This is a genomic window from Actinomadura nitritigenes, from assembly GCF_017573545.1.
GTDB lineage: Bacteria > Actinomycetota > Actinomycetes > Streptosporangiales > Streptosporangiaceae > Spirillospora > Spirillospora nitritigenes.
Genome location: NZ_JAGEOK010000001.1, coordinates 173,015 through 230,325, shown reverse-complemented (window position 1 = coordinate 230,325; position 57,311 = coordinate 173,015). Strand labels below are relative to the sequence as shown.

Genomic DNA, 57,311 nt, shown 5'->3' with positions numbered 1-57,311 from the left:
AGGACATCCTCCCGCTGTCCCCGTTGCAGCAGGGCCTGTTCTTCCACGCCCTGTACGACTCGGGGCACGACGTCTACACCGCGCAGATCGTGTTCGACCTGCGCGGCCCCCTCGACGTGGACGCCCTGCGGGCCGCCGCCGCGACGCTGCTGCGCCGGCACGCGAACCTGCGCGCCGGGTTCCGGCAGCGCAAGGAGGGCTCGCCCGTCCAGGTCGTGCACCGCGCCGTCCGGCTGCCGTGGGAGGACGCCGACCTGACCGGCCTGCCCGAGGCCGAGCGGGACGCGCGGGCGCGGGAGCTGGCCGAGGTCGAGCGGGCCCGCCCGTTCGACATGACCCGGCCGCCGCTGCTGCGCTTCCTGCTGATCAGGCTGGCGGACGGCCTGCACCGGATGGTGTTCACCAACCACCACATCCTGCTGGACGGCTGGTCCACGCCCGTCCTGCAGACCGAGCTGTTCGCGCTGTACCTCGCCGAGGGCGACGACACCGGCATGCCGCGCGTCGCCCCGTACAAGAACTACCTCGCGTGGATCGCCGGGCAGGACCGCGCCGCCGCGGAGGCCGCCTGGCGCCGCGCCCTCGACGGCGTCGACGGGCCGACCCTCGTCGCGCCCGGCGCCGGCGAGCCCGGCACCGCCGAGCCCGGCCGCGTCCGGATCCGGCTCACCGAGGACCTCACCGCCGCGCTGTCCGCGCGCGCCCGCGCCCAGGGCGTCACCCTCAACACGGTGCTCCAGCTCGGCTGGGGCGTCCTGCTCGGCCGCCTCACCGGCGCGACGGACGTGGTGTTCGGCGCCGCCGTGTCGGGGCGCCCGCCCGAGCTGCCCGGCGTCGAGCAGATGATCGGCCTGTTCATCAACACGCTGCCGATCCGCGTGCGGGTCCGCCCCGGCGACACCGTCGCCGCCGCCCTCGCCCGCCTGCAGGACGAGCAGGCCGCGCTGATGCAGCACCACCACCTCGGGCTGTCGGACGTCCAGCGGCTCGCCGGCGCCGGGCCGCTGTTCGACACGATGACCGTCCTGGAGAACTACCCGTTCGACCCCGACGCCGCCGGCACCGACCTCGGCGGCCTCACCCTCCACAACGTCGACGGCCACGACGCCACCCACTACCCGCTGACCCTCGCCGCGGTCCCCGGCCCGGGGCTGTCGCTGCGGCTGGACTTCCGCACGGACCTGTACGGCGAGGACGAGGCGCAGCGGACGATGCGGCGGTTCGTCCGCATCCTGGAGTCCGTCGCGCACCGCCCCGACCTGCCCCTCGGCCGCATCGACGTGCTGGAGGACGACGAGCGCGACCTCGTCCTGCGCGCCTGGCAGGGGTCCGGTACGCGGCGCCGCCCCGGCACGCTGACCGGCCGCTTCGCCGAGCAGCTCGCGAGGACCCCGGACGCGGAGGCCGTCGTCGCGGGCGGGGAGGCGATCACCTACGCGGAGCTGGACGAGCGCGCGAACCGGCTGGCGCACCGCCTCGCCGGGCTCGGCGTCCGCCGCGAGACGCCCGTCGCCGTCCTCGTGGAGCGGTCGGCGGCCGCCGTCGTGGCGTCCCTGGCCGTGCTCAAGGCGGGCGGCGCCTACGCGCCGATCCACCACGCCTACCCGCCGGAGCGGACGGCGTGGGCCATCGCCGAGGTGGACGCGCCCGTCCTGCTCGTCGACACCGCCATGCGCGGCCGCGTCGACCGCCTCGACACCTCCGCGCACGTCGTCGTCGTGGACGACGACCCGGAGACCGGCGCGCAGCCCGCGACCGCCCCGGACGTCCCGTGCCACCCCGAGCAGCTCGCGTGCGTGCTGTTCACCTCCGGCTCGACCGGCGTGCCGAAGGGCGTCATGCTCCGGCACCGCGACGCGGTCGGCCTGGCCACCGACGGTGAGCTGCGCGGCGGCGCCCACGACCGCGTGCTCTTCCACTCCCCGCACGCCTTCGACGCGCACATCTACGAGATCTGGACGCCGCTGCTGCACGGCGGCGCCACGGTCGTCGCGCCGCCCGGCCACCTCACCGGCGAGTCCGTCGAGGAGCTGGTCCGCGCGCACGGCCTCACCGGCCTCTTCCTCACCACGACGCTGTTCAACCTGATCGCCGACGAGCGGCCGCGGGCGTTCGCCGGGCTCCGCGAGGTGCTCACCGGCGGCGAGTCCGGCTCCACCGCCGCGATCCGCCGGGTCCTCGCCGCCTGCCCGGACACCGAGGTCGGCAACGTCTACGGCCCCACCGAGGCGACCACCTACACGACCATCGACCGGCAGCGGGCCCGGCTGGCCGCCGACCCCGGCGAGACGTGCGCGCTGCTCGGCCGCCCGATGGACGACCGGCGGATGTACGTGCTCGACCCGGCGCTGCGGCCCGTGCCGCCCGGCACGGTCGGCGAGGGCTACATCGCCGGCCCGGGGGTCGGCCGCGGCTACCTGCGGCGCGCCTCCCTGACGGGGGAGCGGTTCGTGCCCGACCCGTTCGGCCCGCCCGGGTCCCGCATGTACCGGACGGGCGACCTCGTCCGGCACCGCCCCGACGGCGCGCTGGAGTACGTCGACCGCGCCGACCAGCAGGTGAAGGTCCGCGGGTTCCGGATCGAGCTGGGCGAGATCGAGGCCGCGCTCACCGCGCACCCGGCCGTCGCGAACGCCGCCGTCGTCGCCCGCCAGGACGCCCCGGGCGTCAAGACGATCGTCGCGTACGTCATCGCGCCGGGGACCGACGGGCTCAAGGAGTTCCTCGCGGCGCGGCTGCCGGAGTACATGGTGCCCGCCGCGTTCGTCCGGCTCGACACCTTCCCCGTCGGCCCGAACGGCAAGCTCGACCGGCGCGCCCTGCCCGCGCCCGACTACGCCGGGGCCGCCGCCGGCCGCGACCCGGCCACCCCCGAGGAGGAGGCGCTCTGCGGGATCGTCGCGGACGTCCTCGGCCTCGACCGGGTCGCCGCCGACGCCAGCTTCTTCGACCTCGGCGGGGACAGCATCGCCGCGCTGAAGCTCGTCACCCGCGCCCGCCAGGCCGGGATCGAGCTGACGCCCCGCGACGTGTTCACCCACCAGACCGTCGAGGCGCTCCTGCGCGCCGGGGAGCCCGAGGACCGGCTCGGCTTCGAGACGCTGCTGCCGATCCGCACCGCCGGGGCGCGGCCGCCGGTCTTCTTCGTCCACCCCGCCGGCGGGCTCGCCTGGAGCTACCTGCAGTTCCAGCGCCACCTCGGCCCCGACCAGCCGATCTACGGGCTGCAGGGCAGCGCGTTCACCCGCGAGGACCTGCCCGGCTCGGTCGAGGAGATGGCGCGGGACTACATCGAGCAGATCCGCACCGTCCGGCCGTCCGGCCCCTACCACCTCGTGGGCTGGTCGCTCGGCGGCCTCATCGCCTACGAGATGGCGGTCCGGCTCCAGGAGGCCGGGGAGCGCGTCGGGCTGCTCGGGCTCATCGACGCCTACCACGGCCAGGACCTGGAGGCGGAGAAGCGCGAGATCCTGCCCGAGCTGCTGGAGTCCATCGGGATCGACGCGCGGATGGTCGCCGACGACGGCAACCCCGACATGGCCCAGATCATGGCGGTCCTCGCCGAACGCGACGACGCCCTCGCCACCCTCCGCGAGGACGACCTCGTCAACGTCTACCGCAACTACGAGAACGGCCTGCGCCAGGCCGAGCGGTACCGGCCCGGCCGGTACCGCGGCGACGTCGTCTTCTTCACCGCCCTGCGGGGCCGCACCGCGGACTCGCCGACCGGGCCGTCCAACTGGGGGCCGCTCGTCGAGGGGCAGATCGAGGACTACCCCCTGGACGTCGAGCACCACTTCCTGCTGGAGCCGGCCCCGGCCGCCGAGATGGGCGCCGTGCTCGCCGTGAAACTCGACAAACTGCACGTCAACGACCAGACACCTGGGAACACTGGAAAGGGACTCCGATGACGAACCCCTTCGAGGACGCCGACGGAACCTACGTCGTCCTCGTCAACGACGAGGGCCAGCACTCGCTGTGGCCGTCGTTCGCCGAGGTCCCCGCCGGGTGGACGGTCGCCAAGGCCGAGGACTCCAGGCAGGCCTGCCTGGAGTACATCGAGGAGAACTGGACCGACATGCGGCCGAAGAGCCTCGTCGAGGCCATGGGTGAGTGACCCGGCGGCGGGGCGCGCCCTGGAGATCCCCGCGGTCACCGAGTGGGCGATGGAGATGCTCGACGCCGCCGACCTGCGGCCCGCGCCGCTGCCCGGCGTCGAGATGACCTTCACCCTGGCCGGGGTGCCGTCCGCGGACGTCAACCGGGCCCTGTACGCGATGGTCGGCGCCCGCGTCTGCTGGACGGACCGCTTCTCCTGGACGCACGCCGACTGGCGGGCCTGGGTGGAGCGCCCCGAGCTGTCCACCTGGCTCGCGATGGCCGAGGGGACGATCGCCGGGTTCTTCGAGCTGGAGGCCCAGCCGGGCGGCGACACCGAGATCCACCTCGTCGGGCTGACCCCGGCGTTCGTCGGCCGCGGCTACGGCGGCTACCTCGTCGAGCAGTGCACCCGGCGGGCGTGGCAGCGCGGCGAGCTGTGGGCCCGCGGCAGCGGCCCCGCGTCGCGGGTGTGGCTGCGCACCAGTACGCTCGACCACCCGAACGCGATGGCCAACTACCGGCGCCGCGGCTTCAAGGTGGCGGCGGAGACGACCGCGGCCAAGCTGGTCCCGGACCCGCGGGTCGCGCCGTGGCCGCTGCCGCACGACCCGCGCGCCGCGTCCCGCCGGTACCAGGAGGAGGAGCTGATCACGTGAGCTGGTTCCGCTGCCCCGAGACCCGGCCGTGGGCGTCGATGCGGCTGTTCTGCCTGCCGCACGCGGGCGGGTCCGCGGTGTTCTACCGGCCCTGGGCGAAGGCGGTCAGCCCGGCCGTCGAGGTGCAGGCCGTCCAGTACCCGGGCCGCGCCGACCGGATGGCGGACGCGTTCGTCACCGACGCGCACCAGCTCGCCCGGCTCGTCGCCGGGGCGATGGCGCCGCTGATGGACCGCCCGGCGGCGCTGTTCGGGCACAGCATGGGCGCCGTGCTGGCCTACGAGGTGGCGCGGCTGCTCCAGGAGCGGGGGACCCCGCCGGTGCACGTCTTCGCCTCCGGCGCCCGGCCCCCGCACGACCGGGGCGGCGAGCGCGTGGCGGACCGGGACGACGACGGCGTGGTCGAGGCGATGGTGGAGCTCGGCGGCACCGACGCCGAGGCGCTCCAGGACCCGGAGCTGCGCGAGCTGGTCCTGCCGTACGTGCGCAACGACTTCGCGCTGATCGAGTCCTACGAGCACCGGGACGGGGCGCGGCTGACCGTCCCGATCACCGCGATCGTCGGGGACGCCGACCCGCACGTCACCGAGGCGCAGGCCAAGGGGTGGGGGACGGTCACCGACGGCCGCTTCACGCTGACGGCGCTGCGGGGCGGCCACTTCTACCTGACCGACCAGCAGCCGGCCGTCATCAAGGAGATCCACCGCACGCTGGAGGTCCCCGCCTGACGCGGCCTGACGCCGAGGTGCGGCGCGCCGCCCTCATGAGGCGCCTCATGAGGGCGGCACACCGGACGGGGGTCAGTAGATCGAGACGCCGAAGGCGCTCAGCGCGGCCGTGACGGGCTGGAAGAACGTCGTCCCGCCGGACGTGCAGTTGCCGCTGCCGCCGGAGGTGAGCCCGAGCGCGCTCGACCCGGCGAACAGCGAGCCGCCGCTGTCGCCCGGCTCGGCGCACACCGTGGTGCGGATCAGGCCGCTTACGCTGCCCTCCTGGTAGTTCACCGTCTGGTTGAGCGCGGTGACGCTGCCGCTGTGCAGGCCGGTGGTGCTGCCGCTGCGGTACACGGTCTGGCCGACCGTGGCGTTCGCGGCGCCGGTGATGTCGCGGGTGCCGCTGCTGTAGAGGCTGACGGAGCCCTGGGTGTCGGCGGGGGTGGAGGTGTACTGGACGAGCCCGTAGTCGTGTCCGGGGAACACGCTGCGGACGGTGCGGCCGAGCGTGCGGCCGGACGAGTCGGTCCAGGTCGTGCCGATGTTGGTGCAGTGCCCGGCCGTGAGGAAGTAGTAGGTGCTTCCGCTGCGGACGTTGAAGCCCAGCGAGCAGCGCGCGCCGCTGGTGTAGATGGCCTCGCCGCCGCGGGTGAACGTGCGGAACGCCCCGGCGACGCGCTCGGTGCGGACGGCCGCGCCCTGCTTGGCGGCGGCGGCCTTCACCTTCTTCAGCGCGGCGCCCTTGACGGTGCCGTCCATGGTGAGGACGACCTGGTCGGTGGCCGGGTCCGCGGCCCAGGCGGTGCCGGGGACGGTCGCGTCGCGCTTGAGCGCGGCCATGACCTTCTTCAGGTCGGCGCCGCTGCGCGCGACGGTCTTCGGCACTGCGCCGGCGGCGCGGACGGCCCGCGCGGACGCGGCGTCGGTCACCGTGACGACCAGCCGGCCTCCGTTCAGGTAGGAGCCGGCGGTGTGCGAGCCGAGCCGCTGCGCGAGCGCCGCGGCCACCGCGCCCTGCCCGGCCGCGGTGCTCGCGGCCGACGCGCGGCCGGTGGCGGACGCGGTGGACGCTGCGGACGCGGCGGACGGGGACGCCGCGTGCGCGGTGGGGACGCCGGCCAGGGCGGTCGCCAGCAGCCCGGTCGCCGTCAGCGTGACGGCGCCGCCGATGCGTGCGTGACGGATCTTCACTGTGCCTCCAGGGGGGAGCGGGCGCACCCGTGTGGTGCACCGGAGGTTCCGCACATCGTGGAAGAAGCGTCATTGGGGACGAAAGGGAAGAAAGTGCCTAAGTGCCGGTGATCGTCTTGTCACCATGGGTGCGCGCCCCCGGTCGCGGGCGCGAGAGCGGCGCGCCCGCCGGGCGCGCGGGACCGGCGGCCGGGCGGCGGCCCCGGCCGCGGCTGGACGCGGCGTCCAATGGGCCTCCCCGTGCGGCGCTCCGCGTCGTACAGTCGAGGCGGCGGGGGACCGGACATATGACGCGGATCCCCCGCCCCCCGGTTCCCCGGCACGGGAGTGCCCATGGGAGTCGAGATCCGGGTGGAAGGGCTGAAGAAGTCGTTCGGGCGGCAGGTCATCTGGGAGGACGTGTCGCTCACCGTCCCGGCGGGCGAGATCTCCGCGCTGCTCGGGCCGTCCGGCACCGGCAAGTCGGTGTTCCTGAAGAACCTCGTCGGGCTGCTGCGCCCGGACCGCGGCCATGTCTACGTCGGCGGCGGCGACGTCCCCCGGCTCGCCGAGGGACGGCTGTACGAGATGCGCCGCCATTTCGGCGTGCTGTTCCAGGACGGCGCCCTGTTCGGCTCCATGAACATCTTCGACAACATCGCGTTCCCGCTGCGCGAGCACACGAAGAAGGGCGAGTCGGAGATCCGCCGCATCGTGCTGGAGAAGATGGAGATGGTGGGGCTCACCGGCTCCGAGCACAAGCTGCCCGGCGAGATCTCCGGCGGCATGAAGAAGCGCGCCGGGCTGGCCCGCGCGCTGGTCCTCGACCCGGACATCATCCTCGCCGACGAGCCGGACTCCGGCCTGGACCCGGTCCGCACCGCCTACCTGAACCAGCTGTTCGTCGACCTCAACGCCGAGATGGGCGCGACGTTCCTGATCGTCACGCACGACATCGGCACCGCCCGCGTGCTGCCCGACAACCTCGGCCTGCTGTTCCGCCGCGGGCTGGTGATGTTCGGCCCGCGCGAGATGGTGCTGTCCAGCACGCATCCGGCGGTCAACCAGTTCTTCAACGCCCGCCGGGAGGGCCCGATCGGGATGGCCGAGGAGAAGGACGTCGCCGACGTCGAGAGCGAGGCGCACGTCCCGCAGGCGATGCCGGGGCCGATCCCGCCGCAGCTGATGCCGAGCGACGGCCGCGTCCGGCCCGGGATGCGCCGGCCGGGCGACTGGCTGCGCCGGCACGGTGTCGCCCCGCCGCCCGGTTCGTTCATCGACGGCCAGGGCAATGACTGGCTGAACGGATGGGACGAGCTCACCGCGGCCCACCGCCGTCCGGAGTGACGTGCGGGGCGGGCGCGACCCGGGCGGCCCGGGTGACACGGTCGGGGCGAGGGCGGGAGAATGATCCGGTGACACTGCTTCTGTCCCGTTCCGAACTGGAATCGCTGCTCGACCCGGCCGAGTGCCTCGACGCGCTGCGCCGCGGCTTCACCTCCGCCGAGGACGGGACCGCGCCGCGGCGCGTCGTGACGAAGGTTCCGGGGCAGGGCACCGCCACGGCGCTGCTGCCCGGCGTGGTGGAGGAGATCCCCGCCTACACGGTGAAGGTGAACGCCAAGTTCCCGGGATCGCGGCCCGCGCTGCGCGGCGTGGTGTGCCTGTTCGACCTCGGCACCGGCGAGCTGCTCGCGCTGCTGGACTCCGCCACCGTCACGGCGTGGCGCACCGGCCTCGCCGCCGCGCTCGGCACGCACGCGCTGGCCCGTCCCGCCGCCGACACCGTCGCGGTCATCGGCGCGGGCGCGCAGGCCGAGCTGGTGATGCGGGGGCTGGCCGAGCTGCGGCCGCTGCGCGGGCTGGCCGTCTGCGACCTGGACGCCGAGCGCGCCGCCGCGTTCGCCGGGCGGCACGGCGAGCGGCTCGGCGCCGAGCCGTCCGTCGCCGCCGACCCCCGCGACGCGGTCCGGGGCGCGGGGATCGTCGTCGTCGCGACGTGGGCGCGCCGCCCGCTGCTGCACGCCGCCGACGTCGCGCCGGGCACCCACGTCACCTCGCTCGGCGCGGACGAGCCCGGGAAGGCCGAGCTGGGCGCCGACCTGCTGGAGGGCGCCCGCGTGGTGGTCGACGACGTGCCGCTCGCGGTCGAGATGGGCGTGCTCGCGGGCGCCGGCCTGGACGTCAAGCACGCCGCCGGGACGCTGCGCGACCTGCTGCTCGGCGAGGTGCCGGGGCGGGTGAAGGACGGCGAGGTGACCGTGTACGCGCCGGTCGGCCTGCCGTGGCAGGACCTCGCGCTGAGCTGGACGGCCTACCGGGCCGCCCGCGCGGCGGGGGCGGGCCGGGAGATCGACCTCCTGGCGTGACCGGACCGCCGCGGGCAGCGTATTGAAACAGGTTCTAGTTTCTGTCTAGGCTGGGCGGGCACGGGCGAGCGACCGGGAGGTGACGCCGGTGATCCAGGACCGGTTCCGAATCGATGGCAGGGTCGCGGTGGTGACCGGGGCGGGGCGCGGGATCGGCGCGGCGGCCGCGGTGGCGCTCGCCCAGGCGGGCGCCGACGTCGTGGTCTCCTCCCGCACCGAGGAACAGCTGCGCAAGGTGGCCGCGGAGATCGAGGCGGCCGGCCGCCGCGCCCTGGTCGTCCCCGCCGACCTCAGCGCGCCGGACGCGGCGGCCGATCTCGCCGTCCGCGCCGTCGAGGGCCTCGGCCGCCTCGACATCGTGGTCAACAACATGGGCGGCACCATCCCGAACGCCTTCCTGGACACCACGCCGAAATACCTCGAGAACGCGTTCCAGTTCAATGTCAGCACCGCGCACGCGCTGACCCGCGCCGCCGTGCCGCACATCCTGGAGTCGGCCACCGCGTCCGCGCCGGGCGCCGTCGTCAACATCTCCTCGGTCATGGGACGGGTCGCCGGGCGCGGCTACCTCGCCTACGGCACCGCCAAGGCCGCGCTCGCCCACTACACCCGGCTCGCCGCCACCGACCTCGCGCCGCGGATCCGCGTCAACGCGGTCGCCGTCGGGTCCGTCGCCACGTCCGCGCTCGACATCGTCATGACCAACGACGCGCTGCGCACGCAGATGGAGGAGAGCACCCCGCTCGGCCGCATCGGCGACCCCGAGGACGTCGCCGCGGCCGCCCTGTACCTCGCCTCGCCCGCGTCCGCCTACGTCACCGGCAGCCTGCTGCGCGTCGACGGCGGCATCGACGTCCCGAACCTCGACCTCGGCCTGGAGGACCTGTGACGTACCGCGTCGTCCAGTGGAGCACCGGCAACGTCGGCCGGCACGCGATCGCGGGCATCGACGCCCGCCCCGACCTGGAGCTCGCCGGGGTGTGGGTGTCCAACCCCGCCAAGTACGGGAAGGACGCCGGGGAGCTGGCCGGGCTCGGCCGCTCCCTCGGCGTCGCCGCGACCGGGTCGGAGGAGGAACTGCTCGCGCTACGGCCCGACTGCGTCGTCTACACCTCGATGGCCGACGTCCGGCTGATGGAGGCGATCGACGACCTGTGCCGCATCCTGCGCGCCGGGGTCAACGTCGTGTCCAGCAGCCCGGTGTTCCTGCAGTTCCCCGACGGCGTCGTCCCGCCGGAGATGTCCGATCCGGTGCGGGAGGCGGCGGAGGCGGGCGGCGCGTCGCTGTTCGTCAACGGCATCGACCCCGGCTTCGCCAACGACGCGCTGCCGCTCGCCGTCACCGGCATCAGCGAGCGGATCGACCAGGTCCGCTGCATGGAGATCCTCAACTACGCCACCTACGACCAGGGCACCATCCTGTTCGACGTCATGGGGTTCGGCCGGTCCCTGGACGAGACGCCGATGCTGCTCCAGCCCGGCGTGCTGACGATGGCGTGGGGCAGCGTCGTCCGGCAGCTCGCCGCCGGGCTCGGCGTGGAGCTGGACGAGGTCACCGAGCACCACACCCGGCTGCCCGCCCCGGAGACGTTCGACGTCTCCGCCGGGACGGTCGAGAAGGGCACCGCCGCCGCGCTGCGCTTCGAGGTGCGCGGGATGCGCGGCGGCGAGCCCGTGCTCGTCCTGGAGCACGTCACGCGGCTGCGCGACGACCTCGCCCCGGACTGGCCGCAGCCCGCCGGGGCCGGCTGCTACCGGGTCGAGGTGCGCGGCGAACCGGACTACACCGTCGACCTCCAGCTGCTCGGCGGCGACGGCGACCACAACACCGCGGGGCTGAAGGCGACCGCGATGCGGCTGGTCAACGCGGTGCCCGCGGTCGTGGCGGCGCCGCCCGGCCTGCTCACCGCGCTCGACCTGCCGCCGATCAGCGGCCGCGGCCTGCTCTGATCCGCCGGACGGCGGGCGCGGGGCGCGGTGCCGCTCCGGCCTACCGCGCGGCGGCGTTCAGGACCGGGACGAGCACGTCCTCCTCCCGGTCCAGGTGCGCCTCCAGGTCGGCGGTGAGCCGGTCGACGTCGGCGGCGAGCGCCGCCCGGTCGGGCGCTGCGGCGGCGAGAAGGGCGCGCAGGCGGTCCACGATCGCCTTGATCCCCTCGTGCTCCTCGCGCATCCGCGCCAGCGCCGGCGCCAGTTCGGGACGGTCCCGCTCGACGCCGGGGAACAGCATCAGGTCCTCGCCCGCGTGGTGGTTGCCGAGTCCCTGGCAGAGCACCAGGCAGTTCACGCGGAGCTGCGCACCGAGCCCCGGCCCGGACGCGGCGACCTCCGCGCGGATCCGGCGCAGCTCGTCGCGGAACGCGTCGTGCACCGCGACGAGCATGTCGCCGGGGCGCTCCGGGCCCGGCGGCGGCCCCTCCGTGGTCTGCACCAGCGCGACGACCGGCAGCGTCCGGCCCGACCTCGCCTCGTACTCCGCCCAGCCGGGGTCGCTCTCCGCGGCCCGCGCGAACGCCCGGTCGCGCTCGTCGCCCTCCAGGACGACCGCGTCCGCCTCGTACGCGAACGCTCCGCTCTCGACCGTCACGCGCGGGTTCGCGACGAGGTTGCGGAACCACGCGGGGTGCTTCGGCGAGCCGCCCGCGGACGCGATGACGAGGACGCGCCCGACACCGTCCGGCAGGTAGCCGAGCGGCGTGGTGTGCGGGGCGCCCGACCGCGCCCCGGTGGTGGTCAGCAGGAGCAGCCGGCCGCCCTCGAACGGGCCGCCGACGCGGCCGCCGTTCGCGCGGAACTCCTCGATGACCTGCTTGTTGAAATCCATTCTGCGGTGGTCGTCCTCTCTGTTTTCGGGCATGGCGAATCGACTGTGGAAGGGGAATGGGCGCAGGCCGGGGAACGGCATGCGAAACGGCGCACGCGGCGGCACGCGAGAAAGGCGTGCGTGAAACGGCGTGCGGAAACGGCACGCTGAACGGCGTGCTCGGCAAGAGGGGGTCCGCGTCCGGCGGCGCCCGCGCGGGCAGGCCGCTGACGTGCCGCTATGCGGAAGGAAAGGAAGAAAGGGGAAGGGCAGGGCGGGCCGCGCACCCGCCTCCGGCTCACTCGGAGGCCGGGTGCCTCACTCGCTCGTGGCCCATGGCCGACCCGGCAGTCACGGAAGTGAATCTACTCAAGCCGCGCGCATTTCTCAAGTGCGGTTTCCGGGCCCCTTTTTCACAATCCCTCGCGGAGGGCGAGCGCGGCGGCCTGGGTGCGCCCGCTGACGTTCAGCTTGGCGAGGATGTTGGAGACGTGCACGCTCGCCGTCTTCGGGGAGATGAACAGCGCCGCCGCGATCTCCCGGTTGTTGCGTCCCTCGGCGACCAGCTTCAGCACCTCCCGCTCCCGCGCGGTGAGCGCGGCGAACGGCCCGGCCGGGCCGGGGGAGGCGGGGGAGGCGGCCCGTCCGGTGTCGAGCCGGGCGCGGGCGCCGAGGTCGCGGAGCGCCCCCAGCAGCGGCGCCGCGCCGAGCCGCTCGGCCGCCGCGACCGCCCGCCGCCACTCCTCGGCGGCCGCGTCCCGGTCGCCGTTCTCGGCGAGGGCCTCCGCGAGACGCCACCGGGACCGCGCCACCTCGTACACGAACCCGCCGTCCGGATCGCCGTAGGTGAACAGGTCCGCGGCCCTGCGCCACAGGTCCACGTCGTGCACGCCGTCGAGGCGCCGCCGCTCCGCCTCGACGCGGGCCAGCCAGGCGTGCCCCTCGACGCCGAGCCACGCGCGGGGCCATCCGTCGGAGGTGGTCGTCGCGGCGCGGCGGGCCCGTTCGAGCAGGTCGTCGCCCGCCTCCGTCGCGGCGCGGACCGTCTCCCCGTCCCCGGCGGCGCGGGCGCGGGCCGCCCGCTCGGCGTGCGCCCACAGGCCGATCGCCGCGATGCGGACGACGGGGACCTCCAGGTTGTAGATGCTCTCCCGCAGGGTCCGCTCGATGTGCCCGGCGGCGGCGTCGGGGTCGCCGTTCCAGAGCGCGTGCTCGGCGGCCAGGCCGCGGGCGACGTAGTTGAGGAACGCGTCCCGCTCCCACAGCGGCTCGATCCAGCGCAGCCGCTCCGCCACCGCCGGGCTGCCCTGCGCGACCTCGGTGAACAGCGCGTACGCCGACACCTGCGCCTCCGGTGCCCGCGCCACCCGGACGCCGAACTCGGCGGCGAGCCGGTCCGCCTCCGCCCAGTCCCCGGTGGTGTAGTGGATCAGGTACCGCAGGCAGCGCAGCACCGTCCCGTAGGTGCTCCAGCCGAGCCCGGCGTCCATCGTCCACTTCACGGCCTCGTCGGCCGCGGCGGTGGCGCCGGCGAGGTCGCCGCGGTCGAACTTCGTCCGCGCGTGGTGGAACGCGGCGCGCAGGGCGACGACCTCGCGGCCGCCCTCCAGCGCCAGGTCGCGGGCCCGCGCGAACACCTCGACCACGTCCGGGTCGGCCTCCCGCGACTCCCGGAACACCCCGAGCGTCACCAGCAGGCTCGCCTCGGCGCCGGTGGCGCCGGTGGCGCGCGCCAGCTCGATCGCCTCCTCCGCGACCGCGGGCATCTCGCCGTGCTCGTCCCGGTACAGCAGCGTGCGGGCGTAGGTGGACAGGGCGGCGGCGCGCTGGGGCCGCGGCGGGTCCGGCGGCAGCATCGCCACCGCGGCGCGGGCCATCTCCAGCGACTCGTCGTCCTCGTCGACGTCGGAGAGGTACTCGGCGAGCCGGTCCCGGATCCGGGCGCCGAGCACCACGTCCGCGGGGTCGGCGAGCTCCAGCAGGCGCCGCAGCCGGGAGATCGCGCGGCGCTGCTCGCCCGCCCGCCCCGACGTGCGGACCGTGTCGAGCGCCAGGCCCATCCGGTCGGTGCCGGACGCGCCCTCCGGGTCCGGCACCGCCTCCCACAGCTCCAGGGCCCGGTCGTAGTGCTCGAACGCCTCGTCGGGCGCGCCGAGCCGCTCGGCCTCCCGGCCCGCCCGCACCGACGCGGCGAACGCGGTCGGCAGGTCGTGCGCGGCGAGGCTGTGGTGCGCCAGCTCCGCGGCCGACCCGCGCCGCCCGTCCGGCGGGGCGCCGGGGCCCGCGCCGAGCAGCCGGGCGAAGTCGGCGTGCAGCCGGGTCCGCTCGCCGGGCAGCAGGTCGGCGTAGACGGCCTCGCGCAGCAGCGCGTGCCGGAAGGTGTACCCGGTGCCGGCCGGGACGAGCAGCTGGTGCGAGACGACCTCGCGCAGCGCCTCCCCGACCGCGGCCTCGTCCAGGCCCGCCGCCCGCCGGACCAGCTCGTCGTCGATGCGGCGGCCGGCCACCGCGGCGACCCGCACGACCCGCTGCGCGCCCTCCGACAGCCGCTCGACCCGCGACAGCAGCAGGTCCGCGAGCCCGGCGGGCAGGTCCTCGCCGGTGCTCTCCGCCGAGTACAGCTCGGCGGCGTAGAACGCGTTGCCCTCCGAGCGGCGGTGCACCCGGTCGACGGTGTCGGCGGTGACCGCCGAACCGCCGCCCGCGAGCCCGGCCAGGTACTCGGCGGTCTCGGCCGGCCCGAACGGGCGGACCTCGACCGCGGTCACCGTCGGCAGCCGCAGCAGCTCGGCCACCACCGGCCGCAGCGGGTGCCGGCGGTGCAGGTCGTCGGAGCGGTACGTGCCGACGAGGCAGACCCGCTCGCGCGACAGCACCCGGCTGAGGAAGATCAGCAGGTGCCGCGTCGACCGGTCGGCCCAGTGCAGGTCCTCCAGGACGAGCAGGACGGGCCGGTCCCGGCCCTCGGTGCGCGCGCCCAGCTCGCCGAGCAGCCCGAGCACCGCGCCGAACAGCTGCTGCTGGCCGAGCTCGGACGCCGCGTCCGGGGCGCCCTCGCCGTCCGGGAGCAGCCGCCGCAGCACCGGGCGGGACTCCAGCGCCGCGCGCACGCCGGCCGCCTCGGGGGCCGTGCCGCGCGACGCGGTCCACAGCGCGTCCGCCAGCGGCAGGTACGGCATGCTCTCGCCCAGCTCGGCGCACTGCCCGACCAGCACGGCGCAGTCCCGATCGCGGGCGGCGGCGGTGAGCGCGGACACCAGATGCGTCTTGCCGACGCCGGCGTCGCCGCTGACCAGCACCACGGCGGCGCCGCCCGCGGCGGCCCGGTCGAGCGCGCCGGTCAGCTCCGCCAGCTCGGCGGTCCTGCCGATCAGCACTCAGCCGCCCCTTTCCGTCATCCCGCACACTATCCCAGCGGAACGGATGAACCGCCTCGCGCGGCCCCGGGCCGGCTACACGGCGGCGCCCGGGCCCGCGGCGAACCGGGAGGCCAGCGCCGCCTTGTCGGGCTTGCCGCCGGGCGTGCGGGGCAGCTCGTCGATCTCCCACAGGTGCCGCGGCTCGCACCGGTCGCCGAGCGTCCGGCCGACGAGCGCGCGCAGCCCGTCGAGGTCGACGCGCCGGCCGTCCCGCGCCACCACGGCCCCCGCCAGGACGGGCCCGGCGGCGTGGGGGAGCGCGAACACGGCGGCGTCCAGGACGGCCGGATGGCCGGTGAGGACGTGCTCGATCGGGTGCGCGTACAGGCCGCCGGGGAGCCGGTCCTCGGCCCGGTCGAGCAGGAACAGGTACCCGTCGCCGTCCATCCGGCCGACGTCGCCGGTGCGGGCCCACCCGTCCCGGACCGCCGCGGCGGCGCGCGCCGGGTCGTCCACGTAGCCGTGCATCCGCTGCGGCGAGCGCGCCCACACCTCGCCGACCTCGCCGGGCGGCAGGTCCGTCCCGTCCGGGGCGCGGACGCGCAGCTCCACGCCCGGCGCGGCGCGCCCCACCGACATCAGCAGTTCCGGCCGGGCGTGGTCGCGGGGCTCCAGCACGGTCAGGAACCCGCTCTCGGACGTCCCGTAGTTCTGCATCAGCAGCGGCCCCAGCCGCCCGGCCGCCCGCGCCGTGCGGGCGGGCACGGCGGCGGCGCCCCCGTAGACGATCAGGCGCAGGCTCGTCAGGTCGGCGGGCGCGTCCTCCAGATGCTCGGCGAGCGCGTAGAGGTCCACCGGACGGCCGCCCATCAGGTGCGTCGCGGCCTCCCGCTCGATCGCCGCGGCGATGTCCTCCGGCGGCCCGTCCGGCTCCAGGATCGCGGTGCCGCCGCCCGCCATCGTCCACAGTGCGAACAGTTTCCGCAGGTAGCCAGCGCGTGGGGTGACCAGCAGCCGCCACGGAGGCGGCCCGAACATGGCCTGCGCGGCGGCCAGGTGCGCGGCCTCGGTCCGGTGCGCGTACGCCACGATCTTGCTCGCGCCGGTCGTCCCGCTGCTGAACGTCACGAAGGACACGCCGCCGGGATCGGCGGGGTGCGGCTCGCCGACCGGCCCGGCCGCCGGCGGGCGGAACAGCTCGCCGTCCAGCGGCTGCCGGACCCGCATCGGCCAGGCCGCCAGCAGCGGCCGCACGTCGTCGCGCCGGTCGGGCGCGTACAGCAGGACCGACGCGTCCAGCGCCCGCAGCGCCCGCACGGCGACCTCGACCGGCACGCCGCTCCACAGCTGGACGAACGGGCATCCGAGGGCGATCGCGGCGATCCGCCCGAGCAGCGACTCGGTCCCGGCGCCGTACAGGCACGCGATCGTGTCGCCGGGGCGGACGCCGCGTCCGGCCAGCCGGGCGACGGCGGCCGACACCATCTCCAGGACGTCGTCGCCCGACAGCCGCAGCCCGCCGTCCACCAGCGCCTCGCGCGGGCCGGCGGTCCGCAGCCCGTCCAGCAGCGCGGGCCCGAGCCCGGCGGTCACCGCGCCCGCCCGCCGAGCAGCACCGGCAGGGACGTCGTGCTGACCGCGAGCACCGACGGCACCGGGCGCAGCTCGTCCTCCGCCGCCGCGAGCGCCATGCCGGGGAACGCCGCGAACAGCGCCTCCAGCGCGACCTCGCCGACGAGCCTGCCGAGCGGGGCGCCGAGGCAGAAGTGCGGGCCGTGCCCGAACGACAGGTGCGGCGGCGCGTCCGACGACAGGTCGAACCGCGCGGCGCGCCCGCCGTACCGCTCCGGATCGCGCCCGACCGAGGCGAAGCAGGCCAGGACGGCCTCGCCGCGGCGCACCGTGATGCCGCAGATCTCCACGTCCCGCGTCGCGTACCGCATGGGGAAGTGGCGCAGCGGCGGCTCCAGCCGGAGCGCCTCCTCCACCGCCGCGCTCCACGGCCGGGCGCCCGAGCGCAGGAGGGCGAGCTGGTCCGGATGGGCCAGCAGCAGCCGCACCGCGTTGGTGATCAGGTTGACGGTCGTCGCGTGGCCCGCGACGTACACCTCCTGGACGGTGTCGAACACCTCCTCGGCGGTCAGCTCCCGACCCTCCAGCGCGACCAGCTCGCTGATCAGGTCGCCGGCCGGGTTCCGGCGCCGCTCGTCGACGACCTCGCGGATCACCGCGTCCCGCGCGGTGCGCGCGCCGGTCAGCTCGTCCGCGGCGCCCCGGGTGGTGGCGAGCACGTGCCCGTGCTCATGCAGGACCGGGCGCCGGTCGCGCGGGATGCCCATGATGTCGGAGATGACGTCGCAGGGCAGCGGGTAGGCGAACTCGCGCCGCAGGTCGGCCGGGCCGGGCGGCAGCGCCGCGAGCCGGTCGAGGTGGTCCGCGGTCACCGCCTCCGCACGGGGCCGCAGCGCGGCGATCCGGCGCGCCGAGAACAGCGGCGACAGCGGGCCGCGCAGCCGCCGGTGCTCCGCGCCCTCGGCGTTGAGCATCGTCCGGGCCAGCACGACCTGCGCCAGCGTGCCGGTCGGGCACAGCGACCGCCGGCCCTCCGCCGACCAGTGCCGGACGTCCCGGGACAGGTCCGGATGGGCGAGGACGGCCTCCAGCGCCGAGTACCGCGCCGCCGCCCACGCCCGCACCCCCTCGATCTCGACCGGCACCAGCGCCCCCGCCTCCCGCAGCCGCTCGTTGTCCCCGTGCACGTCCGGTGTCGCCGGATCGAGGACGAAACGGGCGGGCTCCAGGGCCGTCACGTCCGCTCCGGGACCGCGGCGAGCCGTGCGGCGTCGATGTCGGGGGTGCGGCCGGAGTACAGGTCGCGGACCAGCTCCCCGGCGGCCGGCGCCGTGCACAGCCCGTGCCCGGAGAACCCGGCCGCGTACAGGAACGGGATCGGGCCCGGCAGCCGCCCGATGAACTCGGTCCGGTCGGGGCTGGCGTCGCGGACGCCGGTGAAGGCCGTCCGCACCTCCGCCCCGGCCAGCGCCGGGTACACCTCCGCCAGCCGCTCGCGCACCCGCGCCCGCCACCCGTCCCGGTCCGCGCCCGGGCACCCCATGCCGACCAGCAGCCCGTCCCCGCGCTTGCGGACGAGCAGGCCGCTCGCCGCGTGCAGCGTCATCGGGACGTCCGGCACCGGGACCCCGGACGGCGGCCGCCCGCACGCCAGCAGCTCCTGCTCGACCGGGTCGCCGAGCGGCAGCTCCACCCCGGCGGAGCGGGCCAGCGGCGCCGACCAGGCCCCGGCCGCGCAGACGACGGCGTGCGCGGCGAGCGGCCCGTCGCCGGTGTCGAGCCGCCCGGCCTCGATGTCGACCGCCTTGACCGGGCAGCCCGTCCGCAGCTCCGCGCCCGCCCGCCGGGCCGCCTCGGCGAACCCGCCGACGATCGCCGCGGTGTCCGTGACGTACGCGTCCGGCGACCACGCCGCCGCGACCAGCGGGACGTCGCCGAGCAGCGGGTTGCGGCGCCGCGCCTCGTCCGCGCCGATCAGCTCGACCTCGACGCCTGCGGCGCGCTGCGCGGGCAGGTCCGCCTCGCACGCCGCGGCCTGCTCCGCCTCGCCGAACAGCACCAGGTAGCCGACCCGCCGCAGCGGGACCGCGGTCCCGGCCCGGTCCGCGAACGCCCGGTACGCGGCGAGGCTCCGCACCGCCATCGCCGAGGCGACCGGATTGCCGGGGAAGTAGGTGCGGACGACGTCCGCGGTCGCCCGCGACGCGCCCGAGCCCAGCTCGTCCCGCTCCAGCAGCACGGTCCGGACGCCCGCCTCCGCCAGATGGCACGCGGCCGACAGGCCGACGACCCCGCCGCCGATCACGACGGCCGGGTCCGCCGGCCGGTGCGGGCGGCTCACGGCGCGGCCTCGGCCTGCCGCAGATGGTCGCCGACGTTCCACGGGAACAAGTGCAGGTTCCAGCCGCCCAGGCAGTTCACGTACAGCGCCATGTGCGCCATCACCGCGGCGAAGTCCTGCCGCCTGTCCAGCCGGTCCAGGCCGTCGAGCAGCCGCTCGGTGAACGCGCCGAGCTTCTCCAGCCCGCAGTAGGCGAGGAACTCGGCCGGAACCGCGATCAGCGCGCGGGCCATCCGCCGCAGCGGCTCCAGCGGCACCCCCTCGTGCGCCGCCCGGACCAGGCCGCTGTAGGCGTTGTACCCCAGCGGACGCGTCTCGCCGTTGACGAACAGCAGCGTCGTCAGGACGGTCCCGTGCGTCCCGGCGCGCGACGCGATGCGGCCGTCGTGCAGGTCGACCAGCTCCTGCGGCGCGTCCAGCCAGATCCGCTCCGTCTCCGCGTGCACGTCGGCGACCAGCGCGTCCATCTCCGGGTCGGCGGCGGCGAGGCGCGGCACCCGGTGCCCGCCCGGTTCACCGGCGCGCCGCACCTCCGCGACGACCGGCTTCTTGGTCGAGTACACCGACTCCCACACGGCCCGCCCCGCGTCGGTCAGCGCGTCCAGGTCCCCTTCCGCGACCCGCCCGATCGGCGTCGCCGCCATCGGCTCGGTCAGCTCCCCGTACTTGATGCCGAGATGCTGGAGCCGCGAGCAGAACAGGGTGCCGTCCGGGACCGTCCGGCGGTCCACCCGGTGCGCGGCGGGCAGGTGCAGCACGTCGTGCACGGGCGCGACGTGGTAGAGGTGATGCCCGGCGATGAGGGCGTGCCCCTGCAGGCTCCGGTACGGCAGCGCGTCCCAGATCGCGTCGGTCAGGGCGGCGTTGCGTTCGTCGAGGTCGGCGGCGACGGTGACGCCCAGCACGGGCCACCCGATCTCAATGCGTCTCAGTGTGTTCACAGTGTGTGGCCATACCCTGACCTGCGAAAACATGCTCAGAGGGCGATGGTCGAGTGCCCGGGCCGTCGCGCGAGCGCGCCATCTGACCGGTGGGGGCGAAGCCGGAGGCGAGCCCCCACCGGGAAGCTCGCGAAGCGAGTTCGCGCTCGCCCAAGCCCGGTCAGCGGGCGAGCCGCCAGGCGAGCCCGCTGGGCCGGGATTGCATGAGCAGGCCCCGGATCCTTGGGGGGAGGGATCCGGGGCCTTGCGGTGGCGGAGGCGTCAGCCGGCGAGCGCCGGGACCCGCTCGGTCTCGCTCTCCACCTCGTCCTCGGGGACGGGCTCGGGCTCAGGGACGGGCAGCACCCGCTCGTAGGCACGGAGCGTCTCGGCCGCGATCCGGTCCCACGAGTACCGGGACCGGGCGCGGTCGGCGGCGGCGATCGAGTAGCCGTGCAGCGTGGTCTCCTCGCCGAGGAGCCGGCGCACCGCGCGGCCGATCACGGTCGGCCGCCCGGCGGGCACGTGCAGGCCGGTGATCTTGTCGAGCACCTCGTCGGTGTTGGCGCCGACGGGCGTCGCCACCACCGGAACGCCGCAGGCCATGGCCTCCAGCGGCACCGCCGGGGACGGCTGCGCCGGGGTCAGGGACAGCACGAGGCTGGCGGTGCGCAGCAGCTTCGGCAGCGACTTGCGGGGGAGGCGGCCGAGGAAGATGACGCGGTCGGCGACGTGCAGCTCCTTGGCCAGCATCATCAGCCGGTGCACCATCGGGTCGTTCTCGAGGTCCTCGCGGGCGGGCCCGCCGGCCACGGCCAGCTCGGCGCCCGGGACGTGCACCAGCGCGCGCAGCGCGGTCGCCACGTCGCCGGACTGGAGGTCGTCGCAGACCATCACCAGCCGGTCCCGGTCGCCGTGGGGCATCGCCGGGCCGGTCTGCGCGAAGTGGTCGGCGTCGACGGCGTAGGGGACCACCGCGACCGACGGCCGCGGGACGCCCATCCGCACCACGGAGCCCGCCTCCTCGGCGTGCCCGGCCAGCACCACGTCGGCGCCGCGGCCGATCGCCTTCTCCAGCCGGTCGCGGTGCGGGTGCACCTGGCGTCCGGCGCGCCGCTCGGAGGCGGCGACGCCGTGGTAGCTCTGCGCGAAGGGGATGCCGAGCTCGCGGGCGACGGCGCAGGCGGCGAGGCCGCCGATCCAGCCGTGCGCGTGCACGAGGTCGGGGCGTCCGCCGCCGGACCAGCGGCGGCGCAGCTCGTCGGCGAAGTCGCGGACGTGCTCGAGCAGTTCGTCGTCGGTCAGGGGGCGCGCCGGGCCGGCGTCCAGGTGGACGAGGGTCGCGCCCGGTCCGAGGCGGACCCGGCCGCGGGCGTCCTCGTCCTGGCGCCGGGCGTAGACCGTGACCTGGTGGCCCGCGTCCGTGCGGGCGAGTGAACGGGCGAGATCCCGGACGTGGACTGACTGCAGGTGTTCGCCGTCAAGGTCGGAGGCGGACACGAGAGCGATGTTCAGCGTGCGGTGCATGACGTATCCTCCGGGACTACACAGGGGAAGCCTGGAGGTATCTGCGTCGTAGACACCTGACTCGCAGGAATCTATTTCCGGACGCTCTCCCCGTCAAACCTCGCGAATCGGAACGCTCTCCCCATCGCGCCCCCTCCAGGGCCTCTCACCAGCGTGGATACTGGAAGGGATGGACGAAAGTTCCCTCTGGTACGTCGCGTACGGCTCGAACCTGTTCCGCGCGAGGTTCGCCTGCTACCTGTCCGGCGGGCGGCCCGCCGGCGGCGCCCGGCACTACACCGGCTGCCGCGACCCGCGCCCGGCGCGCACCGAGCTGCCGGTGACACTGCCCGGCGGCGTCTACTTCGCGCTGACGTCCCGGGTGTGGGGCGGCGGCATGGCCTTCTACGACCCGGCTCTGCCCGGCCGCGCCGCCGCCCGCGCCTACCTGCTGACCCGCTCGCAGTTCTGCGACGTGGTGTCGCAGGAGATGCGCCGCGGCGTGGGCGCCGACCACGACCTGTCGGAGGCGGTCGCGCACGGCCGCCAGCGCCTCGGCCCCGGCCGCTACGAGACGGTCGTCAGGGTCGGCGAGCGCGGCGGCCACCCGATGCTGACCTTCACCGCGCCGCACCCCTCGTCCGCCGCCGCGCTGAACGCGCCGACCGCGCCGTACCTCACCATGCTCGGCAACGGCCTGCGCGAGGCGCACGGCTGGTCCGCGGACCGCGCCGCCGCCTACCTCGCCGCCCGTCCCGGCGCCTCCGGCGCCTGGGACCGGGACCGCGTCGCCGCGCTCCTCGGCCCGCCCCGCCCTCCCGCCGGCGCTGCGGGAGGGCTACGTTCGTCCCATGAACGTCGGTGACGTCGTTGACGACTTCGAACTGCCCGACCAGACGGGCGAACCGCGGACCCTGACCGGCCTGCTGGAGCAGGGCCCGGTCGTCCTGTTCTTCTACCCCGCCGCGATGACGCCCGGCTGCACCGCCGAGGCCTGCCACTTCCGCGACCTCGTCGCCGAGCTCGCCGAGGTCGGCGCCCATCCCGTCGGCGTCAGCGCCGACCCCGTCGCCAAGCAGAAGGAGTTCGCGGAGAAGAACTCCTTCGCCTACCCGCTGCTGTCGGACCCGGAGGGCACGGTCCGCGCCCGTTTCGGCGTCAAGCGGGGCCTGGGCGTGCTCCCCACCAAGCGCCAGACCTTCGTCATCGACACCGACCGCCGCGTCCTCGCCGTCGTCAAGAGCGAGATCCGCATGAACACGCACGCCGACAAGGCGCTGGAGGCGCTCCGCTCCCGCTGACCCGCGGCGCGCCGCCATCGCCCGCCCGCGGCGCTCCGCGGGTCAGCGGAGGGGGATGACCGGGAGGACGATCGCGCTCGGGTGGTCCGGCGTGTGCAGGACCTCCTGGTCGGCGGTGAGCATCTCGGTGGCGGTGCCGATGGGCGCGCCGGTGCCGGGGTTGCGGGCGACGCGGGGGTAGGCGCCGCTGGCGACCTGCACGCGGACGCGGTGCCCGCGGCGGAAGCGGTGCCCGGCGGGCCACAGCTCGACGGTGACGCGGCGGACGCCGTCCTCGCCGGGCTCGGGCGCGCCGGGGACGAGCCGCCGCATGCCCTCGCACAGGTTGAGGGACTCGCCGTCCGGGGTGACGTCGCAGAGCCGGACGACGAAGTCGGTGTGCTCGCGGTTCGACCGGACGTGCAGGTCCGCGGTGACCGGGCCGATGATCTCCAGGTCCTCGTCCAGCACGGGCGAGGTGTAGACGAGCACGTCGCGGCGGCGTTCGAGCCGTCGCTGGTCGGTGACGGGATGGGTCTCGCCGAGCAGGGTCGGCCCGCCGAGGAACGGCGTCGGGTGCTCTGGGTCGTACCGGTAGGCGTCGGGCTCGGACTCGGGCGGCTCGCCCGGGGAGAGGGCACCGGCCGGCTGCAGGTGCCAGCGCTGCTCGCGCATCCCGGGGACGGGCCAGTCGGGGAACTCGCGCCACTCGTCCGCCCCGGTGACCAGCAGCCGGACGGGCTGCTCCCGCAGGCCGGACGGGTCGTCGAGCAGGTGCGCGCGGAACCACTCGACGGACTCGTGCACGGAGCCGCGCATCATCCGCTGGTCGGCGTGGAACCAGGGGCCGATGGTGAGGTAGGGGCGGTGCCCGGCGGCGCGGAGCGCGGCGTAGTCCTTGAGCTGCCACGGCAGGAAGATGTCGTACCAGCCGCCGGTCATGTTCACCGGCGCGCCGACCCGGGAGACGGTGGGGCTGAAGTCGCGCTTGTCCCAGAACGGGGTGTCGGGGCCGTTGACCAGGAGCTCCTGGAAGAAGCGCTGCTGCTCGCCGGTCGCGATCCGGTCGAGTTCGGCGAGCGGGCGGCCCGACAGCGCGGCGCGGCGGGCGCGGCGCGGCGACATGATGCCGGTGGTGATGCCGGACAGCGAGTTCTTCATCCGCGCGGTGAGGTCGACCCAGATGAGCGCCGACTCCAGCGCGAAGGTGCCGCCGACGTTGACCGCGTCGCGGAAGGTGGACGCGGTGACCTGCATCGACAGGGCCTTCAGCTCGGGACCGGCCTCGGCGGCGACCGCCCACTGGACGTAGCCGAGGTAGCTCGGGCCGTGCATCGCGAAGGTGCCGCCGAACCACGGCTGCTCCTTCAGCCACGCGATGGTGGCGAGGCCGTCCTCGCGCTCGTCGAGCGCCTCGAAGACGCCGCCGGAGCCGAAGCCGCCGCGCACGCTCTGCACCACGGCCTGGAAGCCGTGTGAGGCGAACGCCTGCCCGCACATCAGGCCGAACGGCCCGCGCCGCCCGTACGGCGAGCGGACGAGCACGACGGGCGCGCGCTCGACGTCGGCGGGCGCGTAGCGGTCGGCCAGCAGCGCGACGCCGTCGTCGGCGCGGACCTCCAGGTCGCGGTCGACCGTCACCTTGTGGGGGCCGTTCCGCAGTCCGAGCGCCGTGACCCCGAGCCGGCGCATCCTCTCCACGCCTACCACTTGATCGATCGTATCCGGCGGGTGACGGGAACCCCGCTGTGAGGTGTCTCGCAGAATTGCGAGGTTTCACTACGATCGAGGGCGGTTTGCGGCAAGGATTGCGCACTGCCGGACCACGGGCGGCGCGGGGCCGCCCTGAGGAGGAACGATGCACCACGCCTTCCACGGGGTGAGCTGGGAGCGGCTGGTCGCCGCCACCGTCGTGATGGTGGCGGCGCTCGCGATCGCAGTCGTGCTGCGGATGCTGACCGCCAGGCTGTTCCGCCGGGCGGGGGACACCCGCTGGGCCTGGGACGACCTGGCGGCGCGGCTGGTGCGGGACCTGGCGGTGCCGGTGGCGCTGCTCACCGGGGCGTGGTTCGCGGCGAAGACGCTGAGGCTGCCGCACGGCACGCTGCTGGTGACGGGGCGGGTGCTGTCGGCGGCGACGATCCTGGTGTTCTCGCTGGCGCTGGCCCGGATGATCGCGGGGGTCGTCACCTCGGTCGCGTCGATCCGGCAGGGCACCGCCGCGAACGTGACGATCTTCGCGAACATCACCCGGGTGCTGGTGATGGGCATCGGCATCCTGATCATGCTGCAGAGCCTCGGCATCTCGATCACGCCGCTGCTCGGCGCGCTGGGCGTCGGCGGCCTCGCGGTCGCGCTGGCGCTGCAGGACACCCTGGCGAACCTGTTCGCGGGGGTGCACGTGCTCGCGTCCAAGACGATCGAGCCGGGCGACTACATCAGGCTGGCCACCGGGCAGGAGGGGTACGTCGTCGACATCAACTGGCGCAACACCTCGATCCGGACGCTGTCGGACAACATCGAGGTCATCCCGAACCAGCGGTTCAGCGACACGATCCTCACCAACTACCACCGCCCGGCGCAGGACATGTCGGTGATGGTGTACGCCAAGGTGGCCTATGACGTGGACCTCGACCGGGTGGAGGGGCTCCTGGTCGAGGTCGGCAAGGACGTCATGCGCGACGTGCAGGGCGGCATCGAGGACGCGAACGTGCTGGTGCGGTTCGACGACTTCAACGACTCGACCGTCGGTTTCCACGTCATCCTGCGCTCCACCGAGTTCGGCGACCAGTTCGAGATCAAGCACCAGTTCCTCAAGCGGTTGCACCGCGTGCTGCGCGAGGAGGGCATCGCGCCGCCGTACTGGCACCACCGCGTGGTCGTGGACGAGGCGGCGCGCGGGAACGAGGCGGCGCGCAAGGGCGAGAGGGCGCGCAAGGACGAGATGGCGCTCTGAGCCGGTCTGAGCCGCGCCGGCCCTGACGCCGGGCCCGGCGTCAGGGCCGGATCATCGGCATCACGATGTCGTCGACCAGCGCGACGACGAACGCGTCGGTGACCTCGGACGACTCGGTGAGGGTGTGGTACACGATCACGGCGGGGCCGACGTTGGCGGCCTGCCGGGTCACCGCCCCGGGCCGGACCTGGCCGCGCTCGGCGCCGTCCGCGAGCGCCCGGTACAGCGCCTCCTTGATCGGGCCGGTCAGCCGCGACTGGACGACGTCGTGCAGCAGCCCCTCGCCGTGCACGTCGGAGGCCTCCTCCTTGAGCACGCGGATCGGCGCGCCGTGGCAGACGTGGATCGTGTCGCGGAACGTCCGGCACAGGCGCAGCACGTCCTCGCGCACGTCCCCGGTCGAGGCCTCGGCGGGCGGTTCGGGCAGGAAGTGCTTGAGGGCGTCGCTGATGAGCTCGTCCTTGGACGACCAGCGCCGGTAGAGCGCGGCCTTGCCGGTGCGGGCGGCGGACGCGACGCCCTCCATGGTCAGTTTCCGGTAGCCGACCGCTTCGAGCTGCGTGAATACCGCGTCGAAGATCGCCGCTTCGAGCGCGTCGCCGCGCCTGCGGGTGGCCGGGGTCACCGCACGCTCCAGGAAATAGTGAACGCGAACGTTCTCTTTCGTGCCGATCGGTGGTACGTTCCCCACATAGTGTACTTCGCCGTTCCCTAATTTCTCGTTCCGGAGGTTCGCCGTGCCCGCCGCACCGCACGGGCGGACGGCCGCGCCGGAGGAGCCCACCGCTCCGCCGGCCGCCCGTCCCCGCGTCCATCATCGTCCAGGCGTCGTCCTCGCCGTCATCGTGGGCTGCCAGCTCATGATCGGCCTCGACACCTCCGTCGTCACCATCGCGCTCCCCGACGTCCGGGCGGCCCTCGGGCTGTCGACCGGGGGGCTCGCCTGGGTCCAGAACTCCTACATGCTCGCATTCGGCGGCCTGCTGCTGCTCGGCGGGCGCGCCGGGGACGTGTTCGGCCGCCGCCGCGCCTTCACCGCCGGCATCGCGCTGTTCACCGCCGCGTCCCTGCTCGGCGGGTTCGCGAACGCGGGGTGGTGGCTGCTGGCCGCGCGCGCCGCGCAGGGCGTCGCCGCCGCGGTCGCAGCGCCCAGCGCGATGGCGCTGATCGCCACCAACTTCGAGGGGCAGGCCCGCGTCCGCGCCCTCAGCGTCTTCTCCGCCGTCGCCGGGGCGGGCGCCGCCGCCGGCATGCTCGTCGGCGGCGTGCTCACCGAGGCGTCGTCCTGGCGGCTGGTGTTCTTCGTCAACGTGCCGGTCGGCGTCGTGCTGGCGCTGCTCGCCCCGCGCGTGCTCACCGAGACGCCCCGCCGCCCCGGACGCTTCGACGCGGCCGGCGCCGTCCTGGCCACCGCCGGCATGACCGCGCTGGTCTACGCCCTGATCCGGGTGGGCTCGGACGGCTGGGGCGACGGGCGGGCGCTCGCCGCGTTCGGCGCCGCCGCCGTCCTGCTCGCCGGGTTCGTCGCCGTCGAGCACCGCGCCGCCCAGCCGCTCATGCCGCTGTGGCTGCTCACCGGGCGCGACCGCGCCGCGTCCTACCTGTGCCAGCTGCTGCTGGTCGGGGCGAACTTCGGCGCGTTCTTCTTCTGCACCCTGTACCTCCAGCAGGTCCTCGGCTACGGGCCGCTCAAGGCCGGCGCCGCGTTCCTGCCGTTCGTCGGGCTCCAGTTCGCGACGGTCCGCGCCGCGCCGCGCCTGCTGCAGCGGTTCGGCGCCCGCGCCCTGGTCGTCGCCGGGATGGCGTGCGCGCTGGCCGGGCTGCTGTGGCTGACGCGGCTGTCGCCCGGCGACGGGTACGCCGCCGGGGTGCTCGGCCCGTTCATGCTGATGGGCGCGGGCGGCGGCCTGTCGATCATGCCGCTGAACGCGACGATCCTCGGCAGCGTCGGCCCCGCCGACTCCGGCGCCGCGTCCGGCGTCGCGCAGACGATGCTGTGGTCGGGCGGCTCGCTCGGGTCGGCCGTGATGGTGACGGTGTTCGGGTCGGGGCACGCCGACACGGCCGCGCTCCTGCACGACATGGACGCCGCGTTCACGACCGGCGCGGGGTTCGCCGCCGCCGCGCTGCTGGTCGCGGTGGCCGTGCTCCGCGTCGAGCGGTAGGCGGGCGGGCGGGGCGCCGCCTCCGGCGACCCGCCCGCCGCCCCGCTCAGCCCTGCGGGCTCCGGCTCTCGGCCAGCCGGCCGCCGATGCTGCCGGCGGCGTAGTCCAGGTGCTTCTCCAGCGCGACCAGCGCCCCGTCCTCCGGGTAGGAGTCGAACCGCACGTCGTCCGCCAGCGACCGCATGATCATCAGGCCGCGGCCGGTCTCGGCGCCCGCGTCGGGCTCGGGGACCCGTGCGGCGTCGAACCCCCGGCCCGAGTCGATCACCTTGATCACGCAGCGCTCGTCGTGGATCACGGCGCGCACCGTGTAGTCGTCACCGCGCCGCGCGTGCTTGATGACGTTCGTGCAGGCCTCGGTCAGCATCACCTCGATGTCGTCCCGGATGTTCTCGGCCACCCCGAGGGCCTGCAGCGACGCGTCGAGGATCTTGCGCGTCGCGGGGACGCTCGCCGTCTCCCGGGGGAGCAGGAGGTCCAGGCTGATGTCCATGTCGCGTCTCCGTCGTCTCCGGCGTCCGTCCCTTTGATGGGTGCCCTGGGCCCCGCGCTCAAACCCCCGTCTCAGCCGGACCCGGCCTCACCGGTCCCACCGGCCCCCGCCGTCACGCCCGTCCCGTCCGGCCAGGCGCCGCGTCCCACGACGTCGAGGACGAGCGCGCCGATGTTCCACGCGTCGTCGGCGCCGCAGTGGTGCCGGCCCTCCAGCGGCAGCCCCGCGTGCCGCAGCGCCCCCGCCATGCCCAGCCGGCGCGGCAGGCCGTGCGCGGCGGAGTAGGCGGCCTTGGCGTTGGTGTGCCGCCGCCCGAACGGGTACCGGACGCCCCCGGCGCACTGCCGCTCGAACTGCTTGCGGTCGTAGTCGCCCCAGCTCGCCCAGGCCCGGAAACGGGACAGGTGCTCGCGCTCCAGCAGCGCGCACGCCTCGGCGAAGGAGATCCCGCCGTCCACCTCCTCCTGGGTCAGCCCCGTCAGCTCGGTGCAGAACGCGCCGACCGCCGACCGCTCCGGCCGCACCAGGACGCGGTGCTTCGCGACGCGCCGGCGCTCCTCCAGGTCGACGACGCACAGCCCGATCTCGATGATCTCGTTCACCTGCCCGGGCGCCTTGCGCTCCCAGCACGTCGCCTCGACGTCGACGACGTTCAGGTACCGTCCGAACCGCTCGTCCATGGACCGGGACCGTACCGGCGCCCGGGCGGGCGCCACGACCGGTTTTTCAGGGGGTGTCGGCGGGGCGCGGCGCGTAGTCGTCCACGTACTCCTGCCCCGACAGGTGCTGGATCGCGTCCATGATCTCGTCGGTGACGACCCGGGCGACCTTCCCGCGCGGCATCCCGGCGTCGCGCCCCGCGAACCGCATCGGCTCGCCGATCCGCACCTCGATGCGGCCCGGCTTCGGGACGACCTGACCGCGCGGCTGGATCCGGTCGGTGCCCTTGATGGCCACCGGCACGACCGGCGCGCCGGTGCGCATCGCCAGCCGCGCCACCCCGGTCCGGCCCCGGTAGAGCCGCCCGTCCGGCGACCGGGTCCCCTCGGGGTGGATCGCGAAGACGTCGCCGCGCTCCAGCACGGACGCGCAGGTGTCGAGCGCGTCGAGCGCGGCCCGCCCGCCCGACCGGTCCACCGCGATCGCGCCGACGCCGCGGAAGAACGTCGCGGTCGCCTGGCCCTTCACGCCGGTCCCGGTGAAGTACTCGTGCTTGCCCAGGAAGTGGACCCGGCGGGGCACGATCAGCGGCAGCACGAACGAGTCGATGAACGCCAGGTGGTTGGCCGCCAGGATCACCGGCCCCGTCCGCGGGACGTTCCGCAGGCCGCTCACCCGCGGAAGGAAGGCCACCCGCATCGCGGGTCCGAGAACGACGTACTTCATCAGGGGATAGACAACGCGTTCGGGGTCCATGTCCGAGAACGCTATGGCGCCCGCCCCCGCCCCGGCGGTGGTGGGCCGTTACAAGTTCGACCCTTGGAAGTTTGTAGGTCTCCGCACTGGACCCACTTTAAGTGTGTCCAATTGAATTGGGGACAACCAATTGAAGGGACCGGCATGGACACCCACTACACCGCCGTCGCCACCGCCAACGGGCGGGACGGGCGCGCCGTCAGCTCCGACGGGCGCCTCGACCTCGCCCTCGCCCCGCCCCGCGAGATGGGCGGCAGCGGTGACGGCACCAACCCCGAGCAGCTGTTCGCCGCCGGCTACGCCGCCTGCTTCGCCAGCGCCCTCGCCGCCGTCGCCCGCGGCTCCCGCCAGGACGTCCGCGACGTCTCCGTCACCGCCGAGGTCGGCATCGGCGGCAGCGTCGAGAAGGGCTTCGGCCTCAGCGTCGTCCTGCGCGTCGAGCTCCCCGACGGCCTGGAGAACGGCCGCGAGCTGGTCGAGCGCGCCCACCAGGTCTGCCCCTACTCCAACGCCACCCGCGGCAACATCCCCGTCGAGCTCGTCATCGAGTGACCGCCGGCTCGCGGCGGGTCGCCCCCGCGGCACGGCTCACGAGGGCGACACGCCGCCCGGGTCAGGAGCTCGCCGCCGCCGCGGCCCGCTGCGAGCGGATCACCTTGCGCACCGCCGGAGCCGCCGGACCCGACCGCGCCGTCAACTCCGCTATCCGCCGCCTGTGCCGCCGCCGCTCCGGCCCCGGCAGCACCGACTTCAGCTCGCCCGCCGCCGCCAGCGCCACCGCGGCGGCGTCATAGCTGTTCACATGCGCCACCGGCCGTCCCCGCAGCGCCGACGACGCCCCGCCCCACAGCTGCTTCACCACCCGCGGGTCCCGGACGGTGACCTCCTCGGCCGGGAACAGGCCCAGCACCCGGCGCCCCCGCACCCGGATCCAGCCGCCCCGCTCCAGCTCGTCGCGCACCGTCCGGACCGCGGTCCGGGCCTCCCGGCGCACCCAGTGGTGCCAGGGCCGCGGCTTCGACGCCGAGATCTGCGCCACCAGCCCGTACGGGTCCGCGCCGGGCGTGCCCGGCACCGGCCGGCCCCGCAGCTCCTCCAGCCGCCCGTCCAGGAACAGCTCGGTCAGCGCCGCGCCCCGCAGCACGTACCCGAGCCGCGCGCCCCGCGCCGTCATCCGCTGCTTGCGCAGGTCGTAGGCCAGCAGGTACATCCTCGCCGGCAGCGTCTCCGGAACCTCGACCATCCCCTACCCCTCGCCTTCACCCGGCCGCGAGCCCCGCTCGCCCGGTGCCCCCTGCCCGTCCGGTGCGCCCTGCCCGTCCGGTGCGCCCTGCCCGTCCGGTGCGCCCTGCCCGTCCGGTGCGCCCTGCCCGTCCGGTGCCCCGTGCTCGCCGGGCGCCTTGCGCGGCCGGCCCGGCCCCCGCATCCGCCCCGCCGACCCCGGCATCCGCCCGGCGTCGGCCAGCGCCTGCCGCAGCAGGAACTCGATCTGCGCGTTCGTGCTGCGCAGCTCGTCCCCGGCCCACCGCGCCAGCGCGTCGTGCACGGCCGGGTCGAGCCGCAGCAGGATCTTCTTGCGCTCGGTCGCCACTGCCCGCGGTCACTGGTAGAGCGTGCCGGTGTTCACCACCGGCTGCGCGTCCCGGTCGGCGCACAGCACGACCAGCAGGTTGCTGACCATCGCCGCCTTGCGCTCCTCGTCCAGGTCCACCACGTCCTCCTCGTCCAGCCGGTCCAGCGCCCGCTGCACCATCCCGACCGCCCCGTCCACGATCCGCTCCCGCGCCGCGACGACCGCGCCCGCCTGCTGCCGGCGCAGCATCGCCTGCGCGATCTCCGGCGCGTACGCCAGCCGGGTGATCCGCGACTCCACGATCTCCACGCCCGCCGAGGCGACCCGCTGCCGCAGCTCCTCCGACAGCTGCCCCGTGATCTCGTCGGCATTGTCGCGCAGCGACGTCCGCTCCGCCGCGTCGTACGGGAAGCTGCCCGCGATGTGCCGGACGGCCGCCTCGGTCTGGAACGCCACGAACTCCACGAAGTCGTCCACCTCGAATACCGCCCGCGCGGTGTCGTGCACCTGCCAGACGACCACCGCCGAGATCTCGATCGGGTTGCCGTCCAGGTCGTTGACCTTCGCCAGGCCGGTCTCGTGGTTGCGGATCCGGGTCGACACCTTCCGCCGCTCCGTCAGCGGGTTCACCCACCGCAGCCCGTCCTCGCGGACCGTCCCCTTGTACCGTCCGAGCAGCTGCAGCACCCGCGCCTCGCCCGGCGCGACGGGCGTCAGCCCGAGCGCGAGCACCAGCCCGGCGATGATCAGCACGATCCCGGCCGCGACCCCGGCGACCGACGCCGCGCCCGTCCCGTTGACCCCGGCCACGAGCGCCGCGATCCCCGCCAGCACGATCACCGCGGCCAGCCCCAGCATCGGCCACCCGCCGCGGTCCCGCGCCGCCCGCTCCTCGATCCGCGGCCGCGGCATCTCCACCCTCGCCCCAGCGTCCACCACGCCGGCCACCTCCTCCTTGAGTATCACCAACATAGCAAAGTGATATCACTTTTTTCAAACGAGGAGGCCCGGCCCCTGGAGCGGGACCGGGCCATACCTGCCGACGGGGGTTAGCGGGGGGTTTGGGCGGGGGTCGGGGTGGGGGGCTCGGCGGGGGTGTCGTCGGGGATGACCTTGGGGACGGAGCGGAGGGTGACCAGGGCGAAGACGCCGACCAGGGCGGCGAGGCCCGTGCTGCAGAGCAGGGCGCCGTGCATGCCGTCCACGAAGGCGTCGCGGGCGGCGCCGAGGAGCGGGCCGGCGACCCTGGCGGGCAGGGCGGACGCTGCCTCGAACGCGCCGGCGAGGGAGTCGCGGGCCGCCGACGCGGCCGGGGCGGGGACGTTCGCCGGAAGGTGCAGGGAGTCGCGGTAGACGGCGTTCAGGACGCTGCCGAGGATCGCCATGCCGAGGGCGCCGCCCAGCTCGGTGGCCGTCTCGGAGATCGCTGACGCGGCGCCGGAGCGGTCCTTCGGGACCGACGCGAGGACGGTGTCGGCGGTCGTGGTCAGGGCCATGCCCATCCCGCTGCCGGACATCAGCATCCCCGCGAGCATCACCCAGTAGGTGCTGTCGAGGCCGACGGTGACGAAGAGGGAGAACCCGCCGGCGGCGACCAGCATGCCGATCGCGACGACCCGGGCGCGGCCCAGGGCGTTGATCAGCGGCGGGGCGAGGGCGGCGCCGCCGACCATGGCGCCCGCGGCGCCCGGCAGCCCGGCGAGGCCGGCCTTCAGCGGCGACCAGCCGAGCGCCAGCTGGAAGAACAGCGAGAAGATCAGCGACTGGGCGACCAGGGCGAACATCGCGAACATGTTGGTGCCGACGGAGCCGGAGAACGCGGCGCGGCGGAACAGCCGGACGTCGATCAGCGGCTCGGCGGTCCGGGTCTGCCGGATCCAGAACGCGGCCAGCGCGACGGCGCCGATCACGGCGGCGACGGCCACCCGGGGCTCGTCCACGCCGTGCGCCGCCGCCTCCTTGACCGCGTACACCAGGCCGAGGACGCCGGCGATGGACAGCGGCACGCTCACCAGGTCCAGCCGCCCGGTCACGGCGGAGCGCGTCTCGGGCAGCACGAAGGCGCCGGCGAGGAACGCCGCGGCCATGATCGGCACGTTGATCAGGAAGACCGAGCCCCACCAGAAGTGGTCCAGCAGCGCGCCGCCGATGACCGGCCCGAGGCCCACCGCGAGGCCGCCGATCCCGCTGAAGATCCCGATCGCCATCGTCCGCTCCTTCGGGTCGCTGAAGACCCGTCGGATCAGCGACAGCCCCGACGGCATCAGGGTCGCGCCGGCGACGCCGAGCAGCGCCCGCGCGGCGATCAGCAGCTCGGCGCTCGGCGCGTACGCGGTCACGGTGGACGCGACGGCGAACAGCGCGGTGCCCGCCAGCAGCAGCTTCTTGTGCCCGATCCGGTCGCCGATTCCGCCCATGGTGATCAGCAGTCCGGCGAGCGCGAACCCGTAGGCGTCGGCGATCCACAGGATCTGCGTCGCCGTCGGGTGCAGGTCGGCGCTCAGGTGCGGGACGGCCTGGTTGAGCGCGGTCAGGTCGATGTTCGGCACGATGGCGAGCAGGCAGCAGATCGCGAACGTGCCCCATTTGCGGGCTGAGGAGTACATGTCCGGAAGGTTCGCGGGGCGCGCTGACGGGGCGCGCACCGTCCGCTGACCGTCCCGTGCGCGGCCGTGCGCGCGACCGTCAGCGGTGGCCGGCCGGATCCGTGGGCGGTGTCGCCGGCCGCACCTCAGAGGCGGGTCGGTCGGCGGTGAGCTGCCGCCAGGAGCCGGGCGACGGGAGGCCGGCGCCGACGTCGAGGATCGCGAGGGCCTCCTCGCGGGTGAGGGCGGCGCCCTCGGCGTAGGCGGCGTCGTAGCGGGCGCCGCCGAGCGCGGCCCTGGCGGCCGCCTCGACCCGGTCGGCGTCGGCGTCCCCGGGGACCTGCGGTCCGCGCAGCCGCGCCGCGACACCCGCCAGCCGCGCCGCGCGCTCGGCGTCGCCCTCGGCGAGCGCGGCGCCGCCGAGCCCGACCGCGGCACCGGCCTGGTAGGTGAAGATCGGGTGGTCGGACGAGATGGTCAGCGCCTCCCGGAACAGCTCGCGCGCCCGCGCGGCGTCGCCTTCGGCGGCCGCGACCCAGCCGAGCCCGACGAGGGCCGTCCCGCGCGCCGCGCGCGCGATGAACCGCTCGGAGGCGTACTGGGTCAGCGCCGTCTCGTACAGCCGCCGCGCCTCGGCGAGGTCGCCGCGCGTCCGCGCGATCCCCGCGAGCCCGTTGTACCCGCCGGCGACCTTGTCGGGGGCGCCCGCCCGGCGCGCCAGCTCGATGCCGCGCTCCAGCTCGGCGGACGCCCCGTCCGGGTCGCCGGCGTGGACGAGAACCTCAGCGCGCCGGTACAGCAGGTCGGCGGTGTCCTCCAGCGCGCCGAGCTGCCCGGTCAGTTCCAGCGCCTCGTCCAGCAGCTCAAGCGCCCGCTCCCGGTCGCCGCGCCAGTCGGCGATCTGGGCGAGCGGGTCGAGGGAGTTCGCGGTGCCCCACCGGTCGCCGCACTCCCGGAACATCGCGACCGCCGCGGTGCACGCCTCCTCGGCGCGGTCGACCTCGCCGCTGAACTGGCGCAGGAACCCGTCGCTCATGTGGATCAGCGCCTGCGCCCACGGGTCCTGGCCGACGTGCACCGCGAACACCGCGAACTGCGTCCGGCTCGGCCCCGCCGTGAGCGCGTACTGCACGATCGTGGACGGGTAGGTCAGCACCCGGTCGATGCCGTGCAGCAGCGTCTCGGCGCGGTCCAGCCAGGTCTGCGCGCGGCCGCCCGTCGCGCCCGCCGACACCGCGTTCATCACGCACAGGACGTACTCCTCCTCGCACCCCTCCGGCGGGTCGAGGCCCACGACGTCCAGCAGCTCGGACGAGATCGACGCGCCCTCGATCCGCCCGCGCAGCCACCAGTACCACGACAGCGCCGCGACCAGCCGCAGCGCGAGCACGGTGTCGAGCCGGACGCTGCGGCGCAGCGCCGCGTGCAGGTTGCCGTGGTCGGCGGCCAGCAGCCCGAGCCATTCCAGCTGCTCGGCGCCCCGCAGGTGCGGTTCCGCGCGCCGCGCCAGGTCGAGGAAGTACGCGGCGTGCGCCCGCTGGAACCGCTCGTCCTCGCCCGCCTCCGCGAGCCGCTCGGCGCAGAACGCCCGGACGGTGTCGAGCATCCGGTACCGGGTCCCGTCGCTCTGCAGCAGCGACTTGTCGGCGAGCTCGACGAGCAGCTCGTCGACGTCGTCCAGGTCGCAGACCACCGACGCGGCCTCCAGCGTCAGCCCGCCGGAGAACACCGTCAGCCGCCGCGCGAGCGTCTGCTCCTCCTCGTCCAGCAGCTCCCAGCTCCACTCGACGACGGCGCGCAGCGTCTGGTGCCGGGGCGCCGCCGTCCGGTTGCCGCGCGACAGCAGCCGGAACCGGTCGTCCAGCCGGTTCGCGACCTGCTCGACCGGCAGCGACCGCAGCCGCGCCGCCGCCAGCTCGATCGCCAGCGGCAGCCCGTCGAGGGCCCCGCAGATCCGCAGCACCGCGTCCACGTTGGCGTCGTCGACCGCGAAGTCGGGACGGGCCGCCGCTGCCCGGTCGGCGAACAGCCGCACCGCCGGGTACCGGGTGACCTCCGCGGCGGGCGTGCCCTCGGGCGGCAGCGCCAGCGGCGGCAGCGGCCACAGCGCCTCCCCGGTGATCGCCAGCGCCTCCCGGCTGGTGGCCAGCACGCGCAGCAGCGGGCAGGCGCTCAGCAGCCGGTGCGCCAGCGGCGCGACGGTCGCGACGACGTGCTCGCAGTTGTCCAGGACGAGCAGCATCCGCCGCCCGCTCAGCGCCGTGACCAGCCGCTCCGCCGCGTCCGCCGGGCGCTCGCCGGGGCCCGCCATCATCCCGGCCTCGCGCAGCCCGAGCGCTCCGAGCACCGCCCTGCTCACCTCGGTCCGGTCGACGGGCGCCAGGTCGACGAAGCAGACCTCGCCGTCCTCGCGCGCCGCCGCCTCGACCGCCAGCCGCGTCTTGCCCGCCCCGCCCGGACCGAGCAGCGTCACGAGCCGGCCCCCGGCCAGCATCGTCCCCACCCGCCGGACCTCGTCGTCGCGGCCGACGAAGCTGGTGAGCTGCGCGGGCAGGTTCAGCCGGACGTTCTCCGCCGCCTGCGCCGCCGCGGGCCCCTCGAGGTCGCCGCGGAGGATCGCCATGTGCACGTCCGCCAGCTCCGGCGAAGGGTCGGCGCCCAGCTCGTCCGCGAGGACGCGCCGGCCGTCCTCGAACGCCTCCAGCGCCTCCGCCTGCCGCCCGGCCCCGTACAGCGCCCGCATCAGCAGCGCCCGCGCGCGCTCTCGCAGCGGCCGCGCGTCCAGCAGGTCGCGCAGCTCCGGGATCACGGCGTCGAACTCGCCGAGCGCCAGCCGCGCCTCCGCGTGGTCCTCGGCGACCGCCGCCCGCGCCTCCTCCAGCCGCGCCGCCTGCGCCTCCGCGAACGGCGCCGACCGCACGTCCGCCAGGGCCGGGCCGCGCCACAGCTCCAGCGCCTCCCGCAGCAGCGCGGCCGCCCGCACGTGGTCTCCCGTCCCGAGCGCCCGCCGGCCGTCTTGGGCCAGCGCTTCGAACCGGTGCGCGTCGACGGCGTCCCGGTCGGCGAGCAGCCGGTACCCGGCGGGATGCCCCTCGACCAGCGCGGCGTCGCCCAGCCCGCGCCGCAGCCGCGACACCTGCGACTGCAGCGCGTTGGCCGCCCCCGCCGGCGGATCCTCCCCGTAGAGCCCGTCGATGAGCCGCTCGCTCGTCACGAGGCGCCCCGCGTCCAGGGCCAGCATCGCCAGCAGCGCCCGCACCCGCGGGCCCCCCACCGGCACGGTCTCCGCCCCGCCGCCACGGACCTCGACCGGCCCCAGAATGCCGAACAGCATGGCCCCGATTCTGGCGTATCCCCTCAAGTACCGTGGTCGTCCATGACCGAGATCCAGATCGTCCGCGAGTTCCTCTCCGCCCTCGAGGCCCTCGACGTCGACCGGGCCCTCGCCCTCGCCGCCCCGGGCATGGTCTACCAGAACGTCCCGCTGCCGCCCGCCCGCGGGCTCCCCGCCGTCGAGAAGACGCTGCGCGCCATGACCCGCTACGGCACCGGCTTCGAGGCCCGCGTGCACAACATCGCCGCGAACGGCCCCGTCGTCCTCACCGAGCGAACCGACGTCCTCGAAGCGGGCGCGTGGCGCGCCGAGTTCTGGGTCTGCGGCACCTTCGAGGTCCACGACGGCCTCATCACCCTGTGGCGCGACTACTTCGACTGGACGACGTTCCTCGCCGCCTCCGCCAAGGGCCTCGGCGGCGTCCTCCGCTCCGCCCTCTCTCCCCGCCCCCGAACCCGCACCAGCTAGCTGCGGCTGCGCAGGCGCCGCGAACGCGGCGCCCGCAACTGACAGCCCCGCTGGGAAGGGACGAACCCGGACGGGCGCTAGGAGTCCGCGAGCCACGCCAGCAGGCGGCCCCGCGACCAGCAACGGCCGATGGCCTCGGCGTCCAGGGTCGACTGCCCGAGCACCGCCAGGCCGACGATGCTGTGGCCGGACGCTCGGCGATCGCCGAGCGTCGGTATCGCGGGGGCGACCCCGACCCCCTCCGCGGACACCCATGCCACCGCCCGTCCGGCCGCGGCGTCACCGAGGCGCTGCAGGAAGCGCAGGCGGCTCTCCAGGGCGAGGTTCGACAGCGCCCACGCCGTGATGACGACGGGCAGGGCGTTCGCCGGCACATGGGCGAAGGCGTCGGGCAGCACCTCGACGACGTCGCCTTGCAGCAGCAGCGGTGGGGCCGCTGCCGCCAGCGCCATCTCCGCTTCGAGCTTCGCGGACCGTTCCGGCTGATCCGGCGGGAGGCAGGCCCGCAGCCATCGAGCGTCGTCCGCGTCGGTCACGTCGAGCGGATCGGGGTCGATGCCGACGCGGGCGACGACCTCCGGGATCGCTCGCTCGGGCACGGGACGGTCCCCGACGATCGAAGCCGACAGCCGCACGGGAGACGACGGGTCGCCCAGCGACTGCCCGTTGCCGTAGGCGATGCCGACGCGATCGACGGTGAGATCGAGCCCGGCGGAACAGCCCGCATCGATCAGTCCGACCGCGTTCGCGCCCACTCGGCGCGCCGCCTCGGCGACGGCCGGATACAGCACGGCGCCGTGTCCGGCCTCGTCGGTCCTCGTCCGCCGGCGCGCGGCGATGGCCACGACCGAGTCGGTCATTCCCACCAGCGTTTCGATCGCCGCTTCCGCGGCGGCGTCGCCGTCCGCAGCGGCGTAAGCGGCGGCGAGTGCCGGAGCCCGTCCAGCGAGGGCGAGGTCGTGCAGCGCGGCCAGGATCACTGCAGGATGCCGCTTGCGCGCCGGCGCCGCCTCAATGGCGCGCAACGCCTCGCCGGACTCGCTCAGGGCGATGGCGACGCGTCGATAGAGCGGCGATGTCCTTGCGGCGTCACCCTCGCCGAAGCCCCGGAACACCTGGGCGAGCGTGCGAGCCCTACCCACGGCGGCGACGCTTCCTGCGATCCTGTCTCGGCATTCCGACGATCCTAGCCATTGCCCCGAATTGCATGAAGCGGCCGTGCCGCAGGGCACGCCCGCCTCGCGGGTCGGGGAGTTGCCTGGTGAACGATAGTCGTTAGCTGTTGAACTACGTATGAGCGGTGTGGCACGCTGCCCTGTACCGGGGACCTCTTCCTGTGAGGAGTCGGACGTGACCGCAGCGGTCGAGGGCGTCGAGGCGTGGCATGGGCTCTACGATGCGCTCGCCGAGGAGCACGACTACGAGATCGGTGAGATCGACGGGCGGCTTCCGGACGGTCTGGTCGGGACGCTCTACCGGAACGGTCCGGGGCGCTGGCAGGTCGGCGAGACCCTGCTCGACCACATTTTCGACGGCGACGGAATGCTGTCGCTGTTCGCATTTCCGGGCGACGGCAGGATCCATTACCGAAATCGGTACGTAAGGACGCGGCATTACCGCCACGGGCAGCGGAAAGGGCGGGCAGGGCTGCGGGGGCTCGGTACCCAGCGGCCGGGCGGGGTGCTCGGCAACATGCTCCGGCCACCGGCGAACGTCGCCAACACCGGCGTGGTCCTGCACGGCGGCCAACTGCTCGCGCTGTGGGAGGGCGGACGGCCCTACCGGCTCGACCCGGACAGCCTGGAGACGATCGGCGAGCACTCGTTCGACGGACGGCTGAAACTGATGTCGGCCTTCTCCGCGCATCCGTCGCGCTGCCCGGTGACGGGCGAGCTGTTCAACTTCGGAATGGACTTCACGCGGTTGCGGAGCCTGCGCTGCTACCGGGTCGATCCGAACGGCACGCTGCACCACATGCCGCGGATATCGTTGCCCTACAGTCCGTGGAACCATGACTTCGCGCTCACCCGCCGTTATCTGGTGTTCGTCATCAACCCCGTGATTCCGAAGGCGGCGCCGATCCTGCTGGGAACCGGATCGATAGCGGACGCCCTGACCTATGAGCCGCACCGTCCGACGTGCTTCGCGATCGTTCCCCGCGACGGCGGAAAAGCGCGGATCATCGAGCACGAGGCCCTGCTCGGCTTCCATTTCGTCAACGCCTTCGAGGACGGGGACGACGTGGTCGTGGAGTTCGTGCGCTTCGCCGACTGGGGTCAGGTGGCCACGAGGTTCCGCGATTTCCGCACCAGCGACTTCCCGTGGGGCGACGCGCTGATGCGCTATCGCGTCTCCCTGTCCGGAAGCATCGAAGAGCAAGAGGTATGCACGGGGCCCATGGAACTGCCGCACGCCGACGTCCGGCAGGCGGGCCAGCCGCACCGCCACACCTATTTCGCCGGCCGGACGGAGACCAGTACCGGCATTCACGCCTACGACCACGTCACCGGCCGCCGGACGACCCACGAACTGCCGCCCGGGCACGGTTTCGGCGAGCCGGTGTTCGTGCCCCGCGCGCCCGGCGCGGACGAAGGCGACGGCTGGCTCCTGACCCTCGCCTACGACCCGGACGAGCACCGCTCGCGGCTGCTCGTCCTCGATGCCCGGGACGTCGAGGCCGAGCCGCTCGCCGTCGCCCACCTGCGCCACCACGTCCCGATGGGCTTCCACGGCTCCTTCACCCCCCGCGTCGCGAACCCGCAGGGTTGAATGTCGCCTCCCCCTAGGGCATTGGACAGGGCCATTTCCGAAAAGCCTTGTCCCGATTATTGATGCTCTACCACTATGTCCGTCTCCGGCCACTCCATCGGCCGTATAACGCTTCTCATGATCCCGGGTAAAGCCGGTTGTGCTCGGTGCGTCACGCGTAGTTCACTGAGCGTCCGCCCGCCCACACCGTTCCTGGGAGTGCAGATGCCGGCTGACGAGGGGGTCGTGCGGACGCTGCGGGGCTATTTCACCCACACGCCGGGGCAGCGCGTCCGCATGCAGAACGCGACGCGCTACCTGTGCTGCGCCGCCTACCGGGACGAGGCGCTGTCCAAGGACATCATCAAGGAGTTCCTGTACGACCAGCACCGCGCCGTCGTCCCGTCCTACGGGTTCGACCTGCGGCCGGTGCTGGCGCACTGCCTGCACGCCCGGGAGATGCGGCTGGTCAGGGACACGATGATCACTGCCGCGATCGTGGTCGGGCTGGTGCTGTCGTGGCAGGTCACCCTGCTGGTGCTGGGGACGCTGACGCTGCTCGCCGTCGCCCTGGCCGTGCTGCCGAAACGCGCCGGACGGTTCCAGACCGCCGTCACCATCGCGCTTCCCGTCGCCGGCGGCCCGCTGCTGCTGTTCATCGGCACGACGATGCTGAAGGCGATGAGCGCGGCGGGCATCGAGGTGAGCGGCGACGGGTTCGCCGAGCCCGTCCGCCACGACCACTGGTTCATCGGCGGCCTGGGACTGTTCGCACTGCTCCTCGGGATCTCCTTCGTGCACCGGCTTGCGGTGGTCTGGCTGCTGCGGTCGCTGGGACCGGACGCCCCCGTCGCCGTGCCGAGGGTGCGCTCGCACGCCCGGAGCGACCGCATCGACCGGGTCGGCGCCGCCCAGTACGGGAACGTCACGCTGTACTCGCGGCAGAACCCGTTCGTCGGCTCGGGGAAGGTCGACGACAAGCGCACCCGCGTCTGGTCCCTGGTCATCGAGCTGGACCGGGCCCGTCCGGCCCGGGCGGACCGTCCGGCCCTCGCCGTCGACCCCGTCGACATGCGCGCCGCCATCGAGCGGAGGCTGACCTCGATGCGCGACGACCTGCCGCCCAACGAGTCCGTCGACCTGCTGGTCAACGACCACGTCGTCGCCGAGGGCGAGTGCGTGCAGGGCCGCCGCCCGTTCGGCCCGGCGCACCCCGGCGTGCGGTACGAGGGGCACCCGCTGATCGATCCGAGGACGTGGCGGCCGTTCTCGAAGGCGTCGCAGGCGGCGGTCGAGGTCCTCGTCCGCAATCCGCAGGCGGACCTGCGCTGCTACCAGCGGATCACCCTGGAGGCGCACGCCGCCTCCGTGACGGACGACGGGCGGCGGCACGTCGTGCCCGCCAGGGACGAGGGCGTGCAGATCACCGGCTTCCTCTACCTCGCGGTGCAGGGCCGCATGCTCTACGCGCAGTTCGTCTGCAACGCGCTGCCGCCGATCCGCAAGGAGTTCAAACTGGTGGACGTGCTGCCGTCGTTCACCCCGGCGGAGGTCGTCCTGGAGGCGCTCCGGCAGGGCGGCGCCGCCGCCGTCGGCGAGGCGATCGCGGGCCCGTTCCGGCTGGTCGCGGCGGTGCCGTGGGCCGAGATCTTCCAGCAGGGCGCGGAGCGGCACCGGCGGAGGTTCTTCGCCTTCGACTACGGCGCCCGCATGTCCGTCCGAGAACGCGCCGCGGAACCGGCCTTCACGACCTTCCTCCAGGAGCTGGACGTCAACAAGCACACCCGGCTGATCGAGCGCCGCGTCATGGGCGCCCTCCTCGACCATCTCCAGCACGACCGCAACATCGACGTCTCCGACTACCGCACCGAGACGGCGTCGATCATCAGCAACTCGCTCATCATGAACGGCGGCACGGTGAACGGCCAGCTCGGGTTCGCGCCCGGCGGCGACGTCCGCCAGGAGGCCGCGGGCTGACCAGGGGAGAGGGCATGTCCGACAACATGTACATCGGCGACGGCGCGCAGATCAGCGGCCAGGTCGCGATGGGACGCAACGTGTCGCAGGTGCAGCGCACGTCCGAACCGTCCGCCGACGCGGACCTCTTCGACCGCGTCGCCGCGCTGATCGACGAACACGAGGCCGCGTTGCCCGACGCCCGCCGGGCCCGCCGTGACCTGGCGGACGCACGGGAGGAGGCGGAGGCCGAGGACGGCGACATCGAACGCCGGGACAACGCGCTCGCCCGCCTCGCCGCGCGCGTGGCGCCGGTCGCCGCCCTCGCCGAAGCCGTCCACCGCCTCATGACCGCCCTCTGAGCCCGAACGGACCGCGAGGGAGCCCGGGGTGGGGGAAACGCCCCGCCCCACGTCGCATTCTCCGCCTGCCGGGCTCCCGCCCACGGCGGCTGGCCTCCGCCCTGTCCGCCTGCATTGCGCCTTCGCCATTCCCTGAACGACCGCACCTGCCAAGTGATCGGAACCTTCGCCATGAGCCGGGCGGCTACCAGCTGCCGCCCCCGCCTCCGCCGCCACCACCGCCCACGTAACCGCCGCCTCCGCCGCCGTACGAGGGAGGCGAGTACGTGGTCGAACCGGAATATCCGTCGTACGAGCCCGAGGAGGAGCGGCCGGAAGGATAGGACCAGTAACCCTTGGACGACCGCGTCGGGACATCGCTGGGAGCCGTGAAGAGCCAGCCGAGCGCGGTGAACCGCTCGCTCGCCTCCGCCTCGTCCCCGCTGTAGGTGTACCAGTCGAGCCGGTCGGCGTTCGCGGTACCGAACTGCTCCACGGCCGACCAGGATCGGAGCGCCACCGCGTAGGGCAGATGGCGTTCACCATCGGGCAGTTCGAGCTGCCGGGCCGGCGCGTATTCCTTCAAGAGTCTCCGGAGACGCGTGCCGGCGAAGGTGAGGTTGCCGACCCGGTCCTGGACGAGAAGCGCGACCGTTGCGGCGATGAGGAGCGCGACGCCCACTGCCGTGAGATCGCCAACGGAGAACAGCCTGATGTTGAAATTCCCCCACAGGTCCACGACGACCAGAAGGGCGCCGGCCAGTAAGCCGGAGAACCCCAGCGTGCGCAGCACCAATTCGCAGTTGTACGGGTCGAACCTGCGGACCAGCCGGCGGTCGCGCACGAGGTCGTAGATCATGTCGGAGAGCCGCAGAGACGCGACCTCATTCCGCCGCGCCTTACTGACCCGCACTTTCCTTCTGGATCCGAACAGCTTTTCCAGAAGCGCTTGCTCATACGAGCGCAGCGGTGCCTCGACGGGGCGCCGGGTCAACGTCACCTTCTCACCGTCGTCATGGATGTGGAGATGGCCCCGGACCGCGAGATCGATGAGGATCGCCTCGCGTTCGCTCGACCTTCGCAAGGGGAGGAGGTACCGGAGCTCTGCCGGCCCCACCAACGCGAGCAGGTCCGGAACGGGGCGCGGACGCCGCCGCCATCGGACCCACGCCCAGACGGCGGCCAGGAGCGCGCACACCACGCCGACCACCGCGTGCCCCACCCATGTCACCGCGTACCGGGGCCGTGCGTAGTGCGGTGGCGGCACATGCGCAGCGCCCTTCGGCAGGCCGATCTTCACCGTGATGCCCTCGTGCGCGCCGAGCCTCTGTCCGAACGACGCGCTGTCGCCCGCCACGGCCCGGCCGCCGCACGAGCCGTGGGTTCCCTCATGCCCTGCGAAGCAATCCGCGTACGTCGGCGCCGCCGGGGTGCCCACACGCACTGACGCCGTGTCGATCGGCACGCTCCAGCCGGTACCGATCGCGTCCCAGTACAACTCGTCGTGGTCCTTATGCGGGGTCAGCGCGTGCGCCACGTCGAAGTCGATGGCGTAGGTCTTCACCCCCCTGACGTTGACGTTCTCGTCACCGATCCGGATCTTCAGCTTGCTCGTCCCGTGGTCGATCTGCGTCCTGGCGTGCTTACCGCCCACCGTCACCCGGACGCGGTCGATGTCGTAGAGGCGTCTGCCGTCGCGATAGGGGATCACCCGCTCGATCCCGTGCCTGTCCCGCGCGCCACCGAAGTCGTAGACGATCACCTCGTGGACGTGCAGGAGCCCATCGGCGCGAACCGTGAGGTCGGCCCGGTAATCGCGGATGTGCTCCGTGGCCGCGTGCGCAGGCCAGGCCATGGCGACGATCAGGAGGATGGCACCGAGCACACTCCACCGCACGATCCGCATAACGGATACGACGCTACGAAACGCCCATCCGTTCAGCCTTGGGGGGCTAGATGCGCTATCGGAGGTTGGAGCCGATCGAGCGCGAGGCGGTGGAGTCCGCATTGAGGGAAATCCAGACATGCCGGTCGACGGCATCCTCCGCGCCCTGCGGGAGCGGCTGGCGGACGCTGAAATAGCGCCCTACGTCGAAGACGCCCTCTCCGAGGTCGAGGCGGCCCACCGTAGACGCGTCAGCGATCCGCGCGCTGAACTCGTCGACCGCGTGCGGGAGATCCTCCCGCCGCGACCAATGCCGAGGTGCTGCGGGATCCGGGTTGGAGTCGCGTTGTCGACGCCGCCCAAAGCGCACTCGCGGAACTCGCCCGCCCGTCATGAACGCCGCGGCGCGGCGCCGGCATATGGGCGGACGCCGTCACGAGGAGAACAGCGAAGTAACGAGGGGGCGGAGCCGGACCGACATCTCCGCTGGAACCTCACCGGGGCCGCACCAGCGCGCCTCGAGGATCTCTGCCGGATCGAGTTCAAGCCGCCCGCCGGTGACGCGGGCCTCGTAGTACGTCTCCACCCGGTGCCGGAAACCGCTGGCGACGCGGAGCGGAGTCCCCTCCACCTCGACCTCCAGAGAGGTCTCCTCGCGTATCTCGCGAGCCACGCCGTCCTCCAGCCGCTCGCCCGCGTTGACGTACCCGCCCGGCAGCCCCCAGGCGCGGTACTCGGGCCAGAGCCGGTGCCTCAGCAGCAGGATCCGCCCCTGCTCGTCCCGGACGACCCCGGCCGCATAGACCAGGAACGTGTCATGCCTGAGCCGCGCCAACCGCCACTGCACCCGCCCACCCAACCTCCTCCAGGCGCGGGCGAGCAACCGGTGCGCCGCACGCTGCGGCCGGTCGGTGAGGCGTGCGACCGGCGGGGCGCTCGTTTTCACGGAATCGTGGCTCGATCCTGACCGTCGTCCACGGCCGCTGTGTCTGCAAAGAGTTAATCAAGGGCAATATTAGTACCGCGGTGAGCGGAAGTCTTGAACCTGTATTCCCCGTGGATCACGTTCCCGCGCGTGCGGAACCCGAACACTCACCGTCTAGGCGTGCGAGTCCGAGGGCAGGCCCCGATACCGTGTGCGCGCCCCGCCGCCTGCTGTGACGGTGAGTGCGACGGACCCGCGACGACGCACGCTTCCAGTGAGGTGGGCGATACCACCCGCCAATTCCAGTCTTCCCGCGTGTCCCCGATGCGCAACGCTGGCGGTGGGCGTTCCGCAGTGTGCCCGAGCGGGCCGCGGCCGCCCGCCGCTTCACCATGACGCGCCTGTCCGGCTGCCCCTCTGAAGCGACCGACGAAGCCGATCGCGGTCAGGGCCTCCGAGCCGTGTCGCCTCTAGCCGCGAGTTGGGGCCTCGTGGAGTTGAGCACGCCGCCTTGCCTTACGAAACCACATCGGTTCTCGGCCGTGGCGTATGACCGCGGCACGGTGTGCCGGCGCTTCACCGCAGTGGAACTCCAATCGCGGGGGAGGGGATCAGTTTCCTGAGGAACTCCTGGGTCTCCGCGTCCACCGCGTACAGGACGATCCCGTGGAGGCCGCGGGTGAGAAGCACCTTGTAGATGTTGCGGACGAGTTGGTCGAACTTGTCGTCAGTGAGGGTTCTGGGCGACACCTTGCCGAGTGCGGGGTCCTGGTTGCCGGACCGTTCGGTGACGAGCCTGCCATTCCTCGCCACGAGATCGGGGCCGATGATGACGCCTGCCCAGTCGAACTCCAGGCCCTGAGCCGTGTAGATGCAGCCGATCTGGCCGAAGCCGCCCTTTGCGGTGCCCCACAATTGTTTGGGAGGCGCTTCCCCGACGCGGGCCGTCGATTTTGCGTTCCACGGGCGTGCCCAGTCCCCGATGCGGACGTCGGGACGAGGGTCTTGTCGCTCTGCGCCTCGCTCCACGGCCAGCAGAAACCGGCGGTCATACGCGCCGACCAACCCTCCGCCATTCTCGCTCGGAGGAAGTCCTCCATTTTCATGGGGGAGTCCGCCAGGTGGACGGCGAAGTTCGGGTCGCCGGTCCAGGGCTCGGGGAGTTCGTCCTTGTCCCACTCGCCTTCCTCGTCTCCGAGCCCGAGGAGCCCGCGGACCCAGAGGTCGTACTCGTCGCTTCCGCCGCAGCGCCACTGCCCGCTCAGGGCGACGTGCTGGAACGGGACCGAGAGCCCCTGGGCGATCGACTTGATCGCGGTCAGGGTCCCGAGCTCCTCGGGGGCGACGGTCTGGTTCTCGTCCAGGAGGAAGACGGGGACGCGCGCGGCCTTGATCATCGATTCGATCTGCGGCCTGTCGCTCCGCTTCCGCGGGTCGTAGCGGCTGAAGGACCTGCTGCGCGACCGGTGCGCCTCGTCGACGATCAGCACGTCGATGTCGTTCTGTTCCGCCTGCGCGTAGTCGAGGGTGAAGGTGAAGAGCTTCGCCTGGTCGCGCCCCTTGGCGACGTGGGCCCGGAGCGTGTGGGTGAAGGCGCTCGATCCCGTTGCGTGCCGTACCCGGCGGCCCTGGCGGATCAGCGTCGCGAGCAGTTCCAGGGCGATGGCGCTCTTGCCGCTTCCGGGGCCGCCCGAGATGACGACGACCCGCTTGGAGTTCGCGCGGAAGGCCGCGTCGACGGCGTGCAGGACGGTCCGGTAGGCGTCGATCTGACGGTCGAGGAGGGTGAAGCCGGTGCGGCCTTTCAGCGCCTCGCGTGCCTGTTCGAGCAGGTGGCGGCGGGGTTCGATGCGGCTGGTGAGGAGGCGGTCGGCGGCCTTCGCTCCCGACGCGGCCTCGAAGCGGCCTCGGAGGAAGCGGATGAGGTCGCCGCGGTCCGACTGGGTGAAGATGCCGATCTTCATCTCGTCGGCGAGCCCGATCAGCTTGTCGGCCTCGTGTCCGGGCATGTTGTGGAAGTAGACGATTCCGCGGACCGAGTCCGGGTGGTCCTTGACCGCCGAGCAGAAGTCGGCGATCTGGTCGCAATAACCACGCACCTGCAGGGCGGGGTGCTCCTGCGGCTTGTATTTGGGGTCCCACACGACCCGCTTCTCGTTGTTCTCGAAGAAGTCGACCCGGTTCCACTGCTTGAGTTCGACGACCATGAAGAGGTCGCCGCCGGTGTATCTGTCGACGCCGGCCAGGACGACGTCGGCCTGGGAACTGGGCTTGTGCGGCATGGGGTATTCGACCAGCATCTCGAGCTGGCCGAGCCCGGCGTCGACGACGTCTCCGGCCAGAGCACTCAGGCTGTTGCGCCACGCACGTTTCTGCGCCGGGGTGGCCTTGCGCCCGATCCCCCTGAGGAGGGCCGTCGCGAGGTGGTCGTCGAACGCCTTGTCGGCTGCCGATTCCGGGTTGTTGAGAGCCGTGAACAGGGTGTCGGCGGATGAACGGAATGCCGGTTCCAGCGGTGACGTCACAAGTCGATTCTACGTTTTCCGTGCGTTCGGAGGGGCGGTTCGGTTCAGGAGAGCGGCGGCGCTTTCCGGGCCGACCCCCGATAGGCGGCCGCGTCGTAGCGGGCCTCGTTCTCTTCCATCTTGTCGAGGGCGGCCTTGACCAGGTCGACGCCCAGGGCGTCCGCCATCTGGATCGTGTAGAGGAAGACGTCGGCGAGTTCGGAGCGCACTCGTGCTCCCGCGTTCTGGTCGTCCATGACCCGCGAAGACTCCTCGGGGGTCAGCCACTGGAGTTCGGCCAGCAGCTCCCCGGCCTCTCCCGCCAGTGCCATCGCCAGGTTCTTGGGTGTGTGGAACCGGCCCCATTCGCGTTCCGCCGCGAACGCGCGGAGGCGCGCCGCCAGGTGGTCGATGCTCGTCACCCGGGTCAGCGTACGGCGGTCGACTCGTATCCGGTGGCGTCGCCTCGGCGTCGCCGCCCGCCGGGTCTGTGCGCTGGGTGGCCGGTGCGGACTCGCCCGTCCGTCGCGAGAGTCGCCGGACCGTGGCGTCGCAATGAACGGTTCCAGATTTGAGAAGTGTGGGTTCGGTGCGACAGGCGGGGGCCGTGGTGTTCGGTCGCCCAAGTGGTCGATTTATGGGTGTATCGAGGATTTCAATGGCGAATGGTGACAAAAAAAGTTGATCAGTTTGCGGGCTTGGGGGAATGGCGGGGTGGGTAGGTTCGGGAAGACTCGATTCGGTACGTTTCCCCGGAGTGCAGATGCGCCTCTCCCGCCCCTGTATGGCCGTTTTCGGTGCGGCGGCCTTCGCCGCCGGCATGATCAGCTGGTCCGGGTCCGCTTCGGCGGCCGGGACGAACTACGTCGCCCTCGGCGATTCCTACTCGTCCGGCACGGGGGCGGGGAACTACGACCCCGCGAGCGGGTCGTGCAACCGCAGCAAGAACGCCTACGCGGAGCTGTGGGCCGCGGCCCACACGACGAGCTCGTTCAAGTTCGCCGCGTGCTCGGGGGCGACGACCGCGACGGTGGCGTCGGGGCAGCTCGGCGCGCTGAGCTCGTCGACGACGCTGGTCAGCCTGACCGTCGGCGGGAACGACGCCGGGTTCACCGGCGTGATGGAGACGTGCGTGCTGCATTCGGCGTCGACGTGCCAGAGCGCGGTGGCGTCGGCGGAGAGCTTCATGAAGAGCACGCTGCCGGGCAGGCTCGACTCGCTGTACGGCAAGATCCGGGCGAAGGCGCCGGGCGCGCGGGTGGTGGTGCTCGGGTACCCGCACCTCTACAAGATCGTGAACGTGTGCGTGGGGCTCAGCAACACCAAGCGGACGGCGCTGAACGGCGCGGCGGACGTGCTCGACGGCGTCGTGAAGGCGGCGGCCGGGCGGGCCGGGTTCACCTGGTCGGACGTCCGCGACGAGTTCGCCGGGCACGAGCTGTGCTCCGGGGACGACTGGCTGCACGCGGTGACGATCCCGATCGACTCCAGCTACCACCCGACCGCCAAGGGGCACCGGCTGGGGTACCTGCCGGCCCTGACCGGGTCGGCGAAGGCGTCGCTGCAGAACCAGACGTAGCGCGCGGCCCCGGTGAGGCGGCGGCGCCGCCTCACCGGGGAGTGGCTCAGGCGCGGGCGAGGACCGAGGTCCTCACCTGGGACAGGCAGAGCGCGCCCGCCATGAGCAGGGCGCTCACCCAGACGGGGGCGCGGTAGCCGAGGCCCCCGCCGATCGCGAGGCCGCCGAGCCACGGGCCGATCGTCGCGCCGACGTTGAACGCGGCGGTGGTGAGGCCGCCCGCGAGCGTCGGCGCGTCCGCGGCCAGGTGCAGGACGCGGGCGATCAGCGCGGGTCCGGTGCCGAACGCGAGCATGCCCTGGACGAACACCAGCGGCACGACGGCGGCGGGCGAGCCCGCGGTGAGGGCGAGGACCGTCCAGCCGGCGGCGAGGGCGGTCATGCCGGCCGCGACGAGGGCGCCCGGGTGGGCGTCGGCGACGCGGCCGCCGATCGTGACGCCCGCGAAGGAGCCGAGCCCGAACAGCGCGAGCAGCGCGGGCACCCAGTCGGCGCCGAGGCCGGTGACGTGCGTCGCGAGCGGCGCGAGATAGGTGAAGGTGCAGAACGTCGCGCCCTGGAACAGCGCGTTCGTCGCGAGCGTGACCAGGAGCGGACGCGACGACAGGACGCGCAGCTCGCCGGCCGCGCTCGTGGCGGGGGAGCGGTCGTCCGGGATCGTCCGGGCGATGGCGGCGAGAGCGGGCAGCGAGACGAGGGCCACCGCCCAGAACGCCGCGCGCCAGCCGAAGCGGTCGCCGAGCAGCGCGCCGGCGGGGACGCCCGCGACGCAGGCGACGGTGACGCCGCCGACCACGACGGACGTGGCGCGGGCCCGCGCGTCCGGCGGGACGAGCGCGACGGCGGCGGCGAGCGCCACCGCCCAGAACCCGGCGTTGGCGAGCGCGGCGGCGACGCGGGTGGCGAGCAGGACGGCGTAGCTCGTGGTGACCGCGCCGAGCACGTGCGCGGCGACGAAGGCGGACAGGAAGGCGAGCAGGGCGCGGCGGCGCGGCCAGCGGCGGGCGAGCAGCGACATGGCGGGCGCGCCCACCGCCATGCCGATGGCGAAGGCGGAGGTGAGCAGCCCGGCGGCGGGCACGGACACGTGCAGTCCGGCGGCGATGCCGGGCAGCAGGCCCGACAGCATGAACTCGGAGGTGCCCTGGGCGAACACGGCGAGCCCGAGGACGTAGACGGCGAGAGGCAAGGCGAAACTCCCGAGACGGCGAACAGGGGTGCGCTGTACCGGTGGGGGCGGTGCCGCGGACGGCCGTCAGGGACGGCGGCGGCGTGAGGAAGGAGCCCTCGTGGCGACGCGATCGCGTCGGAGGGCGGCCCGCACCGCGGCGCGGCGGCCGTCACGGCCGGGCGCGCCGGGGGTCAGCGTCTGTTCGCCTCCGGGCTGGACATGATCGCGAGGGTACCAGCGCGGTCCCGCGGGCCGCACACGATAATCACCTGGTCGAGAGGAGACGCGATGATCGTCGACGCGTGGATGCAGCATGGAACGGTCCGGTTCCTGCGGCACGAGATGCTGGACTCGCTGTGGCGGTGGACGGGGCAGGAACCGCCTGCGGAGGAGGTGCCGGTCTCGGTCACGGTCGGCGCCATGGACGCCGGCGGGGTGGACGTGGGGCTGATCAGCGCCTGGTACGGCCCGGAGGGCGCGCTGGTGAGCAACGACGAGGTCGCGTCGTTCGTCGAGCAGGCGCCGGACCGGCTGGCGGGGGTGGCGTCGGTCGACCTGCGCAAGCCGATGGAGGCGGTCCGGGAGCTGCGTCGGTGCGTGAACGAGCTGGGCTTCAGGGCGCTGCGGGTGGTGCCGTGGCTGTGGGAGCTGCCGCCGACGGACCGGCGGTTCTATCCGCTGTTCGCCGAGTGCGTGGAGCTCGGTGTCCCGTTCTGCACGCAGGTCGGGCACACCGGCCCGCTGCGGCCGAGCGAGACGGGACGTCCGATCCCGTACGTCGACCAGGTCGCGCTGGATTTCCCCGAGCTGGTCATCGTCGGCGGCCACGTCGGCTACCCGTGGACGGAGGAGATGGTCGCCGTGTGCCGCAAGCACCCGAACGTCTACATCGACACCTCGGCGTACACGGTCCGCCGGTACCCGCCGGAGCTCGTCCGCTACATGGCGCAGGACCGGCACCACAAGGTCATGTTCGGCACGAACTACCCGATGATCACGCCGGAGCGTGCGCTGCGGGGGCTGGACGAGCTGGGCCTGGACGACGCGGCGCGGGAGGCGTTCCTGTCCGGCAACGCCCGCGCCGTGTTCCGCATCTAGTGATCTACAACGTAAAGGCCGTCACCGGCGCAGCGTCCGGCACGCGAGGAGCCCGACCGGGACGGGTGCCCAGAACGTGACCACCCGGAACACCAGCACGGCCTGCAGCGCCGGGCCGGGCGGGACGCCGCCGGCGGCCAGCGCCGCCACCAGCGCGGCCTCGGTGGAGCCGATGCCGCCGGGCACCGGCACCGCCGCGCCTGCTGTGGCGCCGGCCAGGTAGGCGGCGAGCAGCGCGGGCGCGTCGGCCATCCCCGCGCCCGTGCCCGGGACGGCGAGCGCGCTGACCGCGAACGCGGCGCCGAGGACGAGCGTGCCCGCGGCGGACGCGGCGAGCGTGACCGCGAGGTCGCGGGGCCGCCGGCGCAGTTCGGCGAAGCCCGCGGCGGCCCGCCGCGCCGCGGGCGACCGCAGGGCTCTGAGCGTCCATGGCGCGGCCGCGGCGAGCAGGACGCCGGTGACGGTGAGCAGCGGGACGGGCGGGACGAGCGCCGCCGCCCGGCCCGCCGCCCGCGCCGCGTGGTCCGCGATCGCGTCCGGCATCCGGCCGCCTCCGCCACCGGTCGCGAGCGCGGCCGCCATCAGCAGAAGGCCGCCCACGGGGCGCGCGGCCTGCTGGGCGGTGACGGCGGCGGCCGCCCGGGGCAGGGGCAGTCCGCGGCAGACGAGGTACCGGGTGTTGACGGCGGCGGCGCCCAGCCCGCCGGGCGTGACGCGGTTGGCGGCGGCCGCGGTGAACTGGGCGAGCGTCGTCTCGCGGAGCGGGAGGGCACTGCCGGACGCGCCGCGCAGCGCGATCGCCGCGAAGACGTAGTGCAGACCCGCGGGCACCAGCAGGAAGGGCAGGAATCCCCAGCGCATGTCGCCGACGGCGGCGAGCGCCCGGGGGAGGGGCGCCGAGCGCAGGAGCACCGGTGCGGTGGCGGCTCCGGTGGCGAGCAGGGCGGCGAGGACCGTCCAGCGGACGAAGGGCGGGCGCGCGGCGGGAAGGCGGGGGGCCTCGGCGGACGCCGGGCGTTCGGCGCCGGCGGCGATCGTGTCCACACCGTCCGTTGTGGACCACGCGGTTGAAGAACGCGCGACCGGCGCCCGCCCTGGAGGGGAATGGTCGCCGGACGCTGCGCGTCGGGAGCGGGGACGCGGCGTCCGGCGGCGGGGGTCAGGCCGTCCAGGCGGGGTCGCGGCCGAGGTAGTGCAGCAGGTCGGCGATCTCGTCGCCGGGCGCGTCGATCGGGGCGGCGTAGGCGCCGAACCGGCGCAGCGGCTCGACGATCTCGACGGCGACCTTGTGCAGGTCCCGCGCGAGGCCGGCGGTGAGCGGCGACTCCTGGCCGGTCGCGAGGGCGATGTCCCAGGCGTGCACGGCGGCGTCGAGGGCGGCGGCGCCGGCGCCCAGCCACGGGGCGAGCGAGCCGGGCGGGACCGGGACCGGCGCCTCGGCGGCATCGCGGTCCACGGTGGCCCATGCGGCGGCGCCGGCGGTGAGGGCGGGCTCCAGCAGGGCGAGCGGCTCGGCGTCGAGGCTGCCGGACGGGGCGAACGGGTTGAAGTCGGGCCCGGGTCCGCCGGTGATGGAGGCGGCGTAGGCGAGCTGGTCTCCGGCCGCGTGCTGGAGGACCTGGGCGACCGTCCACTCGGAGCAGGGGGTGGGGCGGTCCAGGTCGGCGGCGGTGATGCCGCGGACGGTGGAGCGGAGGGCCTCGTGGGCGGTGTCGAGGACGGTCCAGCCGGAGACGGTGATCTCGTTCATGAGGACGAGTATACCAGAACGGAATGATCTGTTCCACTCGAATGCCCCGCCGGCGGACCCGCGCATTGGTCCACGCCATAGATTCTTTTCACCCTATGATTAGAGGACACTACGTTGTGTGGCCGTCCCGCGACCGGGGAGAGTGACGACCATGACCAGCGCCCACCAGCGACTGGGCGAGCGCATCAGGCACCTGCGCGGATCCGTGGACGGCCGCCGGGCGCGCCGGCTCGCGGCCGCCGGCCGGGCCCGGCCCGGCACGCGGACCATCGTGCTGACCTGCGGCGACTATCTGGCCATCGGCGAGCATCCGCGGGTCACCAAGGCGATGACGGCGGGGCTGCGCGCCGCGCCGAAGGCGTCCGCGCACGGTGCGGGCCTCCCCGCCGACCATCCGCAGGTCCGGCTCGGCGCGCGTTTCGCCGGCCTGCTGGCGGCGCGGCGGGCCGTGCTGTGCCCGTCCGGCCGGCACGCGGGGACGGTCGCGCTCCAGGTGGCCGCCGGCCCCGGCACGCCCGTCTACCTGGACGCGCTCGCGCACCCGTCGCTGTGGACGGGCGCGCGGGCGGCCGGCGCCGACACGGTCTGCTTCCACCACAACGACCTGGCGGACCTGCGCCGCCGTGTCGAGGCGGGCGGGCCCGGGGTGATCTGCGCGGACGCGGTCTACGGCACCGACGGGTCGGTGTGCCCGCTGGACGGCCTGGTGGAGATCGCCGAAGCGTACGGGTGCCTGCTGGTCGTCGACGAGTCGCACGCGATCGGGGTCCGGGGGGCGCGAGGCGAGGGCCTCGTGGGCGAGCTGGGGCTGACGGGCCGGGTCGCCTTCCGCACCGCCGGCCTCGGCAAGGCGTTCTGCGCGCGCGCCGGCCTGATCGCCTGCGACCATCCCGCGTTCGCCGGGGCCCTCGGGGCCTCGGTGTCCGGCCCGGCGCTGCCCGCGCACGAGGTCGCGGGCCTCGCGGCGGCGGTGGACGTCGTCCACGCCGACGGCTGGCGGCGCGACCGGGTCCGCGCGGCCGCGGGACGGCTGCGCGGCGGCCTGGCGGCGCTGGGGTTCGGCGCGGTCGACGCCGACACGCAGATCATCGCGCTGGAGATCGCCACGGAGGCCGACGCGGTGCGGTTGCGGGACGAGCTGGTCGGGCGGGACATCTTCAGCGCCGCGCTGTTCTCGGGGATGCCCGGGTCACGGACCCTGCTGCGGCTTGCGGTGCACGCCGGCCTCACCGACGACGATGTGGACCGCGTCCTCAGCGCGTGCGCGGAGCTGAGCGACCGGCCCGCGACCCCTGCCCCGGCCCGCTGACCCCCGCCCGGCTGAACCGCGCCGCGCTGAACCGCGCCGCGCTGAACCCGGTCGGGGTGGTCCTTGCGGTCACGACACCTGAGCGCGGCGGCGCAGGGGTCGACCGCGCCGTGCCGGGGGTCGCAGCGGGCCGCCGCCCTGGGTGAAGACGTAGCGCTGGGCGCGGGTGTGCGCGCCGATGTAGCGGAGCATGCTGCGCAGCGCCCAGTGGTTGACGCCGCTGGGGATCATCCGGTAGCCCTGCCGGTTCGCGATGGCGAGGGCGGTGAACTGCGCCTGGTCGAGGGCGCTCCACGGGATGTCGAAGCGGTCGCGGACGATGGTGGGCAGGCAGCCGAAGGTGATGAGGCGCAGCGGGCGTTCGGCGACGAGGCGGCCGGCGCGGTCGAGGCGGGGCCCGCCGACGGGCAGCAGCGTGACGGTGTCGGAACCGTGCTTGGCGATCTCCAGCGCGCGGGCGGCGGCGGGGGTGAGCTCCAGCCGCTCGGCGCAGACGTGCCAGAACTTCGACGTGAAGGCGGCGTAGTCGGCGGGGACGGGGCGCATGCTGACGCCGTAGCGGGAGTACCAGGTGACGGTCTCGGCGTACATCCGCTCGTGGTCCTCGGCGGTGAGGGTGCCGGGGTGGAAGAGCTCGGCGGCCTTGAAGATCTCCCAGGTGAAGGTGGCGTGCGCCCACCAGAACGTCTCGGGTTCGAGGGCGTGGTAGCGGCGGGCGCGCTCGTCGACGCCGCCGATGCCGCGGTGCAGGTCGCGGATGGCGCGGGCGCGGGCGTCGCCGTCGGGGGCGAGGATCGTCGCCCAGATCTGCGGGACGGACCGGTGGATGCGGTCGAAGGGGGCGTCGAAGAACGCGGAGTGCTCGGTGACGCCGGCGCCGATGCCGGGGTGCATGAGCTGCATCAGCCCGGCGGCGGCGCCGGGGAGCAGGGACCGCAGGTCGGCGGCGTGCCGCCAGAGCAGGGTGCCGGGGCCGAGCGGGGCGGTGGCGGCCGCGCGGGCCTGCGGAGGCGCGGCGGTGGCGGTGGTGGGGCCGGATGCTGGGGCGGGCATCGCACCTCCTGGCCAGTGTTCACTTACATCCAGGGTACCCGGATTGAGACACGAGTCAATTTTTGTCGCATGTCCAAATGCTCCGTGAGCGTACTTTTGTGGGTCCGGAGCACAGCCCGCCGCCCGAGCTTCGTCGCCGGGCGCATAGCCCGGCCGGGGCCCGCGCGGGTGCAATGGCGGCCTCACGAAGGGACCTCGCCATGGGCGATGAGCACCTGTCCGCGCGCAGCCGGCTGCTGTACGCGGTGGCCGGGTTCGCGGCGCTGGCGGTCGCGGCGGCGGCGCTGGTGGTGGCCGGGAGCCCCTCGCCGGGTCGGGTGCGCCACTTCACCGCGGTGTTCTCGGCCGCCGGCGAGGGCCTGGACCCCGGCAGGTCGGACGTGAAGGTCCGCGGCATCGCGGTCGGGCGGGTCGAGACCGTCCGGCTGCGGCGGGACGGCCGGGTCACCGTCGGGCTGCGGGTGGAGGCGGGCGTCGCCGTCCCCGCGACCACGCGGGCGGGCATCGAGCCCGTGTCGGTCTTCGGGCCGAAGGACCTGACCCTCGACCTCGGCACCGGGCCCGCGCTGCGCGACGGCGCGCGGATCGCCCGCACGTCGGACCCGGTGGAACCGTCCGGGATCACCGACCGCGCGTACGGCCTCACCGCCGCGATCGACCCGTCCGACGTCGCGACGATCGTGCGGACGCTGGCGTCCGGCCTGGGCGGCGAGGGGCCCGCGCTGCACCGGACGATCGTCGACGGAGCCGCGCTCACCGACGCGGTCCACGCGCGCGAGCCGGAGATCCGGCGGCTGATCGGCGACGTCGCGGGGCTGTCGGGGACGCTCGCCGGCCGCGGCGGCGCCATCACCGGCGCGGCCGGCGACCTCGACCGGCTCGCGCCCGTGGTCTACCGGCGGCCCGACAAGGTGTCGCAGCTGCTGGACGCCGCCGGGGAGCTGTCGGACCGGGTGGGCGGCACGCTCCGCGACCATGGCGTGAACATGGGCCGCATGGTCGACGGGACGGCGAACGCCGTGCAGGTCCTGGCCTGGCAGAACCGGCGGCTGCCGGTGCTGATGGACGTGCTGGACGAGCTGTTCCGGGGGCTCGGCGGACTGATCCGCGTTCCGGGACCGGACGGCACCCTGCTCGGCAGCGGAGTGGACACCTTCAACCTCGACCTGTGCACGACGTTCACCGACCTGTGCCAGGCGCCGTGACCGCGGC

General features: G+C 74.1%; 48 protein-coding genes and 1 pseudogene (2 of these 49 running past the window's edge). 21 read left to right on the top strand and 28 right to left on the bottom strand.

The genetic code is table 11. The annotated features are described in order from the left end of the window. The 4 genes in view from J4557_RS00900 to J4557_RS00885 are tightly spaced (each overlapping or abutting the next) and all read left to right on the top strand, a layout consistent with a single transcriptional unit that may run on beyond the window. Positions 1–3,911, top strand: partial view of a non-ribosomal peptide synthetase gene (locus J4557_RS00900; RefSeq protein WP_243775080.1) — the 3' portion only. 19 nt of this gene lie to the left of the window's left edge; 3,911 of the gene's 3,930 nt are visible here — the last part of the coding sequence; its start codon lies beyond the left edge, outside the window; its stop codon occupies positions 3,909–3,911. Continuing rightward, positions 3,908–4,117: an MbtH family protein gene (locus tag J4557_RS00895; RefSeq protein ID WP_208264360.1), complete on the top strand. Its 210-nt coding sequence runs from the start codon at positions 3,908–3,910 to the stop codon at positions 4,115–4,117. Before J4557_RS00900 ends, J4557_RS00895 begins: the two co-directional genes overlap by 4 nt. After that, positions 4,110–4,757 carry a GNAT family N-acetyltransferase gene (locus J4557_RS00890; RefSeq protein ID WP_307799249.1) on the top strand — a complete coding sequence of 216 codons (648 nt, stop codon included), beginning with the start codon at positions 4,110–4,112 and terminating at the stop codon, positions 4,755–4,757. The genes J4557_RS00895 and J4557_RS00890 overlap by 8 nt, the downstream gene beginning before the upstream one ends. Continuing rightward, positions 4,754–5,485 carry a thioesterase II family protein gene (locus J4557_RS00885; protein ID WP_208264359.1) on the top strand — a complete coding sequence of 244 codons (732 nt, stop codon included), beginning with the start codon at positions 4,754–4,756 and terminating at the stop codon, positions 5,483–5,485. Before J4557_RS00890 ends, J4557_RS00885 begins: the two co-directional genes overlap by 4 nt. Before the next feature lie 72 nt (positions 5,486–5,557). Here the strand turns inward: J4557_RS00885 and J4557_RS00880 are convergent, their stop codons facing one another. Further along, positions 5,558–6,661 (bottom strand): S1 family peptidase, encoded by a 1,104-nt coding sequence (locus tag J4557_RS00880; RefSeq protein WP_208264358.1) that lies wholly within the window; start codon positions 6,659–6,661, stop codon positions 5,558–5,560. Positions 6,662–6,994: 333 nt separating this feature from the next. Here J4557_RS00880 and J4557_RS00875 point away from each other — a divergent pair, with 333 nt between their 5' ends. The 4 genes from J4557_RS00875 to J4557_RS49130 all read left to right on the top strand — a co-directional run bounded on the left by J4557_RS00875 (position 6,995) and on the right by J4557_RS49130 (position 10,959). Further along, positions 6,995–7,987: an ABC transporter ATP-binding protein gene (locus tag J4557_RS00875; RefSeq protein ID WP_208264357.1), complete on the top strand. Its 993-nt coding sequence runs from the start codon at positions 6,995–6,997 to the stop codon at positions 7,985–7,987. A gap of 68 nt (positions 7,988–8,055) precedes the next feature. Next, positions 8,056–9,009 (top strand): ornithine cyclodeaminase family protein, encoded by a 954-nt coding sequence (locus J4557_RS00870; protein ID WP_208264356.1) that lies wholly within the window; start codon positions 8,056–8,058, stop codon positions 9,007–9,009. Between the two features lie 88 nt (positions 9,010–9,097). Then, positions 9,098–9,898, top strand: coding sequence for an SDR family oxidoreductase (locus tag J4557_RS00865; RefSeq protein ID WP_208264355.1), 801 nt, complete (start codon positions 9,098–9,100; stop codon positions 9,896–9,898). After that, complete coding sequence (locus J4557_RS49130) at positions 9,895–10,959, top strand: NAD(P)H-dependent amine dehydrogenase family protein (protein ID WP_208264354.1); 1,065 nt, start codon at positions 9,895–9,897, stop codon at positions 10,957–10,959. Before J4557_RS00865 ends, J4557_RS49130 begins: the two co-directional genes overlap by 4 nt. A 40-nt stretch (positions 10,960–10,999) precedes the next feature. Here the strand turns inward: J4557_RS49130 and J4557_RS00855 are convergent, their stop codons facing one another. The 7 genes from J4557_RS00855 to J4557_RS00825 all read right to left on the bottom strand — a co-directional run bounded on the left by J4557_RS00855 (position 11,000) and on the right by J4557_RS00825 (position 21,531). Then, on the bottom strand, positions 11,000–11,866 hold the full coding sequence (locus tag J4557_RS00855; protein ID WP_208264353.1) for a nitroreductase/quinone reductase family protein: 867 nt from the start codon (positions 11,864–11,866) through the stop codon (positions 11,000–11,002). 359 nt (positions 11,867–12,225) lie between these two features. Beyond that, a complete protein-coding gene (locus J4557_RS50665) occupies positions 12,226–15,189 on the bottom strand; it encodes a helix-turn-helix transcriptional regulator (RefSeq protein WP_208264352.1) in 2,964 nt (987 codons plus the stop codon). 75 nt (positions 15,190–15,264) lie between these two features. Next, on the bottom strand, positions 15,265–16,764 hold the full coding sequence (locus tag J4557_RS00845) for a class I adenylate-forming enzyme family protein (RefSeq protein WP_208264351.1): 1,500 nt from the start codon (positions 16,762–16,764) through the stop codon (positions 15,265–15,267). Further along, on the bottom strand, positions 16,761–17,981 hold the full coding sequence (locus J4557_RS00840; protein WP_208264350.1) for a cytochrome P450 family protein: 1,221 nt from the start codon (positions 17,979–17,981) through the stop codon (positions 16,761–16,763). Before J4557_RS00840 ends, J4557_RS00845 begins: the two co-directional genes overlap by 4 nt. Beyond that, the gene (locus J4557_RS00835; RefSeq protein ID WP_208264349.1) at positions 17,978–19,084 is read right to left on the bottom strand and encodes an NAD(P)/FAD-dependent oxidoreductase; all 1,107 of its coding nucleotides are present in this window, start codon (positions 19,082–19,084) and stop codon (positions 17,978–17,980) included. Before J4557_RS00835 ends, J4557_RS00840 begins: the two co-directional genes overlap by 4 nt. Beyond that, positions 19,081–20,025 carry a cucumopine synthase-related protein gene (locus tag J4557_RS00830; RefSeq protein WP_307799247.1) on the bottom strand — a complete coding sequence of 315 codons (945 nt, stop codon included), beginning with the start codon at positions 20,023–20,025 and terminating at the stop codon, positions 19,081–19,083. The genes J4557_RS00835 and J4557_RS00830 overlap by 4 nt, the downstream gene beginning before the upstream one ends. A gap of 261 nt (positions 20,026–20,286) precedes the next feature. Beyond that, positions 20,287–21,531, bottom strand: a complete 1,245-nt coding sequence (locus tag J4557_RS00825; RefSeq protein ID WP_208264347.1) for a glycosyltransferase — start codon at positions 21,529–21,531, stop codon at positions 20,287–20,289. Positions 21,532–21,700: 169 nt separating this feature from the next. Here J4557_RS00825 and J4557_RS00820 point away from each other — a divergent pair, with 169 nt between their 5' ends. Beyond that, positions 21,701–22,375: a histone deacetylase gene (locus tag J4557_RS00820; RefSeq protein WP_208264346.1), complete on the top strand. Its 675-nt coding sequence runs from the start codon at positions 21,701–21,703 to the stop codon at positions 22,373–22,375. After that, on the top strand, positions 22,362–22,811 hold the full coding sequence (locus J4557_RS00815; RefSeq protein ID WP_208264345.1) for a peroxiredoxin: 450 nt from the start codon (positions 22,362–22,364) through the stop codon (positions 22,809–22,811). Before J4557_RS00820 ends, J4557_RS00815 begins: the two co-directional genes overlap by 14 nt. A 42-nt stretch (positions 22,812–22,853) precedes the next feature. Here J4557_RS00815 and J4557_RS00810 read toward each other — a convergent pair whose 3' ends face one another. Then, positions 22,854–24,500: a CocE/NonD family hydrolase gene (locus tag J4557_RS00810; RefSeq protein ID WP_307799245.1), complete on the bottom strand. Its 1,647-nt coding sequence runs from the start codon at positions 24,498–24,500 to the stop codon at positions 22,854–22,856. Between the two features lie 148 nt (positions 24,501–24,648). Here J4557_RS00810 and J4557_RS00805 point away from each other — a divergent pair, with 148 nt between their 5' ends. Beyond that, positions 24,649–25,746, top strand: coding sequence for a mechanosensitive ion channel family protein (locus tag J4557_RS00805; RefSeq protein ID WP_243775079.1), 1,098 nt, complete (start codon positions 24,649–24,651; stop codon positions 25,744–25,746). 40 nt (positions 25,747–25,786) lie between these two features. Here the strand turns inward: J4557_RS00805 and J4557_RS00800 are convergent, their stop codons facing one another. After that, entirely contained in the window at positions 25,787–26,371 is a 585-nt protein-coding gene (locus tag J4557_RS00800; protein WP_208264344.1) for a TetR/AcrR family transcriptional regulator, read from the bottom strand. A 112-nt stretch (positions 26,372–26,483) separates the two neighbouring features. Between J4557_RS00800 and J4557_RS00795 the strand changes: the two genes are divergently transcribed. Further along, complete coding sequence (locus J4557_RS00795; RefSeq protein WP_307799243.1) at positions 26,484–27,911, top strand: MFS transporter; 1,428 nt, start codon at positions 26,484–26,486, stop codon at positions 27,909–27,911. Positions 27,912–27,957: 46 nt separating this feature from the next. Here the strand turns inward: J4557_RS00795 and J4557_RS00790 are convergent, their stop codons facing one another. From J4557_RS00790 to J4557_RS00780, 3 genes are all read right to left on the bottom strand, one after another. Continuing rightward, the gene (locus J4557_RS00790; RefSeq protein WP_208264343.1) at positions 27,958–28,404 is read right to left on the bottom strand and encodes an ATP-binding protein; all 447 of its coding nucleotides are present in this window, start codon (positions 28,402–28,404) and stop codon (positions 27,958–27,960) included. 71 nt (positions 28,405–28,475) lie between these two features. Then, on the bottom strand, positions 28,476–29,084 hold the full coding sequence (locus J4557_RS00785; protein WP_208264342.1) for a 3'-5' exonuclease: 609 nt from the start codon (positions 29,082–29,084) through the stop codon (positions 28,476–28,478). Positions 29,085–29,130: 46 nt separating this feature from the next. Continuing rightward, the gene (locus J4557_RS00780) at positions 29,131–29,790 is read right to left on the bottom strand and encodes a lysophospholipid acyltransferase family protein (protein WP_243775078.1); all 660 of its coding nucleotides are present in this window, start codon (positions 29,788–29,790) and stop codon (positions 29,131–29,133) included. A gap of 174 nt (positions 29,791–29,964) precedes the next feature. Between J4557_RS00780 and J4557_RS00775 the strand changes: the two genes are divergently transcribed. Further along, positions 29,965–30,372 carry an organic hydroperoxide resistance protein gene (locus tag J4557_RS00775; protein ID WP_208264340.1) on the top strand — a complete coding sequence of 136 codons (408 nt, stop codon included), beginning with the start codon at positions 29,965–29,967 and terminating at the stop codon, positions 30,370–30,372. Positions 30,373–30,433: 61 nt separating this feature from the next. On the opposite strand, the gene J4557_RS00770 is transcribed toward J4557_RS00775, so the two are convergent. The 5 genes from J4557_RS00770 to J4557_RS00750 all read right to left on the bottom strand — a co-directional run bounded on the left by J4557_RS00770 (position 30,434) and on the right by J4557_RS00750 (position 37,312). Then, positions 30,434–31,063: a GOLPH3/VPS74 family protein gene (locus J4557_RS00770; protein ID WP_208264339.1), complete on the bottom strand. Its 630-nt coding sequence runs from the start codon at positions 31,061–31,063 to the stop codon at positions 30,434–30,436. A gap of 3 nt (positions 31,064–31,066) precedes the next feature. After that, positions 31,067–31,411, bottom strand: coding sequence for a type II toxin-antitoxin system antitoxin (locus J4557_RS49115; protein WP_307799241.1), 345 nt, complete (start codon positions 31,409–31,411; stop codon positions 31,067–31,069). A 9-nt stretch (positions 31,412–31,420) separates the two neighbouring features. Then, positions 31,421–32,365 (bottom strand): SPFH domain-containing protein, encoded by a 945-nt coding sequence (locus tag J4557_RS00760; protein ID WP_243775077.1) that lies wholly within the window; start codon positions 32,363–32,365, stop codon positions 31,421–31,423. Between the two features lie 77 nt (positions 32,366–32,442). Beyond that, positions 32,443–34,038, bottom strand: a complete 1,596-nt coding sequence (locus J4557_RS00755; RefSeq protein WP_307799240.1) for an MFS transporter — start codon at positions 34,036–34,038, stop codon at positions 32,443–32,445. Positions 34,039–34,078: 40 nt separating this feature from the next. Then, the gene (locus J4557_RS00750) at positions 34,079–37,312 is read right to left on the bottom strand and encodes an AfsR/SARP family transcriptional regulator (RefSeq protein ID WP_208264337.1); all 3,234 of its coding nucleotides are present in this window, start codon (positions 37,310–37,312) and stop codon (positions 34,079–34,081) included. A 42-nt stretch (positions 37,313–37,354) separates the two neighbouring features. Here J4557_RS00750 and J4557_RS00745 point away from each other — a divergent pair, with 42 nt between their 5' ends. Then, complete coding sequence (locus J4557_RS00745; protein ID WP_208264336.1) at positions 37,355–37,780, top strand: limonene-1,2-epoxide hydrolase family protein; 426 nt, start codon at positions 37,355–37,357, stop codon at positions 37,778–37,780. Positions 37,781–37,857: 77 nt separating this feature from the next. Here the strand turns inward: J4557_RS00745 and J4557_RS00740 are convergent, their stop codons facing one another. Beyond that, complete coding sequence (locus J4557_RS00740; RefSeq protein WP_208264335.1) at positions 37,858–38,895, bottom strand: DUF2332 domain-containing protein; 1,038 nt, start codon at positions 38,893–38,895, stop codon at positions 37,858–37,860. Between the two features lie 235 nt (positions 38,896–39,130). Here J4557_RS00740 and J4557_RS00735 point away from each other — a divergent pair, with 235 nt between their 5' ends. From J4557_RS00735 to J4557_RS00725, 3 genes are all read left to right on the top strand, one after another. Then, positions 39,131–40,549, top strand: a complete 1,419-nt coding sequence (locus J4557_RS00735; protein WP_208264334.1) for a carotenoid oxygenase family protein — start codon at positions 39,131–39,133, stop codon at positions 40,547–40,549. Positions 40,550–40,753: 204 nt separating this feature from the next. Then, positions 40,754–42,505, top strand: coding sequence for an AbeC-like domain-containing protein (locus J4557_RS00730; RefSeq protein ID WP_208264333.1), 1,752 nt, complete (start codon positions 40,754–40,756; stop codon positions 42,503–42,505). A gap of 14 nt (positions 42,506–42,519) precedes the next feature. Further along, positions 42,520–42,846 (top strand): hypothetical protein, encoded by a 327-nt coding sequence (locus tag J4557_RS00725; RefSeq protein WP_208264332.1) that lies wholly within the window; start codon positions 42,520–42,522, stop codon positions 42,844–42,846. A 184-nt stretch (positions 42,847–43,030) separates the two neighbouring features. Here the strand turns inward: J4557_RS00725 and J4557_RS00720 are convergent, their stop codons facing one another. From J4557_RS00720 to J4557_RS00705, 4 genes and pseudogenes are all read right to left on the bottom strand, one after another. Next, on the bottom strand, positions 43,031–44,731 hold the full coding sequence (locus J4557_RS00720) for a DUF2207 domain-containing protein (RefSeq protein WP_208264331.1): 1,701 nt from the start codon (positions 44,729–44,731) through the stop codon (positions 43,031–43,033). 412 nt (positions 44,732–45,143) lie between these two features. Then, a complete protein-coding gene (locus J4557_RS00715) occupies positions 45,144–45,557 on the bottom strand; it encodes an NUDIX hydrolase (RefSeq protein WP_307799239.1) in 414 nt (137 codons plus the stop codon). A gap of 654 nt (positions 45,558–46,211) precedes the next feature. Then, a pseudogene (locus J4557_RS00710) lies at positions 46,212–47,599 on the bottom strand (DNA/RNA helicase domain-containing protein). Positions 47,600–48,204: 605 nt separating this feature from the next. Continuing rightward, entirely contained in the window at positions 48,205–48,561 is a 357-nt protein-coding gene (locus J4557_RS00705; RefSeq protein ID WP_208264329.1) for a nucleotide pyrophosphohydrolase, read from the bottom strand. 362 nt (positions 48,562–48,923) lie between these two features. On the opposite strand from J4557_RS00705, the gene J4557_RS00700 reads away from it, so the two are divergent. Continuing rightward, a complete protein-coding gene (locus J4557_RS00700; RefSeq protein WP_243775075.1) occupies positions 48,924–49,718 on the top strand; it encodes an SGNH/GDSL hydrolase family protein in 795 nt (264 codons plus the stop codon). Between the two features lie 46 nt (positions 49,719–49,764). Here the strand turns inward: J4557_RS00700 and J4557_RS00695 are convergent, their stop codons facing one another. Further along, positions 49,765–50,907 carry a Cmx/CmrA family chloramphenicol efflux MFS transporter gene (locus J4557_RS00695; protein ID WP_208264328.1) on the bottom strand — a complete coding sequence of 381 codons (1,143 nt, stop codon included), beginning with the start codon at positions 50,905–50,907 and terminating at the stop codon, positions 49,765–49,767. A gap of 270 nt (positions 50,908–51,177) precedes the next feature. Between J4557_RS00695 and J4557_RS00690 the strand changes: the two genes are divergently transcribed. Beyond that, entirely contained in the window at positions 51,178–51,987 is an 810-nt protein-coding gene (locus tag J4557_RS00690) for an amidohydrolase family protein (protein WP_208264327.1), read from the top strand. A gap of 21 nt (positions 51,988–52,008) precedes the next feature. Here the strand turns inward: J4557_RS00690 and J4557_RS00685 are convergent, their stop codons facing one another. After that, entirely contained in the window at positions 52,009–53,031 is a 1,023-nt protein-coding gene (locus tag J4557_RS00685) for a lysylphosphatidylglycerol synthase domain-containing protein (RefSeq protein WP_208264326.1), read from the bottom strand. A 115-nt stretch (positions 53,032–53,146) separates the two neighbouring features. Further along, complete coding sequence (locus J4557_RS00680) at positions 53,147–53,737, bottom strand: TIGR03086 family metal-binding protein (protein WP_208264325.1); 591 nt, start codon at positions 53,735–53,737, stop codon at positions 53,147–53,149. 151 nt (positions 53,738–53,888) lie between these two features. On the opposite strand from J4557_RS00680, the gene J4557_RS00675 reads away from it, so the two are divergent. Next, positions 53,889–55,046 carry an aminotransferase class I/II-fold pyridoxal phosphate-dependent enzyme gene (locus tag J4557_RS00675; RefSeq protein ID WP_208264324.1) on the top strand — a complete coding sequence of 386 codons (1,158 nt, stop codon included), beginning with the start codon at positions 53,889–53,891 and terminating at the stop codon, positions 55,044–55,046. Positions 55,047–55,115: 69 nt separating this feature from the next. Here J4557_RS00675 and J4557_RS00670 read toward each other — a convergent pair whose 3' ends face one another. Beyond that, a complete protein-coding gene (locus J4557_RS00670; RefSeq protein WP_208264323.1) occupies positions 55,116–56,099 on the bottom strand; it encodes an oxygenase MpaB family protein in 984 nt (327 codons plus the stop codon). Positions 56,100–56,299: 200 nt separating this feature from the next. Here J4557_RS00670 and J4557_RS00665 point away from each other — a divergent pair, with 200 nt between their 5' ends. Further along, positions 56,300–57,304, top strand: a complete 1,005-nt coding sequence (locus J4557_RS00665; RefSeq protein WP_208264322.1) for an MCE family protein — start codon at positions 56,300–56,302, stop codon at positions 57,302–57,304. Here J4557_RS00665 and J4557_RS00660 read toward each other — a convergent pair. Continuing rightward, positions 57,279–57,311, bottom strand: the final stretch of a protein-coding gene (locus J4557_RS00660; RefSeq protein WP_208264321.1) for a TetR/AcrR family transcriptional regulator. 702 nt of this gene lie beyond the right edge of the window; 33 of the gene's 735 nt are visible here — the last part of the coding sequence; its start codon lies beyond the right edge, outside the window; it ends in the stop codon at positions 57,279–57,281. The two genes, J4557_RS00665 and J4557_RS00660, sit on opposite strands and share 26 nt — an antisense overlap.

What these genes read in the sequence shown, in the direction of transcription:
- J4557_RS00670 (WP_208264323.1), bottom strand. Translation starts at nt 56,099, where the DNA reads ATGCCCGCCCCAGCATCCGGCCCCACCACCGCCACCGCCGCGCCTCCG.
- J4557_RS00690 (WP_208264327.1), top strand. Translation starts at nt 51,178, where the DNA reads ATGATCGTCGACGCGTGGATGCAGCATGGAACGGTCCGGTTCCTGCGG.
- J4557_RS00750 (WP_208264337.1), bottom strand. Translation starts at nt 37,312, where the DNA reads ATGCTGTTCGGCATTCTGGGGCCGGTCGAGGTCCGTGGCGGCGGGGCG.
- J4557_RS00815 (WP_208264345.1), top strand. Translation starts at nt 22,362, where the DNA reads ATGAACGTCGGTGACGTCGTTGACGACTTCGAACTGCCCGACCAGACG.
- J4557_RS00675 (WP_208264324.1), top strand. Translation starts at nt 53,889, where the DNA reads ATGACCAGCGCCCACCAGCGACTGGGCGAGCGCATCAGGCACCTGCGC.
- J4557_RS00820 (WP_208264346.1), top strand. Translation starts at nt 21,701, where the DNA reads ATGGACGAAAGTTCCCTCTGGTACGTCGCGTACGGCTCGAACCTGTTC.
- J4557_RS00745 (WP_208264336.1), top strand. Translation starts at nt 37,355, where the DNA reads ATGACCGAGATCCAGATCGTCCGCGAGTTCCTCTCCGCCCTCGAGGCC.
- J4557_RS00700 (WP_243775075.1), top strand. Translation starts at nt 48,924, where the DNA reads ATGGCCGTTTTCGGTGCGGCGGCCTTCGCCGCCGGCATGATCAGCTGG.
- J4557_RS00730 (WP_208264333.1), top strand. Translation starts at nt 40,754, where the DNA reads ATGCCGGCTGACGAGGGGGTCGTGCGGACGCTGCGGGGCTATTTCACC.
- J4557_RS00720 (WP_208264331.1), bottom strand. Translation starts at nt 44,731, where the DNA reads ATGCGGATCGTGCGGTGGAGTGTGCTCGGTGCCATCCTCCTGATCGTC.
- J4557_RS00770 (WP_208264339.1), bottom strand. Translation starts at nt 31,063, where the DNA reads ATGGTCGAGGTTCCGGAGACGCTGCCGGCGAGGATGTACCTGCTGGCC.
- J4557_RS00895 (WP_208264360.1), top strand. Translation starts at nt 3,908, where the DNA reads ATGACGAACCCCTTCGAGGACGCCGACGGAACCTACGTCGTCCTCGTC.
- J4557_RS00680 (WP_208264325.1), bottom strand. Translation starts at nt 53,737, where the DNA reads ATGAACGAGATCACCGTCTCCGGCTGGACCGTCCTCGACACCGCCCAC.
- J4557_RS00855 (WP_208264353.1), bottom strand. Translation starts at nt 11,866, where the DNA reads ATGCCCGAAAACAGAGAGGACGACCACCGCAGAATGGATTTCAACAAG.
- J4557_RS00785 (WP_208264342.1), bottom strand. Translation starts at nt 29,084, where the DNA reads ATGGACGAGCGGTTCGGACGGTACCTGAACGTCGTCGACGTCGAGGCG.
- J4557_RS00875 (WP_208264357.1), top strand. Translation starts at nt 6,995, where the DNA reads ATGGGAGTCGAGATCCGGGTGGAAGGGCTGAAGAAGTCGTTCGGGCGG.
- J4557_RS00775 (WP_208264340.1), top strand. Translation starts at nt 29,965, where the DNA reads ATGGACACCCACTACACCGCCGTCGCCACCGCCAACGGGCGGGACGGG.
- J4557_RS00825 (WP_208264347.1), bottom strand. Translation starts at nt 21,531, where the DNA reads ATGCACCGCACGCTGAACATCGCTCTCGTGTCCGCCTCCGACCTTGAC.
- J4557_RS00805 (WP_243775079.1), top strand. Translation starts at nt 24,649, where the DNA reads ATGCACCACGCCTTCCACGGGGTGAGCTGGGAGCGGCTGGTCGCCGCC.
- J4557_RS00790 (WP_208264343.1), bottom strand. Translation starts at nt 28,404, where the DNA reads ATGGACATCAGCCTGGACCTCCTGCTCCCCCGGGAGACGGCGAGCGTC.
- J4557_RS00665 (WP_208264322.1), top strand. Translation starts at nt 56,300, where the DNA reads ATGGGCGATGAGCACCTGTCCGCGCGCAGCCGGCTGCTGTACGCGGTG.
- J4557_RS00725 (WP_208264332.1), top strand. Translation starts at nt 42,520, where the DNA reads ATGTCCGACAACATGTACATCGGCGACGGCGCGCAGATCAGCGGCCAG.
- J4557_RS00760 (WP_243775077.1), bottom strand. Translation starts at nt 32,365, where the DNA reads ATGTTGGTGATACTCAAGGAGGAGGTGGCCGGCGTGGTGGACGCTGGG.
- J4557_RS00780 (WP_243775078.1), bottom strand. Translation starts at nt 29,790, where the DNA reads ATGAAGTACGTCGTTCTCGGACCCGCGATGCGGGTGGCCTTCCTTCCG.